The following is a 55,856-nucleotide window of genomic DNA, read 5'->3' as shown; positions in this document are numbered from 1 at the left end:
GCCTGCACCCCGTTTCGCCGCGAACGACGGCGTGATCGAGGCAGCCGCGGCCGCGCTCGGCGGCGCGCTGATCGAGGGCGCCGACACGGCGTTCGAAGTGACGCTGGAGGTCGCGCGCGAGCATGTCGTCGACGCGATGATCGCGCTCAGGGACACGCCGGGGCTCGAGTACCAGCAGCTCATGGAGATCGCCGGGGTCGACTATCCCGAGCGCGAGGAGCGGTTCGACGTCGTCTATTGCCTGCTCAGCCTGACGCGGAACCACCGCATCAAGGTGCGCGTGACCACCGACGAAGCGAAGCCGGTGCCGAGCGTGACGGGCGTGTGGCCGGTCGCGGGCTGGCTCGAGCGCGAAGTCTACGACATGTACGGCGTGCTGTTCGAGGGCAATGCGGACCTGCGCCGCATCCTCACCGACTATGGCTTCGTCGGCCATCCGCAGCGCAAGGACTTCCCGCTGACCGGCTTCGTCGAGCTGCGCTACTCCGAGGAGGCGAAGCGCGTGGTCTACCAGCCGGTGAGCCTGGCGCAGGACTTCCGCAACTTCGACTTCATGAGCCCCTGGGAAGGCGCGAAATACGTCCTCCCGGGCGACGAGAAGGCGACGGTGCCCGAGCCCAAGGCCGAGACGCCCAAGACGAGCCCCAGCCCGGCGGCGACCGGTGCGGGCAAGCCCGGTCCCGAGGCCGGCCCCAAGCCCGCCGATCCCGATGTGGCGCCCGGCAAGGGGCAGAACCAATGACCGACTATCTCGACGAGATCGAAGGCCGCACCGACGCCGGCAAGCCGGAGCCGGGCGACACCGAGATCGCCAACTACACGATCAACTTCGGCCCGCAGCACCCTGCGGCGCACGGCGTGCTCCGCCTGGTGACCGAGCTCGATGGCGAGATCATCGAGCGGATCGATCCGCACATCGGCCTGCTCCACCGCGGCACCGAGAAGCTGATCGAGTACAAGACCTACGCGCAGGCGCTGCCGTATTTCGACCGGCTCGACTATTGCTCGCCGCTCTGCATGGAGCACAGCTTCGTGCTGGCGGTGGAGAAGCTGCTCGACATCGAGGTGCCGATCCGCGCGCAGTATCTGCGGGTGTTCTTCGCCGAGCTGACGCGCATCTGCAATCACATGCTGAACCTCGGCAGCCATGTGATGGACGTCGGTGCGATGACGCCCAACCTGTGGCTGTTCGAGATCCGCGAGGACTGCCTCAACTTCTTCGAGCGCATGTCCGGCGCGCGGATGCACCACAATTACCTGCGTCCCGGCGGCGTCCACCAGGACGTGCCGCTCAAGCTGCTCACCGACATCGGCGACTGGCTCGACGATCGGCTGCCGCGCCTCTTCGAGGATGCGATCAGCCTCGTTGCCGAGAACCGCATCTTCAAGCAGCGCAACGTCGACATCGCGGTGGTGAGCCGTGACGATGCGGTGCGCTGGGGCTTTTCGGGCCCGATGATCCGCGGCGCGGGCATCGCCTGGGACCTGCGCAAGTCGCAGCCCTATGAAGTCTATGACCGGATGCAGTTCGACGTGCCGGTGGGCACGCGCGGCGACTGCTACGACCGGTTCATGGTGCGCGTCGAGGAGGTCCGCCAGTCGGCGCGGATCATGAAGCAGTGCCTCAGCGAAATGCCCGGCGGGCCGATTGCTAGCGACGACCGCAAGGTGGTGCCGCCCAAGCGCGCCGAGATGAAGCATTCGATGGAAGCGCTGATCCATCACTTCAAGCTCTACACCGAAGGCTATCGCGTCCCCGCAGGCGAAGTCTATGTCGCGACCGAGAGCCCGAAGGGCGAGTTCGGCGTCTATCTGGTGAGCGACGGCAGCAACAAGCCGTACCGCTGCAAGATTCGCCCGACCGCGTTCAGCCACTTGCAGGCAATGGACTTCATGTCGAAGGGCCACATGCTCGCGGACATCACCGCGATCCTCGGCGCGATCGACGTCGTGTTCGGGGAGTGCGACCGGTGAGGGCGTTCGCCCTGATCGGGGCCGTCTTTGCACTCGCGTCCTCGGCCGCCAGCGCTCAGCAACGTGATGGCTTCGTGACGTCCCGTACCTATATCAAGCAGTTGCAAGGCCGAAGCAGCGATGCGTCGGTGACGGGTCCGGACCGAGCGACGTTAATGAACGGTGCCGATGCGACGAAGCCCGGTGACAGCTTGGCGATAGCGGACCTCCGCGCCTTTCTGCCCGGCTGTCGATCGGGCGCCGCTGGCTATGGCGCGGTCGAGGGTCATCCCGGTCGCCGCGGCTCGTGGATGAATTTCGAGTGCCTTGATCCGGCTGCGCCGGCGAAGTCTATGAAACTCGTGGTGGTTGTGTCTGCCGACGAACACTGGATTGAAGCCGTCGATGTCCATCGTGAAGCGGCGATGGACTGGTTGCCGCCGTCACCGACTCCGCCCGGCTGGAAGCCCGACGCGGGCGCTGACAAGCTGCCGACCTATCGCGAAACCGGGCGCAGTTTCCTCGATGCGGTCGCCCATAATGATCCCGGGCTGCAGGCGCGACCGGTGCCGATAAAGCTTGCGGATCTCAGAGTGCGCAAGATCTCGGATCTCTCGGTTGCTCGTGCCGGAGAGATATTGCGGTCGTGCACCATCGTTTACGGCGAGCTTTCGTCCTTCTCGGTCGAGGAAGGCGTGCCGCCGCACGAAGCGGTTCGCTTCGCGATGAAATGTGATACCCGCAGTTCGGCCCCGAGCGATCTTTCCGTTTGGACTTCCTTTGCCGACGGACGGGTCGACGGGGTCGGAATTCGGACAGAGAACGACTATCCGATTCCGCCCTCCGCGATCGGAACAGAGAAATAGAGATGGCTGACGCACCCCAGATCCCCGACGAGGCCGAAGTCCGCGCCCGCTGGGGCAGTTTCGCCTGGACGCCCGAGAATGCCGACAAGGCGCGCGAAGTCGTCGGGCGCTATCCGGCGGGCCGGCAGATGTCGGCGTCGCTGCCGCTGCTCGATCTCGCCCAGCGCCAGGTCGGCGCCGAGACCAACACCCAGGGCTGGCTGCCCGTGCCCGTGATCGAATATGTCGCGCGCTATCTCCAGATGCCGTACATCCGGCTCTACGAAGTCGCGACCTTCTACACGATGTTCAACATGGCGCCGGTCGGGCGCTACCATGTCCAGGTCTGCGGCACGACGCCGTGCTGGCTGCGCGGCTCGGACGACGTGTTCGCGGCGTGCAAGGCCAGGGGCATGAAGAAGGGCCACACCACCGCGGACGGTCTGTTCACGCTCACCGAGGTCGAGTGCATGGGCAATTGCGCCAATGCGCCGATGGTCCAGATCAACGACGACAATTACGAGGACCTGGACTTCGAGAGCACCACGCGCATCCTCGACGCGCTGGCGAAGGGCGAGACTCCCAAGGCCGGCAGCCAGAACCCGCTGCGCCACACCAGCGAGCCCGAGGGCGAGCCGACCAACCTGGCGGCGATGGAGACCGAGAACCACGATTACCGGGGGGAATGGGCATGAACGTCCAGCGGTTCGCCTTCTATTTCCTCATCGCGCTGACCGGCGCGGCCGCGGTCTTCGCGGCGGTTCGCGCGGCCGAGGGCGGCAGCGCCGTGCTGCTCGGCGCGTCGGCGCTGCTGCTGTTCACCGCGACGGTCACGTCCGGGCGCTGGCTTCGTGCGAAGGAAGAGGGAGGTTCCCATGCAGAATAACAAGGGCTTCATCTTCACGATCCTCGCGGTCATCGGTGCGATCGTCGTCGCGGGCTGGGTGCTGAAGCTCACGCTCCACCTGATCGGCCCGCTGGTCGTGCTGGGCGGCATCGTGCTGCTCTACCTCCTGCTTTCGAAGAACAAGGGAAGCGGCGTCTGATGCTTGCCGACAAGGACCGGATCTTCACCAACATCTACGGCTTCCAGCCCTGGGGGCTGAAGGCCGCGATGGCGCGCGGCGACTGGGATAATACCAAGGCGCTGCTCGAGATCGGCAACGACGCGATCATCGACCAGGTCAAGGCCTCGGGCCTGCGCGGCCGCGGCGGCGCGGGCTTTCCGACCGGCATGAAGTGGAGCTTCATGCCCAAGGAACCGCGCGCCGACCGGCCGAACTTCCTGGTGATCAACGCCGACGAGTCCGAGCCCGGTTCGTGCAAGGACCGCGACATCATGCGCCACGATCCGCACAAGCTGATCGAAGGCGCGCTGGTCGCGGGCTTCGCGATGCGCGCGCGGGCGGCGTACATCTACATCCGCGGCGAATATATCCGCGAGGCCGAGGTACTCTTCGCGGCGGTTCGCGAGGCCTATGACGCCGGGCTGATCGGCAAGAACGCGTGCAAGTCGGGCTATGACTTCGACGTGTTCGTCCACCGCGGCGCGGGCGCGTACATCTGCGGCGAAGAGACCGCGATGCTCGAGAGCCTCGAGGGCAAGAAGGGCCAGCCGCGGCTCAAGCCGCCATTCCCGGCGGGCGCGGGGCTCTACGGCTGCCCGACGACGGTGAACAACGTCGAATCGATTGCAGTGGTGCCGACGATCCTGCGCCGCACCCCGGCGTGGTTCGCGAGCTTCGGCAATGAGAACAACAAGGGCACCAAGCTCTTCCAGATCTCGGGGCATGTGAACAAGCCCTGCGTGGTCGAGGAAGCGATGAGCATCTCGTTCCGCGAGCTGATCGAGACGCATTGCGGCGGCATCCGCGGCGGCTGGGACAATCTCCTCGCGGTGATCCCGGGCGGCTCGTCGGTGCCGCTGGTGCCGGCGGCGCAGATCATCGACTGCCCGATGGACTTCGACGGCCTGCGCGCGCTGGGCTCGGGCCTGGGCACCGCGGCGGTGATCGTGATGGACAAGTCGACCGACATCGTCGCCGCGATCAGCCGGATCAGCTATTTCTACAAGCACGAGAGCTGCGGCCAGTGCACCCCGTGCCGCGAAGGCACCGGCTGGATGTGGCGCGTGATGGAGCGGCTGCGCACCGGCGACGCCGAAGTGGAGGAGATCGACACGCTCCAGCAGGTCACCAAGCAGATCGAGGGCCATACCATCTGCGCCTTGGGTGACGCGGCGGCGTGGCCGATCCAGGGCCTCATCCGTCACTTCCGCCCCGAGCTCGAGCGCCGCATCGCGGAGCGCAACGGCGGCGGCGCGATGATGGAGGCGGCGGAGTGACGGCGACCAACGCCCGCGCGCGCCGCTGCTCGCCGGTCGGGGAGGCCTGACCGGCGATGCTCAGCGCCATCATCGATCGCTATTTCATCAAGCAGCCGCGGCTTCGCGAAGCCGTGACCAAGCTGCTGTATGGGAATCGCGATCGGGACGTGGACCTGTTCCAGCATGCGGTGCGCATCAACGAGCTGCGCGAGAACGGCTATCTGCGCGCGTCGCGGCGCGTGCGCACGCTGAGCCTGTTCCGCGACGAGGCGCTCACGATGCAGCATCTGATGCTGTTCGTCCGGCCCGGGATGACCTTCGTCGACGTCGGAGCGAACATCGGGATCTTCTCGATCCTCATGTCGGACGTCCGGCGGATCTATCCGGATTTCGGCATCGTCGCGTTCGAAGCCAATCCCGACACCTATTCGCGCCTCACCGAGAATGCCCGCCGCTTCGGGTTCACGGCGCGAAACGTCGCGGCGGGCGCGCAGGATCATCGTGCGACCTTCATCGCGGGCGCGGTTTCGCACGTCGCCACGATCGCCGAGAAGCGGAACAGCTATTCGGTTCCGGGCCGGCAGTTCGAGATGGACGTCCGCCGGCTCGACGGGCTCGACCTTGCCGGCCGGCTCTTTCTCAAGATCGACGTCGAAGGACAGGAGATGGCGGTGCTGCAAGGCGCCGAGCGGCTGTTCGCGGACGATCGCGTCGATGCGGTGTTCATCGATGCCTGCCCCGATCTGGCGGAGCTGCGGGTGGTTCTGGAGGCATATGGCCTGCTCGTGGTCGATGGCGCGAGCCTGGAGGCGGACGGGAAACCCGACACGCTGCTGGCGCTTCGGCCCGCGGCTTATCCCGGGCTCGCCGCGCTCGAGGGCCGCGTCGGCGGCGCGATGCGGGAGGCGGCCGAGTGATGATATCCAGCGTCCGTCCCGCAGCCTCGGATGTGCTCCTGAACGAAGACAAGCGCGGCTGGCGCGGTGACGCCGCCGACCGTGAAGTGAAAGTCTGACCATGCCTAAACTGAAGGTAGACGGAATCGAAGTCGAGGTGCCCGCCGGCGCCACCGTGCTCCAGGCGTGCGAGGCCGCGGGGAAGGAGATTCCGCGCTTCTGCTATCACGAGCGGCTGTCGATCGCCGGCAATTGCCGCATGTGCCTCGTCGAAGTGAAGCCCGGGCCGCCCAAGCCCCAGGCGAGCTGCGCGCTGCCCGCCGCCGACAACCAGGAAGTCCGCACCGACTCGCCGATGGTGAAGGCGGCGCGCGAGGGCGTGCTCGAGTTCCTGCTGATCAACCATCCGCTCGATTGCCCGATCTGCGACCAGGGCGGCGAATGCGACCTGCAGGACGAGACCATGGCGTACGGCAAGGGCCGCTCGCGCTATGACGAGAACAAGCGGGCGGTGACCGAGAAATACATGGGCCCGATCGTCAAGACGATCATGACCCGCTGCATCCACTGCACCCGCTGCGTGCGCTTCGCCGAGGAAGTCGCCGGGGTCGAGGAGATCGGCGCGATCTACCGCGGCGAGAACATGCAGATCACGAGCTACCTCGAAAAGGCGGTGTCGTCCGAGCTCTCGGGCAATGTCGTCGATCTCTGCCCGGTCGGCGCGCTGACCAGCAAGCCCTACGCCTTCGAGGCGCGGCCGTGGGAGCTCAAGAAGACGCTCGCGATCGACGTGAGCGATGCGGTGGGCACCAACATCCGGCTCGACAGCCGCGGCCGCCAGGTGCTGCGCGCGCTTCCCAGGATCAACGAGGACGTCAACGAGGAATGGGCGCACGACAAGACGCGCCACCACGTCGACGGCCTGGTCCGCCGCCGCCTCGACAAGCCCTATGTCCGCAACCGGAAGGGCAAGCTCGAGCCCGTCACCTGGAACGACGCCTTCGCGGCGATCAAGGCGGTGAAGGCCGGGTCGAGCGTCGCGGCGATCGCGGGCGACCAGCTCGATTGCGAGACGATGTTCGCGGCCAAGGCGCTGCTCAGGAACCTCGGCTCCGACCTGCTCGCCAGCCGCCAGACCGGCATGGACTATGACGTGTCGAACCTCGGCGCGGTCGCGTTCAACCCGACGATCGCGGGCGTCGAAGAGGCCGATGCGATCCTGCTGATCGGCTCGAACCTGCGCTGGGAAGCGCCGCTGGTGAACACCCGCGTGCGCAAGGCGATCAAGAAGGGCGCCAAGGTCTTCGCGATCGGCCCCGAGACCGACCTGACCTACAAGGTCGAGTGGCTGGGCAACGACCTGTCGCTGCTCGGCAAGCTGCCCGAGGCGGTGACCCAGGCGTTCGACAATGCCGCCAGGCCGCTGATCGTGCTGGGCCCGGGCGCGCTCGGCAAGGCGCATGGCGCGGCGCTGGCGCTGGCGAAGTCGGCCAAGGTGGTGCGCACCCTCGAAGACGGCAGCGCGTGGAACGGCTTCGGCGTGGTCCATCTCGCGGCGGCGCGGATGGGCTCGCTGATGCTCGGCTTCTTCCAGAAGGGCGGCATCGCCGACATCCATGCCGCGGCGCCGAAGCTGACCTTCTTCCTCGGCGCCGACGAAGTCGATTTCTCGAAGTTCGAGACCAGCTTCAAGGTCTATATCGGCCACCACGGCGACGCCGGCGCGCACCATGCCGACGTGATCCTGCCCGCCGCGGCCTATTCCGAGAAGCCCGGCACCTACGTCAACATGGAAGGCCGCGTGCAGCGCAGCGAGCGCGCGGTGTTCGCGCCGGGCGATGCGCGCGAGGACTGGACGATCCTGCGCGCTCTCTCCGACGTGCTCGGCGCGACGCTGCCGTTCGACAGCTTCGAGCAGCTCCGCGCGCAGATGGCGCTGGACGTGCCCGCGCTGGGACAGGAGGGGCTGGTCCGCTACGACTGGGCGCCGCCCAAGCTCCCGGCCAAGGCGAGCGGCGAAGTGGCCTATCCGGTCAAGGACTTCTACCTCACCAACGCGATCTGCCGCGCCAGCCCGACGATGCAGCGCTGCTCGGCCGAGCTGGTGCACGGCCAGGATTTCGCGGAGGCGGCTGAGTGATGCGCGATGGAAACGCTGTCGATCTTCATCGTCGATGTCCTCAAGACGGCGCTCGAGGGGCCTCGCTGGATTCGCTGGCCATTGACGGCGGCGATGCTGCTGGTCGTGGGCGGACTGCTTGCGGCGGTGGTCTGGGTGAATTTGTGATGGCGGGATTTGACGCATGACCTGGTGGTTCACCTATCTCCACCTCCCGTTCGAGCTGTCGTGGTTCCTCGCCACGATCGTCGACATCCTGCTGATCGCGCTGCCGCTGATGCTCGCGGTGGCGATGATCATCTATGCCGACCGCAAGATCTGGGCGGCGATGGCGCTGCGCCGCGGCCCCAACGTCGTCGGCCCCTTCGGCCTGCTCCAGAGCTTCGCGGACGGCCTCAAGGTCTTCCTGCAGGAGACGATCATCCCGTCGAGCGCGAACAAGGGCCTGTTCCTGATCGCGCCGATCATCACCTTCACCGTGGCGCTGATCGTCTGGGCCGTCGTGCCGTTCGGTGCGCTGTGGATCGACTGGCCGGTGATGGTGCTCTCGAACATCAACGTCGGGCTGCTCTACGTGCTCGCGGCGTCGTCGCTCGGCGTCTACGGCATCATCCTCGCGGGCTGGGCGTCGAACTCGAAATACCCCTTCTACTCGGCGATCCGTGCGGCGGCGCAGATGGTGAGCTACGAAGTCTCGATCGGCTTCGTGCTGATCTCGGTCGTGCTCTGGGCGGGCAGCTTCAACCTCGGCACGATCGTCGAGGCGCAGAAGGGCTATTACGGCCAGTATCTCGGCGGCTTCGGGATCAACGGCAATTTCGCCAACCCGCTGCTGTTCCCGATGGCGATCGTCTTCTTCATCTCGTCGCTCGCCGAGACGCAGCGCGCGCCCTTCGACCTGACCGAGGCCGAAAGCGAGCTCGTCGCGGGCTACCAGACCGAATATTCGTCGATGGCGTTCGCGCTCTACTGGCTGGGCGAATATGCCAACGTCATCCTAATGTGCACGCTCAACGCGACGCTGTTCTGGGGCGGCTACCTCCCGCCGTTCGACTGGGCGCCGCTCTACTATATCCCGGGCTTCGTCTGGCTGCTCGCCAAGATCGGCTTCTTCTTCTTCTGCTTCAGCTGGGTGAAGGCGACCGTGCCGAGGTACCGCTACGACCAGCTGATGCGGCTGGGCTGGAAGATCTTCCTGCCGCTGTCGCTGATCTTCGTGTTCGTCGTGTCCGGCTTCCTGATGTGGACGCGCGTGGGAGTGGCGGGGTGATCGGGTTAATTCTGCTCGCTTCATTGGTAGGTGCGGCAGCACCTCTCGCTGAACCCACCGTTGTGGCAACGTGCTATCTTCAGGATCAGAAGGCAGACCCCCAAGACTCGGACAAGCTGATACAATTTGGCCCCCAACGCCTCGTGGTTATTGCTTTCTCGAAGTCCTTGCCGGACGCGGAAGCGGTTGCGAAGGTCAGGCTGTACGACCCTACCAATATCTTTGAAGGAAAAAAGATAGGTGTAGTGAACCGCAAGGATGACGGTGGATTCGATGTCGCACTCGCTGGACCGGGAGTGCCGTATAATCGAATTCTTTCGGTCAAGGGCGGTCCTGAAGCAAAGCCTCTGATTGCTTACCTACTTCGCGCCGAACATGGTGCGATCGTAAGCACGATGGGGGGTGGCTGCTTTTATGTTGTGACCACCGATCCGGACGCCGAATGGCAAGAGAAGATTAAATTTCGGAGCTCGATAGACCAATGAACGTCGCCCAGCTCATCCGATCCTACACGCTGTGGGAATTCATCAAGGCGCATTGGCTGACCTTGAAGTATTTCTTCAAGCCCAAGGCGACGATCAACTATCCGTTCGAGAAGAACCCGATCTCGCCCCGCTTCCGCGGCGAGCATGCGCTGCGCCGCTATCCCAACGGCGAGGAGCGCTGCATCGCGTGCAAGCTGTGCGAGGCGATCTGCCCGGCGCTGGCGATCACGATCGAGGCCGAGCCGCGCGAGGACGGCAGCCGCCGCACCACGCGCTACGACATCGACATGACCAAGTGCATCTACTGCGGCCTCTGCCAGGAAGCCTGCCCGGTGGACGCGATCGTGGAGGGCCCGAACTTCGAATTCGCCACCGAGACGCGCGAGGAGCTGATCTACCAGAAGGAGAAGCTGCTCGAGAACGGCGACCGCTGGGAACGCGCGATCGCCGCGAACCTTGCCGCCGATGCGCCCTATCGTTAAGCGCGCCGCAACAGTGGGAACGCCGATGATTCTTCCTTTTTCCGTCATCCCGGCGAAAGCCGGGACCCAGCGTGCCGAGCGGCATGGCTGGGGGCTCTGGTTCCCGGCTTTCGCCGGGATGACGAGCATGAAGAACGGCGGGTCCGCATGATCCAGCTGCTCGCCTTCTATCTCTTCGCGATCGTGGTGTGCGTCTCGGGCGCCTTCACGATCCTGTCGCGCAATCCGGTGCATTCGGTGCTCTGGCTGATCCTCGCGTTCTTCAACGCCGCGGGGCTGATGCTGCTGGTCGGCGCCGAGTTCATCGCGATGCTGCTGGTGATCGTCTATGTCGGCGCGGTCGCGGTGCTCTTCCTGTTCGTCGTGATGATGCTCGACATCGACTTCGCCGAGCTGCGCGCCGGCGTCGCGCGCTATGCCGCGGTGGGCCTGCTGCTCGCGCTGGGGCTGGTCGCCGAGATCATCGTCGCGGTCGGCGCCTGGAGCGAGCGCGCGGTCGACATGAGCCGGCTGATCGCGCCGGTGCCGGGCGACAAGTCGAACATCGAAGCGCTCGGCGCGCTGCTCTACACGCGCTACCTGTATGTCTTCGAAGGCGCGGGGCTGGTGCTGCTGGTCGCGATGATCGGCGCGATCGTGCTCACCTATCGCAAGCGCGGCGACGTCAAGCCGCAGAACGTCGGCCGCCAGGTCAGCCGCCGCTCGAAGGACGCGGTCCGCAAGGTCGACGCGCCGGTGGGGCAGGGGGTGCAGCTGTGATCGCCTTCAGTATCGTCCACTGGCTCATCCTGTTGTTTGTGCTGGGCCTCTTCGGCGGAGCAATCTTCGTCGCCATCCGGCTCTTCGGCGGGAGGCGCTGAGATGATCACGTTGACGCATTATCTGGTCGTCTCGGCGATCCTCTTCGCCATGGGGGTGCTCGGCATCTTCATGAACCGCAAGAACCTGATCGTCGTGCTGATGGCGATCGAGCTCATCCTGCTGAGCGTGAACCTCAACCTCGTCGCTTTCTCGGCCTTCCTCCATGACCTCGTGGGCCAGGTGTTCGCGATGTTCGTGCTCACCGTCGCCGCAGGCGAGGCCGCGATCGGCCTGGCCATCCTCGTCATCTATTTCCGCGCCCGGGGCACGATCTCGGTCGACGACGTCAATCGGATGAAGGGATGAGCGCGCTACTCGTCATCGTCTTCGCGCCGCTGGTTGCGGCTGCGCTTGCCGGCCTCTCGAACAAGGCGTTCGGGAGCCTGCTGCCCAAGCTCGTCACCACGGGCGGGCTGTTCCTGTCGTGCGCGCTGAGCTGGCCTATCTTCCTGTCGTACATCGGCGGCACCGCCGAGCCGGCGGTCGTGCCGGTGCTCACCTGGATGAACTCGGGCACGCTCCACGTCGACTGGGCGCTGCGCGTCGACGCGCTCACCGCGGTGATGCTCGTGGTGGTGACCAGCGTCTCGGCGCTCGTCCACCTCTACAGCTGGAGCTACATGGAGGAGGACCCGGACCAGCCGCGGTTCTTCGCCTATCTCTCGCTGTTCACCTTCGCGATGTTGATGCTCGTGACCGCGGACAACCTCGTCCAGATGTTCTTCGGCTGGGAAGGCGTGGGCCTGGCGTCGTACCTGCTCATCGGCTTCTGGTTCCGGAAGCCCAGCGCCAATGCCGCGGCGATCAAGGCCTTCGTGGTGAACCGCGTCGGCGACCTTGGCTTCATGCTCGGCATCTTCGGCACCTATCTGGTGTTCCAGACCGTCTCGATCCCCGCGATCCTCGAGGCCGCGCCGCACATGGCGGGCTCGACGATCGGCTTCATGGGCCATCGCTGGGACACGATGACGATCCTCTGCCTGCTCTTGTTCCTCGGCGCGATGGGCAAGTCGGCGCAGCTGGGCCTCCACACCTGGTTGCCCGACGCGATGGAGGGCCCGACCCCGGTGTCGGCGCTGATCCACGCCGCGACGATGGTGACTGCGGGCGTGTTCATGGTCTGCCGCCTCTCGCCGATGTTCGAGACCAGCCATGTCGCGACTGGCGTGGTGACGTTCATCGGCGCCGCGACCTGCCTGTTCGCCGCGACGGTGGGCACCTGCCAGACCGACATCAAGCGCGTGATCGCCTATTCGACCTGTTCGCAGCTCGGCTACATGTTCTTCGCCGCCGGCGTCGGCGCGTACGGCGCGGCGATGTTCCACCTGTTCACCCACGCCTTCTTCAAGGCGCTGCTGTTCCTCGGCGCGGGCTCGGTGATCCATGCGATGCATCACGAGCAGGACATGCGCTATTACGGGGGCCTCAGGAAAAGCATCCCCGTGACCTTCTGGGCGATGATGGCGGGCACGCTCGCGATCACCGGCGTGGGGCTACCGGCAGTGTTCGGCAACCCGCTCGCGATCGGCTTCGCCGGCTTCCATTCGAAGGACGCGATCATCGAGGCGAGCTGGGCCGCGGGCTCCACCGGCGCCTTCTGGGTCGGCACCGCGGTGGCGCTGATCACCAGCTTCTATTCGTGGCGCCTGATGTTCCTCACTTTCTGGGGCAACCCGCGCTGGGCCGCGTCCGAGCACATCCAGCATGCGCTGCACGATCATGGCCATGACGAGGACGACGAAGCGCACGACCATCCGCACGAGCATCACGCTCCGGCGCATGCGCATGACGTCCATGAAGGCACCGGCGGCTATCATCCGCACGAGAGCCCCTGGCCGATGCTGGTGCCGCTGGTGCTGCTGTCGATCGGCGCGGTCGCCGCGGGCTTCGTCTTCCACGGCTATTTCATCGAGCCGAGCGCGGGCGAGGCCTATTGGAAGGGCGCCGTCGCGTTCAACGAGCATCTGATGCACTCGATGCACGAAGTGCCGCTGCTGGTGAAGCTCGCCGCGTCGTTCGCGATGCTCGGCGGGCTGGCGATCGCCTGGTTCGCCTACATCCGCTTCCCGGCCTTCCCGGCGGCCTTCGCCGAGAATTTCTCGGTGCTGTACCGCTTCCTGCTCAACAAATGGTATTTCGACGAGCTCTACAACTTCCTGTTCGTGAAGCCTGCCTTCGCGATCGGCCGCCTCTTCTGGAAGGGCGGGGATGAGGGCACGATCGACCGCTTCGGGCCCAACGGGTCGGCGCGTCTCGTCCAATGGGGCAGTGCCGCCGCCGTCCGTCTCCAGTCGGGATATGTCTACGCCTATGCCTTCGTCATGCTGATCGGCCTCACTGCCGCGCTCACCTGGGCGATCGCGGGATGAGCGAGATGCTTCACTCCATCCCCATCCTCTCGATCCTGCTCGCGATCCCTGCGGCGGCGGCGGTGCTCTGCCTGTTCGTGGGCAAGGAGACCGCGCGCTGGGTGGCGCTGATCGCCACCTTGGTCGATTTCGCCCTGGGCGTGCTGCTCTGGATCGCGTTCGACCAGGGCGCCGGCGCCGCGCAGTGGCAGTTCGTCGAGAACAGGCAAGTCTTCGGCAACTTCGGCTGGGCGCTCGGCATCGACGGCTTCGCGCTGCTGCTCATCGAGCTCAGCGTCTTCCTGATGCCGATCTGCATCCTCGCGAGCTGGAAGGCGATCGAGGACCGCGTGCCGGAGTATATGGCGGCGTTCCTGATCACCGAAGTGCTGATGATCGGCACCTTCGCGGCGCAGGACCTGCTGCTCTTCTACGTCTTCTTCGAGGCCGGCCTGATCCCGATGTACCTGATCATCGGCATCTGGGGCGGCGCGAACCGGATCTACGCGAGCTACAAATTCTTCCTCTACACGCTGCTCGGCTCGGTGCTGATGCTGATCGCGATCCTGTACATGATCGGGACCGCGCACACGACGAGCATCCCGACGCTGATGGCGTACGACTTCCCGCCGCACGTGCAGAGCTGGCTGTGGCTGGCCTTCTTCGCGAGCTTCGCGGTGAAGATGCCGATGTGGCCGGTCCACACCTGGCTTCCCGACGCGCACGTCCAGGCGCCGACCGCGGGCTCGGTGATCCTGGCGGGCGTGCTGCTGAAGCTCGGCGGCTACGGCTTCCTCAGGTTCTCGCTGCCGATGTTCCCCGAGGCCTCGGCGCAGTTCGTGTGGCTGATGTTCGGCCTCTCGGCGGTCGCGGTGATCTACACCAGCCTCGTCGCGCTGGTGCAGAGCGACATGAAGAAGCTGATCGCCTATTCGTCGGTCGCGCACATGGCGATCGTGACGATCGGCCTGTTCGCATTCAACCGCCAGGGCATCGAAGGCGCGATGATGGTGATGCTGGGCCACGGCCTGGTCTCGGGCGCGCTGTTCCTGTGCGTGGGCGTGATCTACGATCGCCTCCACACCCGCGAGATCGACCGTTACGGCGGCCTCGCGATCAACATGCCGCGCTATGCCGCGCTGTTCATGCTCTTCACCATGGCCTCGGTGGGCCTGCCGGGCACGAGCAACTTCGTCGGCGAGTTCCTGAGCCTTGCGGGCACCTATCAGGTCTCGACCACGATCACCTTCCTCTGCACCACCGGCATCATCCTGGGCGCTGCGTACATGCTCTACCTCTATCGCCGCGTCGTGTTCGGCGACCTCACCAAGGACGATGTCCGCGCGATGCCCGACCTCGACGCGCGCGAGCTGGCGATCCTAGCCTCGATCGCCGCGGCGGTGCTGTGGATGGGCGTGTATCCCGAGAGCTTCCTCAGCCCGATGCGCGCCGATGTCGGCCGGCTCGTCGAGCGGCTCGACCGCGCCAAGCCCGCCGGGGATTCGCTGCCGACGCCGGGCAAGGCTGCCCCGGCGCAGCACGCCGTGCACGGGGAGGCGCACTGATGGACTACGCCACCCAAGTCTACCTCGTCCTCCCCGAGCTGGTGCTCGGCGCGGGCGCGCTGCTCCTCATGCTGATCGCCGCCTGGGGCGGCCAGGCCTCGACCAGGGCCGTCAGCTTCGTCTCGGTGCTCGTGCTGATCGGCGCCGGTATCGCGCTGCTCGGGCCGGCCTCGTCGGGCGCAGTCGCGTTCGACGGGCTGTACAAGGCCGATGCCTTCGCGGCCTTCGCCAAGGTGGTGATCTTCGCCGCCGCAGGCGCCTCGATCCTGATCGCGCCGCGCTTCTTCGAGCGGACCTCGGGCGAGGACCTTCGCCCCGAATATCCGGTGCTGATCCTGCTCGCCTCGGCGGGCATGGGGATGATGGTCTCCGCGACCGACCTGCTGACGCTCTACGTCGGGCTCGAGCTCCAGAGCCTCGCGGCCTATGTGCTCGCGAGCTTCATGCGCCGCGACACGCGCTCGGCCGAAGCGGGGTTGAAGTATTTCGTGCTCGGCGCGCTGGCGAGCGGCATCCTGCTCTACGGCATCAGCCTGGTCTACGGCTTCAGCGGCACCACCCAGTTCGACGGCATCTCGGCGGCCTATGCCGGAGGCAAGTCGACCGGTCTGCTGTTCGGGCTGGTGTTCGTCTTCGCCGGCCTCGCGTTCAAGATCAGCGCGGTGCCCTTCCACATGTGGACGCCCGACGTCTACGAAGGCGCGCCCACCCCGGTGACCACCTATTTCGCCACCGCGCCCAAGATGGCGGCAATGGCGATGGCGGTGCGCGTCGCGATCGAGGCGATGGGCCCGGCGGTCGACCAGTGGCGCCAGATCGTCGTCTTCGCGGCGCTCGCGTCGATCCTGCTCGGCGCGTTCGGCGCGATCGGGCAGAAGAGCTTCAAGCGGCTGCTTGCGTACTCGTCGATCAACAACGTCGGCTTCGCGCTGATCGGGCTCGCCGCGGGCAGCCAGGCGGGCGTGGCGAGCGTGCTGCTCTACATGACGATCTACGTCATCATGACTGGCGGCTGCTTCCTGATCGTGCTCCAGATGCGCGACGCGGCAGGCAACCAGGTCGAGACGCTCGACAGCCTTGCGGGCATGTCGCGGACGCGGCCGGGGCTCGCGCTGGCGCTGGCGATCTTCATGTTCTCGCTCGCTGGCATTCCGCCGCTGCTCGGCTTCTTCGCCAAGCTGGCAGTGTTCAACGCTGCGGTCGACGCGCGGCTGTTCTGGCTCGCGACGATCGGCATCGTCGGCTCGGTGCCCGGCGCCTTCTACTATCTCAGCGTGATCAAGCGCATGTATTTCGACAAGCCGGCGCCTGCCTTCGAGGGCAGGCCGGGGCTGGTCGAAGGCGCGCTCATCCTCGCGACGGCAGTGGCGATCTCGCCGGTCGGCATGTTCGCGCTCGCGGCGCTGAACGGCTGGACCGTCAAAGCGGCGGGCTCGCTGTTCTGAGCGGGCCGGTCCGCACCGTCGCCGAGACGGGCTCGACCAATGCCGACATGCTGGAACTCGCGCGCAGCGGCGCGGCCGAAGGGCTGTGGCTGCGCGCCGAGCGCCAGACAGCGGGGCGGGGTCGGCAGGGTCGCGACTGGGAGTCGCCCGCAGGCAATCTCTATGCCTCGACGCTGGTGCGCGTGCGCGACGGCGAGCCCCCCGCGGCGACGCTCGCGCTGGTCGCCGCGGTGGCGCTCGACGAGACGGTGCGGCTGTTCGCGCCCGAACTGCCGCTCAGCCTCAAATGGCCCAACGACCTGATGGTGAACGGCGCCAAGCTCTCGGGCATATTGCTCGAGCGCGCGGGCGACGGGGTGGTCGTCGGCTTCGGGGTCAACCTCGCGCATCACCCCGAGGGAATGCTCCGCGCCACCACCAGCATCGCCGCACATGCTCCCGCGCCCGATGCGCAGGTCTTCGCCGAGGCGCTGGCGGAAGTGTTCGCGCGCTGGCTCTCGCGCTGGCGCGAGGGTATCGCGCCGGTGCGCGAGCGCTGGCTCGCCCGGGCGCACCCGCGCGGCACTGCGCTCACCGCCCGCCTCTCCGACGGCAACAGCGTCGACGGGCTGTTCGAGGGGCTCGACTCGCAGGGCGCGCTCATCCTGCGCTTGGCCGGCGGCGAAACGCGTGCCATTCACGCGGGCGACGTGTTCCTCCTTTGAGAGTAAGTTCGATGCTGCTCGCGATCGATGCCGGCAACACCAACGTCGTCTTCGCGCTGGTGGAAGAGGGGCAGATCCGCGCGCGCTGGCGGATCGCCACCGACCCGCGCCGCACCGCCGACGAATATGCCGTTTGGCTGAGCCAGCTGCTCCAGCTCGAGGGGCTCGACCGGTCGGTGGTGAGCGCCGTGATCGTCGGCACGGTGGTGCCGCGCGCGCTCCACAACCTCCAGGTGCTCAGCAGCAAGTATTTCGGCACCGAAGCCGTGATCGCCGGGCAGGGCGCGGCGGGCTGGGGCTTCGCGCTCGACGTCGAGGAGCCCGAGAGCCTGGGTGCCGACCGCGCGCTCAACTGCATCGCCGGCCACGCCAAATATCCCGGCGACCTGGTCATCATCGACTTCGGCACCGCGACGACCTTCGAAGTGGTCGACTATCGCGGCGCCTACAAGGGCGGGATCATCGCGCCGGGGATCAACCTGTCGCTCGACGCGCTGGTGACCGCCGCCGCCAAGCTGCCGCGCATCGCGATCGAGGCGCCGGCGAGCAGCAGCGTAATCGGGCGCAACACGGTCGATCAGATGCACATCGGCATCTACTGGGGCTATGTCGCGATGATCGAGGGGCTGACCCGGCGGCTGAAGGCCGAGCTGGGCCGGCCGAGCCAGGTGGTCGCCACCGGCGGTCTCGCGGTGCTGTTCGAGAAGCACACCGACGTGTTCGACGCGATCGAGCCCGACCTCACCATCCAGGGCCTGGCGATGCTGTGGGAGCGGGTGCGGGGCGGGTAGGCGGTTCGCGCTTCCGAGTCGCGCCCTTCGGGCCCGCCAAGAGTCACAAGAGTCACGACCCGTCGCGGCGATTTCGATGTCCGGCCCCCGCCGGGTTCAAAGAGCGGCCGGATTGCTCCAGCCGCGCCAGCCAAGCAGGCCAAATCCTACATTGCAAGCCAGGCCACTCCGGCGTCGCCCATTCCCAATTCCCCCAAGCCTTTCGCCGCGCCCGCCATTGGTGCATAGGCAGGCGGTGACTCCCGGAAACGAACTCCTCTTCCTCGCGCTCGGCGGCTCGGGCGAGATCGGCATGAACGTCAATCTCTACGGCTGCCGCGGCAAATGGCTGATGGTCGACTGCGGCATCAGCTTCGGCGGCCCGGACTATCCCGGCATCGACGTGATCCTGCCCGACCTCCAGTTCATCGAGGAGCATCTCGACGACCTGCTCGGCATCGTCCTCACCCATGGCCATGAGGACCATATCGGTGCGCTGCCCTATCTCGCCGCCGACCTCGACGTGCCGCTCTATGCGACGCCGTTCACCGCCGGGCTGATCCGCGGCAAGCTCGAAGAGGAGGGGATCGAGGACCAGATCGAGCTCAACGTGATCGAGGAGGAGGGCGATTTCGCGCTCGGCCCCTTCACGATCCGCTACGTGCCGCTCGCGCATTCGATCCCCGAGGGCAATGCGGTGCTGATCGGCACGCCCTATGGCAACGTCTTCCACACCGGCGACTGGAAGCTCGACGACGCGCCGCAGCTCGGCGAGCCCTCGACCGCCGAGGAACTGAGCGCGATCGGCGATGCGGGGGTGCTCGCGCTGGTCTGCGATTCGACCAATGTGTTCAACCCCGAGGCGTCGGGGTCCGAGGGCGAGGTCCGCAAGGGGCTCGACGCAGTGATCGCGGGGGCGAAGGGGAGGGTGCTCGTCACCACCTTCGCGTCGAACGCGGCGCGGCTCCAGACCCTCGGCCAGGCGGCGGCGGACACCGGGCGCGAGCTTTGCGTCGCCGGGCGCAGCCTCGACCGGATCCTGCGCGTCGCCAAGCAGAGCGGCTACCTTCGCGACTTCCCCGACACGATCGACTTCGAGACGGCGATGACGCTGCCGCCGGGCCGCGTGATGATCGTCGCGACCGGCGGGCAGGGCGAGCCGCGCGCCGCGCTCGCGCGGATCGCCGAGGGGACGCATCCGCTCAAGCTGCACCAGGGCGACCTCGTCGTCTTCTCCTCGCGGCAGATCCCGGGGAACGAGATCGCGATCGGGCGGATCATGAATGCGCTCGCCGACAAGGGCTGCGACATCGTCACCGATCGCCAGGCCTTCGTCCATGTCTCGGGGCATCCGGGGCGGCCCGAGCTCGCGGCGATGTACCGCTGGATCCGGCCCGAGATCCTGGTGCCGGTGCACGGCGAGATCCGCCACATGCACGAGCAGGCGCGCTTCGGGCTGGCGCAGGGCGTGCCGCATGCGGTGACCCAGGTGAACGGCGAAATCGTTCGGCTCGCGCCGGGCGGGCCCGAGAAGCTGGGCTTTGCGCATGCCGGGCGGCTGGTGCTCGACGGCGACGTGATCCTGCCGGCCGACGGCGCGACGATCAACGAGCGGCGGCGCGTGGCGCTCTATGGCCAGATCTCGGTCGCGGTGGCGATTGATGCCAAGGATCGGCTGCTCGGCGTCCCGCAAGTGCGCGTGCAGGGCGTGCCGGTCGAGGAGGATCGCGACCGGTTCCTCGAGGAAGCGGCCGAGGCGGCGGCGGTGGTGGTGCGCGGCGGCGCCAAGGACGAGGACGCGCTGCGCGAGGCGCTGCGGCTCGGCGTGCGCCGGGTGGCGACGCGATACACGGGCAAGAAGCCGGTGGTCGACGTGCTGATCGTCCGCGTGGAGGGCGCGGCATGAACTGGAAGTCGGCGATCGCGATCTATGTGCTGATCTGGGCGCTGTCGCTGTTCACCGTGCTCCCCTTCGGCGTGCGGACCGCGCAGGAAGCCGGGGCCGAGCTCGTCCCCGGCCAGGCCGAGAGCGCGCCGCACCAGTTCGACGCCAGGCGGATTGCGATCCGCACGACGATCGTCTCCGGGGTGATCTTCGCGCTCTTCCTGCTGAATTATGTCGAGGGCTGGGTGACGGTGGATATGGTCAACCGGTGGTTCCATGGTTGAACCCACCAACCGTCATCCCGGCGAAAGCCTGGACCCGGGGTTGCAGAGGACATCGCCCGTGACTCCTGGGCCCCGGCTTTCGCCGGGATGACGACTGAGGTCCGAAAGCCTAAGTCCGCAGCCGCTCGATCGCCTGGGCGAGCGCGACGTAGAGCTTGCCCATGTCCGACGACAGCAGCGTCACGCCCATCGCCGAGCCATCGCGCAGCGCGAGGACCTGGCGGAGCATGCCCTCGAAGTCGTGGATGTAGCGGTTGACGTTGTCGCGGAAGACTTCGTTCTCATTGTACAGCCGATGGACGTCGCGCGCTTCGCCCGGATCGAGCAGGCGTACCGCGCGGCGGGTGAAGACGCCGCGGTCGCCGCGGAGGTAGGCTGCCCAGGCGCTGTCGGTGACTTCGGTCGAGAAGGCCTTGGCGATGTCGATCGCCGAGGAGTTCATCGCCTCGATCAGCAGCGTCACGCGGCGCGAGAAATGATCTGCGTCGGTGCGCTCATGCTCGGCGCGGGCGTGGCTGACCTGCTCGTCGAGCTGCGCGGTGGCTTCGGCGAGCGCGGCCATCTGGCGGGTCAGCCGTTCCGAGGCACCCGCCGCGGCAGTGACCGCGGCCTCGGAGGCGTCGACCATCTCGGCGAGCTGCCTGGCCAGCGCGGCATCGACTGCGCGGCCGATCGCGGCGCCGCTGGCTTCCTCGATCGCCGCCGAGGCCTGGGGCACCAGCCCCGCGAGCGTGCTTCGAGCATGTTCCGCAGCCGTGGTCGAGGTCTCGCGGATGCGGAGCAGCGCGTCGACCAGCTGGGGCGCCGCGTCATCCGAGAAGCGGCGTGTCGTGCTGATCGCATCGTCGACGATCTTCTCGAGCTCGTCGGCCTTCTCGCGCCCGCTGGCGAGCGTCTCGAGCAGCGATTCCTGCGTCTTGGCGAGCGTGTCGCGCTGCTGGCGGACCACCTCGGCGATCGCTTCGATCGCTTCGTGGGTGCTCGTCGCGGCGGTGACCAGCGCGAGCAGCTCGGGCTTGCTCGCCGCGACGACCTCGCGGCTGGCGTTGATCCGCGCGTCGAGCCGGTCGAGCGCGGCGGGAAGCGTCTCGTCGATCTCGCGGACCGACGCGTCGAGCGCCGTGAGCAGGTCCTCCGAGGTGCGGATCACCTTGGAGGCATTGCCTTCGCCGCTGGTGAGCGCGGTGCTCATCGCCTGGAAGCTGCTCTCGAGCGCGCTCATCGAGCCCGCCAGCTCCTGCGTGCGCGTCATGCCCATCGCATGGACGACGGCAAGCTCGCGATCGAAGCGCGTGACGCCTTCGGAAATCTCCGCGAACAGCCCCTCGCTGCGCCCGCGCTCCTCGCCGAGCCGCGACGAGATGCGCGTGATCGCTTCCTCGATCATCGCGATCCGCTCGCCCAGCGCATCGGCGCTGTCCTTGCCGGCGCGGTCGAGCGCGGCCTGGTTGGCGCTGAGCATCGCGAGGATCGCCTCGCCCTGGGTGGCGATGCCCTTGCGCGCTTCGTCGACCGCGCCCGCGGCGCGATCGAGCACGCCGTCGACTGCCTGCGACATCTGGCCGGTGACTTCCTCGAGCCGCGACGCCGCGGTCTCGCTGGTCGCTTCCATCCGCGCGATGTGCGCGGCGAGCCGTTCGGCGGCACCGCCGGCGATCGCATCGGCCTCGCGCCCGCGCTCGCCGAGCGCGACGAGCTGGGCATCGAGCGAGGCGGCGCGCTGGCTGGCGGCGAGGCCGGACGATTCCAGCTGCGCGGCCATGGCGTGGAGCTCGGCGTTGGCCTTGGGCAGCGAGTTGAGCACGATCGAGAGGTTGGTCTGCGCCTGGTCGATGCGCTGGCCCATCGTCTGGGCGCTGACGTCGATCGCGCGGCTCTGCTCGGCCATGGTCGCGGCGGCGGAGGCGAGGCGGCTGTGCGCGCTCTCTCCCATCGCCATCAGTTCGGCGGCGTGGTGCGAGAGGGCGGTGCGGTTGTGCTCGAGCTGGGCGGCGAGCGCGGCGACGCGGGCCTCCAGCGCCGATGCTTCGGCGCGCATCCGGCGCGCGGTGGCGCCGAAGCGGCTCGCCTCGGCGCGGCTGGTGCGCAGCGCGAGGAGATAGACGATGCCGATCAGCGCGGGCGGCACGCACAGCGCCGCGACCAGCTGGACCGTGGCGATCGGATCGCTGAGGCGGCTCGCCTGGTCGCGCAGCAGCCAGCCCATCGCGCCCAGCCAGCCGGCCACGCCGAGGATCGCCGCGGCGGGCAGCAGCCAACGCAAGCGGCGGCCCTCGGTCTCTTCGGCCTCTTCCTCGGCCACGCGATCGGCGCCCAGCGCTTCCAGGATCCGGGCGGGCGCCAGCGGCTGCTCGGTGGTGGTTTCGAGCAGCAGCTCCTCCGCTTCGCCGTCGTGCGGCGCGAGCAGGCTCTCAGCCTTCTTTCCCCTTGTCATGACGCGTGTTTACCACAATTCACCGTGTCTCCAACCTTCCGTAGAAACCACGTGTTAACCCTCGTTAGTTTAGCTTTAAGCCATGGCCTATGATCCGGGTGCAATCGATGCGACGCTGGCGGCAGCGGTGGGTGACGAGCCCGCGCTGATCGCCGAGCTGCGCGAGGCGTTCCTCGACGGCGTGAAGCGCTGCCTCGAAGCGATGAAATCGGCGGACACGCCCGATGCCTGGAGCGCCGCGGCGCTGCGGCTCAAGGGGCTTTCGGCGAGCTTCGGCGCGGTGCGGCTGATGGCGCTCGCGGGCGAAGCCGCGACGGGCCAGGCGCACGACAACCAGGTGCTGCGCCGGCTGCACCGGGCGATCGAGCGGCTCTGACGCCCAGCTACCCATAATTCCAAACCGTCATCCCGGCGAAAGCCGGGACCCAGGAGTCACGGGCGACGTCGCTCGCTGCCCTGGGTCCCGGCTTTCGCCGGGATGACGGTTGTGGATATGGGGCGACGAAAGGCTACGGCCGAAGGCTAGAGCCACCCCTCCAGCACCTGGTCCGGCGGGCGGTGGCCGTCCGCCCAGACGCGGATGTTGGTGATCACCTTCGCGCCCATCGCCTCGCGGCCCTCGAAGGTCGCCGAGCCGAGGTGGGGCAGCAGCACGACATTGTCGAGGCCGACCAGGCGCGGGTCGATCGCGGGCTCGCCGGCATAGACGTCGAGCCCCGCGCCCGCGATGCGGCGCTCGGCGAGCGCGGCGGCCATGGCGTCGGGATCGACGACTTCGCCGCGCGCGGTGTTGATCAGCCAGCCCTCGGGGCCGAGCAGGTCGAGGCGGCGGGCGTCGATCAGCCCCTGGGTCTCGGCGGTGTGCGGGCTGTGGATCGTCAGGATGTCGACCGCGGCGAGCATCGAATCGAGGTCCTCGTGCCAGGTCGCGCCGAGCTGGTGCTCGAGCACTTCGGCGATGCGGTGGCGGTTGTGGTAATGGATCTGGAGCCCGAAGGCGCGCGCCCTCAGCGCCACTGCCTGGCCGATCCGGCCCATGCCGAGGATTCCGAGCTTCCTGCCGCCGATCCGGTGGCCGCGCATGCCGGTGGGCGACCAGCCGGTCCACTGGCCCGCGCGCACCAGCTTGTCGCCCTCGACCAGTCGCCTCGGCGTGGCGAGGATCAGCGCCATCGCCATGTCGGCGGTGTCCTCGGTGAGCACGCCCGGCGTGTTGGTGACGACGATCCGGCGCGCGCGTGCGGCCTGGAGGTCGATATGGCCGACGCCCGCGCCGTAATTGGCGATGAGGCGGAGGCGTTCGCCAGCGCCTTCGATCAGCGCGGCGTCGATCCGGTCGGTGACGGTGGGGACGAACACGTCGGTATCGGCCATCGCCGCCGCGAGCGCGTCGCGGCTCATCGGCGCGTCGCTGGTATTGGGGAGCGTGTCGAACAGCTCGGCCATGCGCGCCTCGGTTGCCGAGGGGAGCGTGCGAGTCACGACCACCTTGGGACGCGAGGGGCGCGGTTCCTTTGCCATCGTCTTCGGGCTTGGCCGCGCCGCGCGTGACAGTCAACGGGTTGAAGCGGGACGCGGCATCGGGTTAGATCGCCGCCGCGGCTCCAACCAAGAGGACAGGATGGGTTTCGGCAGGGCACTCGCCATGGGCGTGCTGGCATTGGGCGCTACCGCGCTCGTGCTCGGCGAGGCCTGGGCGCAGCGGACGCCGCCCTATTTCGCGTCGATCTCGGTCAGCAAGGCGCGGATGCGCACCGGCCCCGGGCGGCAGTACCCGGCGACCTGGCTCTATCAGCGCGAGGACCTGCCGGTGAAGGTCGTCGCCGTCTACAACGAGTGGCGCAAGATCGAGGACCCTGACGGCACCCAGGGCTGGATGCAGGTCAACATGCTGAGCGACGCGCGCACCGCGATGGTGAAGGGCACGATCGTCGAGATGCGCGCGGCACCGCGGTTCAATTCGCGGGTGAGCTGGCGCGCGGCGCCGGGCGTGGTGGGGCGGATCAGCCAATGCACCAACGGCTGGTGCTATCTCGACGTCCACGGCCGCGGCGGTTTCGTCGAACAGTCGCATATCTGGGGCGTCGACCAGAACGAGACGCTGCACTGAGCGTTGGAGCGCTTCCGATCCAGCGCCCGAGGACTGCATGACTCTCATCACGATGCTCAAATGGTTCGCCTCGATCAGCGGCGTGAGCGCAGCGCTGATGGTGTCGCTCGATCTCGGACGGCGCGTGACCGGCTGGGGGTTCGCGATCTTCGTCGCCTCGAGCCTCGCCTGGATCGCCGGCGCGCTGATGGCGAGCGACGAGCCGCTCTGGTCGCAGAACCTCGTGCTGTTCGGGATCAACTGCTTCGGCGTCTATCGCTACCTGATCCGCAAGAAGCCCGTGCATGGCGGCTAGCTGGCCCTGGGTCGCGTTGCTGGGGGTGCTGGGGCTGGTCTTCGGCAGCTTCATCGCGACGGTGGCGATCCGCTGGCCCGAGGGGCGCTCGCCGTTCTCGGGCCGCTCGGCGTGCGACGGGTGCGGCCGGACGCTGAAGCCGATCGAGCTGGTGCCGGTGCTGAGCTTCCTCGCGTTGCGCGGGCGGTGCGGGACGTGCGGGGCGCGGATCGCGCGGAGCCATCTTGCGATCGAGCTGCTCGGCGGGGCGATCGGGGTGCTGTCGGGGTTGATGGGGCCGGAGGGCGCGGCGCTGGCGATTTGCGGCTGGCTGCTGCTCGCGCTCGGTGCGCTCGACCTTGCCGCCCTCTGGCTGCCCAACGAGCTGACCGGCGCGCTGGCCTTGACCGGGATCGGCGCAGGGCTGCTCGGGCTGGGGCCGACGCTCGAGGTGCGGCTGATCGGCCTCGCCGCGGGGTTCGGCTCGCTGTGGCTTGTCGCGTCGCTCTACCGGCGGCTGCGCGGGCGCGAGGGGCTGGGCGGCGGCGATCCCAAGCTGTTCGGCGCGATCGGCGCCTGGATCGGGTGGGAGGGGCTCGCCTATGTGCTGCTCGCCGCCAGCCTGCTCGGCTTGCTGACAGTGATGTTATTAAGGCTTGGCGGACGGCGCCTGGGGATGCAGGATCGCTTGCCGCTGGGGGTGTTCCTGGCAGCCGCCGCCTGGCCGCTGCTCTGGCTGAGCACCTGGGGGGGCGGAGTATAGGAGAGACGATGCGCGAGATCCTCGACCGCCAGCGGGCGGCGTTCATGGCGGAGCTCCCGGTGAGCCTGGGGGTGCGCAAGGACCGGCTGAAGCGCGCGGCGGCGATGGTCTCGGACCATGCGGCGCGCTTCTGCGATGCGCTGAGCGAGGATTTCGGTCACCGCAGCCGCGAACAGTCGATGATTGCCGACATCGCCGCCTCGGTCGCGCCGCTGAAGCACGCGCTCCGCCATGTCGACCGCTGGGCGAGGGCCGAGCGCAAGCCGCTGACCTTCCCGCTCGGGCTGCTCGGCGCGAGGGGCGAGGTCGAGTACCAGCCCAAGGGCGTGGTCGGCGTGATCGCGCCGTGGAACTTCCCGGTGAACCTGGTGGTGAGCCCGCTCGCCGGCGTGTTCGCCGCTGGCAATCGCGCGATGGTCAAGACCAGCGAATATACGCCGGTGGTCGCTGCGCTGTTCGAGGAACTGGCGCCCAAATATTTCGCCGAGGAGGAACTGGCGTTCGTCAGCGGCGGGCCCGAGGAAGGCAAGGCCTTCGCCGAGCTGCCGTTCGACCATCTCCTTTTCACCGGCGCGACGGGGATTGCGAAGCATATCCTCCACGCCGCGGCGGACAATCTCGTGCCGGTGACGCTCGAGCTCGGCGGCAAGTCGCCGGTGGTGGTCGGCCGTTCGGCGGATCTCGGGCGGGCCACCGAGCGGGTCGCGATCGGCAAGATGATGAACGCCGGGCAGATCTGCCTCGCGCCCGACTATATGCTCGTGCCCTCGGAGAAGGAGCCCGAAGTGGTCGAGGGGCTGATCGGCGCAGCCTCGCGTATGTACCCGAGCCTGCTCGCCAACCCCGATTACACCGCGGTGATCAACGACCGGCATTTTGCCCGGCTCACCGAATGGATCGACGATGCCCGCGCCAAGGGCGCCGAGGTCATCCAGGTCAATCCGGCGAACGAGGATTTCTCGGCTTCCAACGCGCGCAAGATGCCGCTCCACATCATCCGCAACGCCACCGACGAGATGACGGTGATGCAGGAGGAGATCTTCGGCCCCGTGCTGCCCGTGCGACGCTATGATGCGATCGACGAGGCGATCGGCGAAGTGAACCGCCGCGACCGGCCGCTCGCGCTCTATTATTTCGGCAGCGACGAGGCCGAGCGCCGCCGCGTGCTCGACCGGACGATCTCGGGAGGCGCGACGGTCAACGACGTGATCTTCCACGTCAGCCAGGAGGAGTTGCCCTTCGGCGGGATCGGCCCGTCGGGGATGGGCGCCTATCACGGCGAGGTCGGCTTCCGCACCTTCAGCCACGCGCGCTCGGTCTATCGCCAGCCATTGCTCGACGTGCACGCGCTCGCCGGGCTCAAGCCGCCCTATGGCAAGGCGACATGGCGGGCGATCGCGCGGCAGATGAAGTGAGTCAGCCGCGCTCAATCCGATAGTGGATCGGCTTGAAGCTGCCGCCGTTCGAATCGGGCGCCGAGCAGGCGGTGAGGCCGATCACGAGGTCCATCGCGGCGCGCAGCGCGATATGGTCGCCGGCCTTGCTGATCGGCGGGAGGACACGGAGCTTCCCCGTCTCGCCATCGACCGGCACGTTCATGAAGCAGTTGAACGCCACCGGAATCGCGTCCGGCTTGACCCCATAGGGCGCGAGCGCCTCCGCCAGATTGCCGAAGCAGCCGCGGTGCGGCGGCAGGTCGGGGTAGAAATGGTGGAAGGTGTCGACCGAGCAGGGCGTCAGCAGGAAATCGTGCCGGCCCACGCTGTCCGAGACGATCTCGAGCATCGCGTTCGATCGGTTCGAATAGAGGCTATGGCCGGTGGTGAGGCGGATCGTCTCTGCATAGTCGAGCGTGCGGCCCGAGGAGATGACTTCGCCCAGGTCGGCCGCGTTGAACGCCAGCAGGTCGGCGACCTGCTCGCCCCGCGGGTCGATCACCACCAGCGTGTCGCCCTTCGCGAGCTCGAAGGCGGTGCCGCTGCGCTCGGGGATGACGTGCGTGTCTATCGGTCGTCTCCGGCATAGTGGAAAGGGCAGCGCCAGTCGGCATCGACGACGCGCCCGCTGTACTGGCGCGCCTCGCTCGCTTCGCCGTGGCGCGCGAGCATCGGGTTGCGCGACCCGGCCAGTGCTTCGTCGCGGGTGAGGATCTTCTCGCGCATCCCCTCATATTTGCCTTCCTCGCGCAACCGCTCGAACTGGTCGTGGAGGTTGAACACCAGCGCGGGCCGCTCGAACCGTCGTGCCGGCCGGCTGGCATGGGGGTGGAGCCCGACGATGAAGAAGGCTTCACCGCCGAAGCTCAGCGAGAAATGCGGGCTGTCAGGGTCGGGGCTGACACGCGAGTCATAGGCCTGGCCGCGCCAGCGGTCCTTGTCCGAGAGCGACTGGACGCGCGCCCAGAGCGCGGCTTCGAACGCGCGCTCGTCCAGGTCCAGCGGGCCTTCGAAGATCACCGCGAAGCTGCGGAACAGCCCGGGATCGTCGCGATACCCCTGGGCGAATCGCAGCAGCGCGTCGTGGATGCGCACGTCATCCCACGCGCTGTCGATCCGGTCGCAGGCGAGTACGTCCAGCGTGCCGCGGGCGAGCGCGGCCTTGGCCCCGACGCACGGGAAGTCGCGCGCGGCGACGTGGTCGAACAGGAGCGCCTGCAGCGTCGCCTGCGCCTGATGTGTCCAAGGAAACATGGGATACCAAAGGCTTGTGAACGGTCTCGCACGTTCTACGCACGGATGTTCGAGCCGGTTCCGAAGCAAGGCGAAAGCGGAAGCCCGGCCGGGGCCATGGGGGGATATGCCCCGGCCAGAGCTTCCGCGACGCGCTCCCCGCTGTGGGGGGAGGGAGGGGAGCGCGATCCAATCCCGAAATAAAAAAGGGCCGCCCGAAGGCGGCCTTGAAAAGTTTTAGGAGAGGATGCCTGAAAGGCACGATCTTTGTGCGCCGCAGCAGCATTTGTTGCAAGTGCGAATGTTACCGGTATCATTGCAAAAACTGCAATCGTTAATTTCCCCTACGGAAAGCTGGCGTCGACCGCGTCACGACGGGCTTTCAACCAACGCCATTCGGCATTGTCGGGATCGAGCGAAAGCGCCGCGTCATAGGCCTGGATCGCCGACTCGGCGAGACCGAGTCGCGCGAGCAGGTCGGCGCGGACGGCGTGATAGGGGAGGTAGCCGGCAAGGCCGGGCAGGTCGAGCGCGTCGACTTCCTCGAGCGCAGCCGCTGGACCGCAGATTTCCGCCATTGCGACTGCGCGGTTGAGCCGGACGAGGGCATCATCGCGCCGAGCGAGCAGGGCGTCGTAGAGCGCCAGCACCGCGGGCCAGGGCGCGGGTCGGGCGAGGCTGGGGCGGGCGCACCATTCGGCGTGGATCATCGCCTGGAGCAGCCGCGGCGTGATGCGGCGAAGTTCCAACGCCTGCGCGAGATAGCGCTGGCCCGCAGCAATCCGTGCAGCATCCCATCGCGCCGGGTCCTGTTCGGCGAGCGGGACCATTGCGCCGCTTGCATCCGTGCGCGCGGGCCGGCGCGCCTCGGCGAAGCGGACGGTGGCGGCCAGCGCGAGCACGTCGCGCTCGCGCGGCAGCATCGCGGCGAGCGCCTCGGTGATGCCGAGCATCTCCTCCGCATAGCCGGCGTGGCGCCCGGTGCCGCCGCCGTCGGCATGCGCGCGGGCATAGGCGATCTCGAGCGTCGCGAGCACCGACTCGAGCCGCTCGGCCCAGGCCTCGGGTCCCGGCACTTCGAACGGGATCCCCGCCGCGGCGATCTTGCGCTTGGCGCGGACGAGCCGCTGGGCGATCGTCGGCTCGGGGGAGAGGAAGGCCGCGGCGATCTCGCGCGTCTCCAGTCCGCAGACCAGCCGCAGCGTCAGCGCCGCGCGCGAATCGGGCGCGATCGCGGGGTGGCAGCAGGTGAACACCAGCCGCAGCCGCTCGTCGGGGATGATTTGGTCGTCGGCCATCAGCCGCCGCTCCTCGGCATCGGGCTCGAGCTCGGGCGGCGGCAGCTCGGCAGCCTCGCGCACCCGGCGTCGGCGCAGCGCATCGAGTGCGATCCGCTCGGCGGTGCGGTAGAGCCACGCCGCCGGGTCGCGCGGCGGCGCATGCTCCCAGGCGGCGGCGGCGCGTGCGCAGGCTTCGGCGAAGCTCTCCTCGGCGAGATCGAGGTCGCGGAAGCGCGCGGCGAGCGCGGCGATCACGCGCCCGCTCGCCTCGCGCGCCGCCCGGGCGAGCGGCGTCACTTGACCAGCAGGGGCCGTACCTCGACCGAGCCCTCACCACGGATCGGCACGCGCTTCGCGATCGCCAGCGCCGCGTCGAGATCGGGAACGTCGACCAGATAATAGCCGCCGAGTTGCTCGCGCGTCTCGGCGAAGGGACCGTCGTGGATCGACTTGGCGCCGTCGCGCGCGGTGCGCACCGTGGTCGCGGCGCTGGTCATCACCAGCCCGCTGCCGCCCTTGAATACCTCGCCGAGCTCGCCGACCAGCGCCATGTGCTGGCGCGTGATCTCGGTGATCACCGACTGATCCTCGAACTCGCGTTCGTCCTCGTAGATCAGGAGCATGTACTTCATCGAATATTCCTTCGCGCTGCGGCCGCTGGATTGCGATCGTACCGCGGAGACGCGCCGCCCGCGCCCGAATCGACAGCAACCAAGAATTTTTTTGCGCGATCGGCGCGAAGCGGCCACATCGGGCGCGATGACCACGCTCAAGCTCGACCAGTTCCTGCCCTATCGTCTCTCGATCGCGTCCAACGCCGTGTCCGACGCGATCGCCACCGCCTATCGCACGCTCTTCGGCCTGCGCATCCCCGAGTGGCGGCTGATCGCGGTGCTCGCCGAGGATGGCGCGATGAGCCAGCAGGCGCTGTGCGGGCGGACGCGGATGGACAAGGTGACCGTGAGCCGCGCCGCGATCGCGCTGGTCGAGCGCGGGCTGATCGCGCGCGGCGCCAATCCGGGCGACCAGCGCTCGCACCTGCTCGAGCTGAGCAAGGCGGGCTGGGCGCTGTACGAGCAGGTCGCGCCCAAGGCGATCGAGCTCGAGCAGCGCATCTTCGCCGGGATGGACGCCGAGGAAGTCGCGCGCTTCCGTGCCATGCTCGAACGGCTCGAGCAGGCGGCGGGCGCGCTGGAGGCTTGATCGGCGGGGCGGTCCTCGTCTAGGCCGGGCAGGCCCTCCCCAGGCGTTCGAGTTGAAGCCCGAGGAGTCAGTACATGTCCCTTTCCGTCCAGACCGCCGAAGTCTCGTCCCTCAACCGGGCCGGGCTGACCGTGGCCGAGCCGCTCGCGCGCTTCCTCGAGGAACGCGTGCTGCCGGGCCTTGCGATCGATGCGGACGGCTTCTGGCGGGGCGTGGCGGCGATCTTCGGCCGGTTCGCGCCGGAGAACCGCGCGCTGCTCGCCCGGCGCGACGCGCTGCAGGAAGCGATCGACGCGTGGTGCGAAGCCGATCCGGCGCGTGCCGCCGATCCTTCCGCGCAGGAAGCGTTCCTGCGTGAGATCGGCTATCTCGTGCCCGAGCCCGCGCCCTTCGCGATCGGCACTGGGAACGTCGACGCCGAGATCGCGACGATGGCGGGGCCGCAACTGGTCGTGCCCGTGCTCAACGCGCGCTTCGTGCTCAATGCCGCCAATGCGCGCTGGGGGAGCCTCTACGACGCGCTCTACGGCACCGATGCGCTGCCCGGCGCAGCGAAGCCGGGCGGCTATGATCCCGAGCGCGGCGCGCAGGTGATCGCGTTCGCCAAGACCTTCCTCGACCAGGCCGTGCCGCTCGCCGGGATTGGCTGGGCCGACTGGACGGGCGGCGACCTGCCGCTCGCCGATCCGGCGCAGTTCGTGGCGAGCCGCGGGGAGTCGCTGCTGTTCCGCCACCATGGCCTGCACGTCGAGGTCGTGATCGATCGCTCGCACCCGATCGGCCGCGACGATCCTGCGGGCATCGCCGACGTGCTGCTCGAATCGGCGCTGACCGCGATCGTCGACCTCGAGGATTCGGTCGCCGCGGTCGATGCGGAGGACAAGGTCGCGGCCTATGCCAATTGGCTCGGGCTGATGCGGGGCGACCTCGAGGAGACCTTCGACAAGGGCGGCCGCGCGATGACGCGGCGGATGAACGCGGATCGGCTCTACGACCTGCCGGACGGCGGCGAGCTGAAGCTCCCCGGCCGCTCGCTGCTGTTCGTGCGCAACGTCGGCCACCTCATGACCACGCCCGCGCTGCTGCTCGACGACGGCGGCGAGGCGCCCGAGGGCATCCTCGATGCGATCGTCACCAGCCTGATCGCGATGTACGACCTGCGCGCGCTGGGCGATGTTCGCGACATTCGCAACAGCCGCTCGGGCAGCGTCTACATCGTCAAGCCCAAGATGCACGGCCCCGGGGAGGCCGGCTTCACCAACCGGCTGTTCGACGCGGTCGAGGACCTGCTCGGCCTCGCGCGCCACACGATCAAGGTCGGCGTGATGGACGAGGAGCGGCGCACCTCGGCCAATCTCGCGGCGTGCATCGAAGCGGTGAAGGACCGGATCGTGTTCATCAACACCGGCTTCCTCGATCGCACCGGCGACGAGATCCGCACCAGCATGCGCGCCGGCCCGATGATCCCCAAGGGCGAGATGAAGGCGGCGAGCTGGATCTCGGCCTATGAGGACCGCAACGTCCGCATCGGGCTCGCCTGTGGCCTCTCGGGCAAGGCGCAGATCGGCAAGGGCATGTGGGCCGCGCCCGACCGGATGGCGGACATGCTTGCCCAGAAGGTGGCGCATCCGAGGAGCGGCGCGAACACCGCCTGGGTGCCGTCGCCCACCGCGGCGACTCTCCACGCGATGCACTATCACCAGGTCGACGTCTTCGCGCGGCAGAAGGAGATCGCCGGCGAGGCGGTGCCGGGGCTGGCCCCGCTGCTCACCATCCCCGTCACGCGCGGGCGCAACTGGAGCACGGAAGACGTCGCGCGCGAGCTCGACAACAATGCCCAGGGCATCCTCGGCTATGTCGTGCGCTGGGTCGATCAGGGCGTCGGCTGCTCGAAGGTGCCCGACATCCACGACGTCGGGCTGATGGAGGACCGCGCGACCCTGCGCATCTCGTCGCAGCACATGGCGAACTGGATGCTCCACGGCGTGGCGAGCGCGGCGGACGTCGAGGCGGCGCTGAAGCGCATGGCCGCGAAGGTCGATGCGCAGAATGCCGGCGATCCGCTCTACCGGCCGATGGCGGGCAACGAAGCGACCAGCCTCGCATACCAGGCGGCGCGCGCGCTGGTGTTCGAAGGCGTCGAACAGCCCAACGGCTATACCGAGCCGCTGCTCCACCGGTTCCGTGCACGGGTGAAGGCGCGGGATTGACGCTTTCCCTTCCGTTCCGGGGCACCGCCGCCTAGGCGTCCACCCTTGCGAAACGTTTCGGAGCCATTTCCGTCTCCGAAGGTTACGCAAGGGGGAGGCCGGAACACCGGCCCCCGGAAGGAGACGCGTTGCGCAAGGGGGTAAGACTGGTGTGGGTAGCGGCGCTGGCCGGGACGGCCCTGGTGCCGGCCGTCGCGCATGCCCAGATCTCGCCGGGCGGCCAGCCGGGGCAGGGCGCACCCGCCTCCAGTCCGACGCCGCCGCAGGATGCCTCGCCCGACCCGGCCGTCGCGGACGAGAAGCCGATCATCCCCGACGCCGAGTTCGAAGCGCAGATGCCGCAAGTGACCGGCGACCTCGACGCGCCGCTCGCGCCCCTGCCCGAGAATACGGCCCCGGTCGCGGCCGACGCGAGCAGCAAGGCCGTCGCCGAGCATATCGAAGCGCTCGCGCCGGTGCCCGAGCAGGAGCCCGAGCTTGCCGCGCCGCTGCCTCCGCTCTCCGCCTTCGACGTCACCGCGCAGCCGACCGACGCAGCCGAGACCGACGACAAGACGGTGGTGATCCGCTACACCACGCTGCTCCAGGGCCTCGACGAGCTCGGGCTCGACGACGAGTTCCGCGGCCTCTCGGCGCTCGAGAAGGGCAAGGGCAAGGCCGCCAATGCCGCGATGGTCGCTGCCCGGGCGCGCGAGGACGAGCGGCTGGCGCTGCGTCTCCTCCAGTCGCTCGGCTATTATGACGCGACCGCGCTCTCCTCGGTCGAGCAATATCCCAAGGGCTCGCTCGACCTGCGCGCCGTGATCTCGACGACTCCGGGGCCGCTCTACAAGCTCGGCTCGGTGACGGTGGTGACGCCGTCGGGGACGCCCCAGGGCGTCGTCGAGCGCGAGCTGCCGCTGTTCATCGGCGATCCGATCGAAGCGACGCGCGTCCAGGGCGCCGAGGCCAATGTCAGCCTCAAGCTCCCCCAGCAGGGCTATCCCTTCGTCGAGGTCGGCCAGCGCGACATCCTGCTCGATCCCGACACGCGCAAGGGCGACTACACGCTGCCGGTCGAGACCGGGCCTTTCTCGCGCTTCGGCTGGTTCACCGTGAGCGGCCGGCGGCGCGCGTTCGGGTCGGACCATGTCGGCTCGCTGGTGCGGTTCAAGCGCGGCGAAGTGTACGACAGCCGCAAGGTCGATGACCTGCGCGAGGCGCTGATCGCGACGAGCCTCTTCTCGAACGTGTCGGTCGAGCCGGTGCGCACCGGGATCATCGCCCCCGACGGCGCCGAATATGTCGACCTTCGCGTGCGCCAGGACGCCGGCCGCCAGCGCACGATCGCGGCCACGGCGGGCTACTCGACCGGCCAGGGGCTGCGGCTGGAGGGCAGCTGGACGCACCGCAACCTCTTCCCGCCCGAAGGCGCGCTGATCCTCACCGGCGTCGCGGGCACGCGCGAGCAGGGCGCCACCGCGACCTTCCGCCGCTCGAACGCCGGGCGGCGCGACCGCACGGTGCAGATCGGCGTCGCCGCCGACCACAACAACTACGAAGCGTTCGACGCCTATACCGGCTCGCTTTCGGCGCGCGTCTCGTTCGATTCCACGCCGATCTGGCAGAAGCGCTGGACGTGGTTCTACGGGGCCGAGCTCGTCGGCACCAACGAGGACCGGTACAATTACAACAAAGGCGCGCGCGATCGCGGGACCTGGCTGATCCTCGCGGCGCCCGGCTTCCTCGGCTATGATCGCTCGGACAACCTCCTCAACCCGACGCGCGGCTATCGCGCGAAGCTCAACATCAGCCCCGAGACCTCGGTGCGCGGCGCGGCGCGGCCCTATGTGCGCACGATGATCGAGGGCACGGCCTATTATCCGGTGTCCGACAGCATCGTGATCGCCGGCCGCGCGCGCTTCGGATCGATCCAGGGGATCGCACGCGACGACCTGCCGCCCTCGCGGCGCTATTATGCCGGCGGCGGCGGATCGGTGCGCGGCTTCGGCTATCAGGAGCTCGGCCCCCGCTCGCCCGACGGCAAGCCGGTGGGCGGGCGCGGGCTCAGCGAGTTCGCGATCGAGGCGCGTTACCGCTTCGGCGACTATGGCATCGTGCCGTTCATCGACGCGGGCCAGGTGACCGACAGGATGTGGCCGTCGCTGGAGGGGATCCGCGTCGGCGCGGGCATCGGCGGGCGCTTCTACACCAATTTCGGCCCGATTCGCGTCGACTTCGCCACGCCGATCAACCGCAAGCCGGGCGAATCGAAGCTCGCGCTCTACATTTCGATCGGGCAGGCCTTCTGATGGCCGAGGAAACGCTCCCCGACACGTCCGAAACACCCCGCGAGCCCGATGTCGTCGTGGTGCGGCGCGAGCGAGGGCCGTGGCGGACGGTGGCGAAGGGCGCGGCGATCGTCGTCGCCGTGCTGGTCGCGCTGGCGGGCGCGGCGCTGATCGCGATCGACACCGGACCCGGACACGCCTTCATCGCGCGGCAGATCGCGCGCATCTCGCTCGAATCGGGGCTGAACTTCCGCGTCGGGCGGATCGACGGCTCGATCTATGGCGCGATGACGCTCCACGATTTCGAAGTGCGCGACAGCAAGGGCGCCTTCGTCAGCGCGAGCGAGGTCAAGCTCGACTGGCGGCCGCTGCGCTATTTCGGCAACCGGCTCGACGTGCGCGAGCTGGCGAGCCCGCTGGTGCATGTCTCGCGCATGCCGGCGCTCAAGGCGGTGCCGAGCGATCCCAATGCGCCGATCCTCCCGGACATCGCGATCGATATCGCCAGGCTGAACCTGACGAAGATCGACTTCGATCCCGCGGTCACCGGCCAGCGCCATGTCGCGAGCCTGACGGGAAGCGCGCATCTTTCCGACGGGCGCGCTCAGATTGTCGCGGACGGCGGTGCGGTCGCGGCGCCCGGGATCGCGGGCGGCGACCGGCTGGCGCTCAAGCTCGACGCGGTGCCCGACGCCAACAAGCTCGACATCGACCTGCGACTCAACGCCCCCAGGGGCGGGCTGGTGGCGGGGCTGGCCGGGCTCGACAAGGCTTTCACCCTCTCGATCCAGGGCGACGGCGACTGGAAGCGCTGGAACGGCCAGGCGGTGAGCACGCTCGGCGGGCAGGAGCTCGCCGAGCTCGCGATCCAGCAGCAATCGGGCACCTTCCACGTCCGCGGCACTGCGCAGCCGGGCCTCTACATGAAGGGCCCGGTGGAACGGCTCGCCGCGCCGCAGGTCGAAGTGTCGCTCGACTGCGGCTGGAGCGACCGCAAGGCCGACACGCAATTCAGCCTGCGCTCGGCGGCGATGCAGGTCGACGGCAAGGGACTGCTCGATCTGGGCGAGAGCCGGTTCGGCGGCTTCCGGGTCGAAGCGATGCTGCTCGAGCCCGGCGAGATGGCGCCCAACCTCGCGGGCCGCGACGTGCGGCTGGCGGCGCAGTTCGACGGGCCGTTCGCGCGGCCGCTGGTCGACTACAAGCTGAGCGCCGCGGCGCTGGGCTTCGGCAACACGCTGGTCGAGCGGCTCTATGCCGAGGGCAAGGCGCGCGTCGATGCCGACCATATCCTGGTGCCGGTCAAGGCCAAGGCAGCGCGGGTGGTGGGGGTCGACGCCGCGGCGGGCGGCCTGCTCACCAACCTCACCGTGAACGGCGACCTCGCCATCTCGGGCGACCAGCTGCTCTCGGACAATCTCAAGCTCCATTCGGACCGGCTCGACGCGACGGCGCTGGTCGTCGCTGACCTGAGCGCCGGGACCTACAACGCCGCGCTCAAGGGGCGGCTCAACGACTATGTGATCGACGGCATCGCCGTGGTGAGCCTCACTGCCGACGCCAAGCTGAAGCCCGCGCCGGGCGGCGGCTGGGGGCTCGACGGGCAGGTCGTCGGCAAGAGCTCGAAGATCCTGAACGGCGGGCTCGCGGACTTCCTCGGCGGCAACGCCAGCGGCTCGGTGCGGCTGGCGCTGGGCAATGATGGCGGGATCGGCTTCCGCGACGTACGGCTCGAGGCGCCGCTGTTCCGGGTGACCAAGGGATCGGGGCGCTATGGCGCGAACGGCGCGCTGCTGATCGATGCGGAGGCGGTGTCGACGCGCTACGGGCCGCTCACCGCCAAGGTGACGGGCACGGTGAATGCCCCCGAAGTGCTGTTGCGCGCGCCCAAGCCGGGGCTGGGGATCGGGCTGGTCGACCTCGAGGCGAAGGTGAAGGGGCAGGGCGGCGCCTATGCCGTCCAGGCGAGCGGCGGGACCAACTATGGGCCGTTCAACGCCGATGCGCTGGTCGAGACCGGAAAACTGACCATAGTCACCATCCGCTCGGGGCGGTTCGCGGGAATGGATGTCACCGGCAAGGTCGCGCAGACCGAGGCGGGGCCGTTCGCGGGGCAGCTCGCCTTCACCGGATCGGGCGTGACCGGCCGCGCGACGCTCGATGCGCGGGGCGCAACCCAGCATGCGGCGATCAATGCGAGCGCGACCAACGCCCAGATCCCCGGCGTCGCCGAACTGACGATCGGCCGCGCGCTGATCGCTGGGGATATCCTGTTGACGGAGACGCCGCAGATCAACGGCGACGTCCAGATCGCCAACCTGCGCAGTGGCCAGCTGGTGCTCCAGACCGCGCGCGCGAAGATCGACTATCACGGCGGCGCCGGCACTGCGCAACTGCTCGCCAACGGCTCGTCAGGGGTGCCCTTCACCGTCGCGGCGAATGCCAAGCTCGATCCCAGGCTGTGGCTGGTCGCGCTCCAGGGCGAGAGCAGCGGCGTGCTGTTCCGCACCCCCACGCCGCTCCGGATCGTGCCCGAGGACGGCAAATACCGGCTCGAGCCCGGGCGGATCAGCTTCGACCAGGGCTCGGCGCTGGTCGCGGGCAGCTATGGCGGCGGCCTCACGCTCCAGACGCGGCTCGAGAAGGTCGACCTGGCGGTGGTCAATGCCTTCGTGCCCGGGCTCGGCATCGGCGGCACCGCGACCGGCGCGATCGACTTCACCCAGGCGACGCCCGATGCCTTCCCGCGCGCCGATGCACGGCTCGACGTCACCGGCTTTACCCGTTCCACCTTGTCGAGCGTCTCCTCGGCGGTCGACGTGACGCTCGCGGGCCGGCTGTTGCCCGACGGCGGTGACGTCCATGCGCTCGTCAAGCGCGGCGGCTCGACGATCGGCCGGCTGGTCGCGACGATGCGACCGCTCGGGCCCGAGGCGGGGCCGTGGCGCGAGCGGCTGGTGAGGGCGCCCTTGAGCGGCGGCATCCGCTACAACGGCCCCGCCGCGCCGCTCTTCTCGCTCGCCGGGCTCAGCGGACAACAACTGAGCGGGCCCGTGGGCATCGCCGCGGACTTCTCGGGCCAGGTCGAGGCGCCGCAGCTGAGCGGCGTCGTGAAGGCGAGCAACCTCGTCTATGAGAATGAGACGCTCGGCACGCGGCTCTCGAGCCTCAAGATCGACGGGCGCTTCACTGCGGACCGGCTCGAGATCGTCTCGGCGAGCGCAGTCGCCGGATCGGGGACGGTGAAGGCTCAGGGCAGCGTCGGGCTCTCCTCGGCCGCGGGCTTCCCGATCGATATCACCGCCGACCTCGCCAACGCCCGGCTGGCGCGCAGCGAGTCGCTGGGCGCGACCGCGACGGGGCAGGTCCATGTCACCCACGGCCCCGACGGCGGGCGGATCGAGGGGACGCTCACCCTGCCCGAGGCGAATTACGAAGTGATCCGCCAGGGCGCTGCCGAAGTCGCCGAGCTCAGCGGCGTGCGGCGCAAGGGCGAGGCGCCGCCGACTGAGGCGCAGCGCCGCGCCGCGCGCTTCGGCAGGTTCGACCTGGCGCTGCGCATCCGCGCGGACAACCAGATGTTCGTGCGCGGCATGGGGCTCGAGTCCGAATGGTCGGCGAACATCACCGTCGGCGGCACCTCGGCCGCGCCCGAGATCGGCGGTAGTGCGACGATCGTGCGCGGCACCTACGACTTCGCCGGGCGGCGCTTCGACATCGAGCGCGGCACGATCCGCTTCCAGGGCAGTCGCCTCTCCAACCCGACGATCGACATCCAGGCCGAGACGACGGCCGAGGGCGTCACCGCGATCCTCAACGTCACCGGCACTGCCGAGCGGCCGCAGATCAGCTTCACCTCCTCGCCCGCGCTGCCGCAGGAGGAAGTGCTGTCGCGCATCCTGTTCGGCAGCTCGGTGACCAGCCTCTCGGCGACCGAGGCGATCCAGCTCGCGGCGGCGCTCAACTCGCTGCGGGGCGGCGGCGGGGGCCTGAATCCGCTCGGCAAGCTGCGGACGGTGGTGGGGATCGACCGTCTCCGCATCCTCAGCGCCGATGACACCACCGGCCGCGGCACGGCGCTGGCGGCGGGCAAGTACATCACCAACGACATCTATGTGGAGATCATCACCGACACCCGCGGCTTCACCGCCACCCAGCTCGAGATCGCGCTGAGCCGCTCGCTGTCGATCCTCTCACAGGCGGGTGCATTTGGCGGATCGAGCGTCAGCCTGCGCTATTCGAAGGACTATTGAGGATTCGCGCCACGCTCACGTCCTTCGTCGCGCGGGGTTGGTTGCCGGGCTACTGACAGTCCTGTAAGCAGTTCGGCAACGGAGAGGATCGGATGGCCGAGCATTTCGACGTGGTGGTGGTTGGCGCCGGGATTTCGGGCATCGGCGCGGGCTATCACCTGCAGCGCGACTGCCCGGACCGGAGCTATGTGATCCTCGAGGGCCGCGACCGGATCGGCGGGACCTGGGACCTGTTCCGCTACCCCGGCATCCGCTCGGACTCGGACATGTTCACGCTGGGCTTCAGCTTCCGGCCCTGGACCGAGAGCAAGGCGATCGCCGACGGCCCCTCGATCCTGAAATACCTCGACGAGACCGCGGCCGAGTACGGCGTCGACAAGCACATCCGCTATCGCCACCGCGTGAAGCACGCCGCCTGGTCGACCGCCGATGCGGCCTGGACGGTGACGGCCGAGGCCGATGGAGAGACGCGGGAATTCACCTGCAATTTCCTCTACATGTGCACCGGCTATTACAATTACACCAAAGGCTATCTCCCCGAGTTCGAAGGGACGGCGGACTTCCGGGGCCGGATCGTCCACCCGCAGTTCTGGACGCCCGACATCGACTATGCCGGCAAGCGCGTGGTGGTGATCGGCAGCGGCGCGACGGCGGTGACGCTGGTGCCCGAGCTCGCCAAGCAGGCGGCGCATGTCGTGATGCTCCAGCGCTCGCCGACGTACATCGTCTCGCGCCCCTCGGAGGACGGCATCGCCAACTGGCTGCGACGCAAGCTGCCCGCCAGGACTGCCTATGGGATCACGCGCTGGAAGAACGTCCTGCTCCAGCAGTTCTTCTACCGCGCCGCGCGCAAGAACCCGGAGAAGGCCAAGGAGCGCATCCTCCAGATGGTCCGCGACGAGCTCGGGCCGGACTACGACATCGGCACGCACTTCACGCCGAGCTACAATCCCTGGGACCAGCGGCTCTGCCTCGTGCCCGACGCCGACCTGTTCGACGCGATCCGCGCCGGCAAGGCCGAAGTGGTGACCGACACGATCGCGCGCTTCACCGAGACCGGGCTGCTGCTCGGATCGGGCAAGCAGCTCGACGCCGACCTGGTGGTGACCGCCACCGGCCTCGAGCTCCAGCTGATGAGCGACATCGCGCTCGAGGTCGACGGCAAGGCGATCGATCCCGCCCGATCGATGGCGTACAAGGGGATGATGCTCTCCGACGTGCCCAATCTGGCGTTGTCGTTCGGCTACACCAACGCTTCCTGGACGCTGAAGGCCGACCTGACCTCGGCCTATGTCTGCCGGCTGCTCAACACGATGACGAAGCGCCGTATGCGCCAGGCGACGCCGCGGATGAAGGAGACAGTGGGGGAGACCCCGTTCCTCGACTTCACCTCGGGCTATGTCCAGCGCGCGATGCAGCGCTTTCCCAAGCAGGGGACGCGCAAGCCGTGGCGCGTGCACCAGAACTACACGCGCGACGTGATGGCGCTGCGCTTCGGCTCGGTGGACGACGAGATGGAATTCTCGAATCCGGTGCCGAAGCGGCGCAAGGCAGCCTGAAGAGTCACAAGAGTCACGACCCGTCGCCGAAAATCGGGCGTGTCCGTGGGGCTTTTCGACCTGTCAAAGAGCGTGCGCCACCGCTGGTGCGGTAGCCAGCCCAGCAGGCGAAATCCTACATTGCAAGCGCTCAGTCGCGCAGGTGGAGCTTCATGCCGACATGCGTGGGCTTCATGCCGAGCCGCGCGTAGAAGCGCTGGGCAGCGACGCGCTCGTTGGTGGTGGTGAGCTGGACGAGCTTGCAGTCGCGCGCGCGGCACTGGTCGAAGGCCCACTCCAGCATCGCTTCGCCGAGGCCGCGGTTGCGCAGGTGCGGGGCGATACGCACCGCCTCGACCTGCCCGCGCCAGCTGCCGCGGAAGGAAAGGCCGGGGAGGAAGGTGAGCTGGAGCGTGCCCGCGACTTCGCCGTCGAGCTCGGCGACCGCGAGGATCTGGTCGGGGTTGGCATCGATCGCTTCGAAGGCAGCGAGGTAGCGCGGGTCGAGCGGCTCGCTGGGGTCCTCGCGATGGCGCGCGGTGTCGTCGTCCCAGAGGAGGCGGACGATCGCGGGCAGGTCGGCGCGGGTGGCGGGGCGGATGCGGAAGGTCATCGAATCAAGCCATCAAATCCTCCCCTGGAAGGGGAGGGGGACCATGCGAAGCATGGTGGAGGGGTAGCTCTCCACGAGCTTCGAAGCCCGCGGAGAGCTACCCCTCCGTCAGCCCTGCGGGCTGCCACCTCCCCTTCCAGGGGAGGATTGACGAAGCACTTCACTCCACCTTCTCCACCCGCACCAGCAGCGTGCCTTCGCTGACTTGCGCGCCCGGCTCGGCGTTGAGCTCGGCGATGGTGCCGTCGAAGGGGGCGGTGAGGCCATGCTCCATCTTCATCGCCTCGAGCGTGACGAGGCGCTGGCCCTTGGCGACCGCCTCGCCCGCGGAGACTTCCACCGCTGTGACGCGCCCAGGCATAGGGGCGAGGATCGCGCCGTCGCCGGCCTGCGCCTGCCCGCCGGAAAAGGCCGGCAAGGTGAACAGGAAGGGCTGGGCATCCCGATAGGCGAGTACGCCGCTGTCGACCGGGGCGACGAAGCCGCTGGCATCCACGCAGGCTTCGAGCACCATCTCGCGCCGTTCGTTCAGATGCTGGATGGTGATGCGCGGGCCCGGCGACGCATTGACCCGGAACCCGAAGGCGGCGGCCCAGGGGCTAGCGCCGGAGGCTTCGCCGGCGGCGAAATAGGGGGCGAACAGCGCGAGCGCGGCCGTCTTCCATTCGCTTTCGCCGGGCGAACCCGACTCCGTCAACGCGTCACCCCGTGCGGCGATCAGGCCCGTCGTGGCGTTGCCCGACCGGAATTCCGCATCGTTGAGGCAGGCAAGCAGGAAGGACGCATTGGTGCGGACCGGCCAGACGCGGAGGCCGAACAAACCGGTCGCCAATGTCATCATGGCGTCGGTCCGGTCCTCCCCGGCGGCCACCAATTTGGCGATCATCGGATCGTAGAAAGGCGTGACGGAATCGCGCTGTTCCACGCCGGTCTCCACACGGAGCACCGCATCGGGCAGGTCCAGCAGATCGAGCCGCCCGACGCTCGGCAGGAACCCCTTGGCCGGATCCTCGGCATACAGCCGCGCTTCCATCGCCCAGCCGTTGATCGACAGCTCCTCCTGCGTCTTCGGCAGCGGTTCGCCGCTCGCGACGCGCAGCTGCCATTCGACGAGATCCTGGCCGGTGATCTCCTCGGTCACCGGATGCTCGACCTGGAGGCGGGTGTTCATCTCCATGAACCAGATGCGGTCGGCGCGCAGGCCTTCGGAGGCGTCGGCGATGAACTCGATCGTGCCCGCGCCGACATAGTCGACCGCCTGCGCCGCGCGGACCGCAGCGGCGCAGATCGCCTGGCGGGTTTCCTCGTCCATGCCGGGAGCGGGGGCTTCCTCGATCACCTTCTGGTGGCGGCGCTGGAGCGAGCAGTCGCGCTCGAAGAGGTGGACGACATTGCCCTGGGTATCGCCGAACACCTGAACTTCGATGTGGCGCGGGCTGAGGATGTATTTCTCGAGCAACACGCGATCGTCGCCGAACGACGAGGCGGCCTCGCGCTGGCAGCTGGCGAGCGCATCGGCGAAATCCGCGTGCGCGTCGACGCGGCGCATGCCCTTGCCGCCGCCACCCGCGACGGCCTTGATCAGCACCGGATAGCCGATCGCATCCGCCTCGGCCTGGAGCCGCCCGGGGCTCTGGTCCTCGCCGAGATAGCCCGGCGTCACCGGCACGCCCGCGGCGATCATCCGCGCCTTGGCGGCGTCCTTGAGCCCCATCGCGCGGATGCTGTCGGGCCTCGGGCCGACCCAGACCAGCCCGGCGTCGAGCACCGCCTGGGCGAAATCGGCATTCTCTGAAAGGAAGCCGTAGCCGGGGTGGATCGCTTGCGAGCCCGTCGCCTTTGCGGCGGCGATGATCTTCTCGCCGACGAGATAGCTTTCGCGCGCCGGCGAGGGGCCGATGTGCACCGCTTCGTCGGCCTGGCGGACGTGGAGCGCCTTGGCATCGGCGTCCGAATAGACCGCGATCGTGCGGATACCCAGCGCCCGTGCGGTGCGGATGACGCGGCAGGCGATCTCGCCGCGGTTGGCGATGAGGAGCGAGTTGATCATGGATGGCGTTCCGGAAAGCCGTGGCGAGTGTGGAGCGATTGGAGCAGCGGTTCGATCTCGTTGACGAAGCCGCCCTCGCGCAGGACCAGCGCGGGGAGGTTCTGGTTCCCCTCGCCGATCGCCTCGACGACCTCGGCGCGCGGGCGCGGCCAGGCGACGCGGATCACCTCGAGGGCGGCGGCGCGCTCGGGGAAGACCGCGAGCAGGCCTTCGATCGTGAGGCAGTCCTTGCAGTAGAAGACGCGCTCGCCGCCCAGCGCGGGGTCGGCGAATTCATGCTCGAGCAGGAAGAGGCGGTCCTTCGGCATCAGGCGGGGCAGCCCTGGGTGCGCTGCGACCAGGTGATGTTGAGGATCTTCCACTTGCCCTCGACGCGGACGAGATCGAAATGGTCGTAGCCGCAGTGCATCAGCTTGCCGTCCTGGGTGACGCGATAGGCGGCCCAGACCATCGCGATGTCGCCGTCGATCTCGACAGCGGGGTTGCTGATCGCCTCGGAATAGCGGTGGCCGTCGGGAGCGAGCTTGGCGATATACTCATCCCAGCTCAGATGCTTGAAGCGGCGGCTGCCGTCGGGCAGCTCGACCGCGACGGCGACCCCGCCCTCGGGCTGGAGCAGGCTGCGCAGAGTGGCGGTGTCGCTGCTCTCGAGCGTGGCGAGCGCGGCGTTGACGGTGTTGAGGACGGCGGCAGCGTCCTGGTCCTCATAGGCGATCGGGTTGGCTGGCGGCAGCTTGTCCGACGTCTTCTGCGCGAAGGCTGGGGTGGCGAAGAGGAGGGAAGCAAGAGCGAAGGGAAGCAGCTTCATTGCGGACCTTTCAGATGGAAGCTCTAAGGTTGGCTCTGCGTGACCAGCCCAATGGCGTGACCGATATCGCGCCATTGGGTGAATTCCGGGAAATCGTCATTTCGTGCAAATGCGAGAAGGACTTCGATGGCCTGCTTCTGAAGAAGCCATTCGTCTTCGCGCATGATGATAGGGCCGGGCGTGCAAAACAGCTTCGCGCCGTCCTTGTACGGTCGACGCCCTGATAGCGTGTACGCTCTTTGGTGACAGAGCGGATGGGTCTGCCGCCGCTCGAGAACAACCCAGGGTCTCCCGCCGGCGATCTGCACATAGTCGCCACTTGGCATGGTCAGGCTCGCGAACGTAGGGCCGGATCCCAGACTCAAGATCGCAGACCGGATCTGCTCCTCACTTGGATCGAGTATTGGTTCTCTTGCTTCGAGTTCCAGTCTCATGCTGCCTCACATCCGGAACACGCCGAACGCCGGGCGTTCGGGGATCGGAGCGCCCAGCGTCGCACGAAACGCCAGGCCCAGCACGTCGCGGGTCTGGACGGGGTCGATGATGCCGTCGTCCCAGAGGCGCGCGGTGGCGTGCCAGGGATTGCCTTCGTCCTCGTAGCGCTGGCGGATCGGGGCCTTGAACGCCTCGGCCTCTTCCGGCGTCCATTTGTCCGCGTCGCGGTGGACGGTGGCGAGCACCGAGGCGGCCTGCTCGCCACCCATCACCGAGATGCGGCTGTTGGGCCAGGTGAAGAGGAACCGCGGCGAATAGGCGCGGCCGCACATGCCGTAATTGCCCGCGCCGAAGCTGCCGCCGATCAGCACGGTGATCTTGGGCACCGTCGCGGTGGCGACCGCGGTCACCAGCTTGGCGCCATGCTTAGCAATGCCTTCGGCCTCATACTTGCCGCCGACCATGAAGCCCGAGATGTTCTGGAGGAACAGCAAGGGCACGCGGCGCTGGCAGGCGAGCTCGATGAAGTGCGCGCCCTTCACCGCGCTTTCGCTGAACAGCACGCCATTGTTGGCGATGATGCCGATCGGCATGCCCCAGAGGTGCGCGAAGCCGCAGACGAGCGAGGTCCCGTACAGCGGCTTGAACTCGTGGAACTCGCTGCCGTCGACCAGCCGCGCGATGACTTCGTGGACGTCATAGGGCGCGCGAACGTCCTGCGGAAGGAGGCCGTAGAGCTCCTCGGCATCGTATTTCGGTGCGCGCGGCTCGACCAGAGCGATGTCGGGGACGCGGTCGGCGGGGAGATGGCTGACGATGTCGCGGACGATGGTCAGCGCATGCTCGTCATTCTCGGCGAGATGGTCGACCACGCCCGACTTGCGCGCATGGAGGTCGCCGCCGCCCAGGTCCTCGGCCGAGATGACTTCGCCGGTCGCCGCCTTCACCAGCGGCGGGCCGGCGAGGAAGATCGTGCCCTGGTTGCGCACGATCACCGTCTCGTCGGACATCGCCGGCACATAGGCGCCGCCCGCGGTGCAGCTGCCCATCACGCAGGCGATCTGCGGGATGCCCTTCGCCGACATATTGGCCTGGTTGAAGAATATCCGGCCGAAATGCTCGCGGTCGGGGAAGACCTCGGCCTGGTGGGGCAGGTTCGCGCCGCCCGAATCGACGAGGTAGATGCACGGCAGCCGATTGGCTTCGGCGATCTCCTGTACGCGGAGATGCTTCTTGACCGTCATCGGATAATAAGTGCCGCCCTTCACCGTCGCGTCGTTGCACGCGATCATCACGGTGCGGCCCGAGACGCGGCCGATGCCCGCGATGATCCCCGCGCCGGGCACTTCGCCGTCATAGAGGTCGCAAGCGGCGAGCTGGCCGATCTCGAGGAAGGGCGAGCCCGGATCGAGCAGCCGCTCCACCCGGTCGCGGGGCAGGAGCTTGCCGCGTGCGGCGTGGCGCTCGCGGCTCGCCTCGGAGCCGCCGCGCGCGGCCCGGGCGACGTCGGCGCGGAGCTTGGCGGCAAGTGCGCGGTTGTGCACAGCATTGGCGCGGAAGGAATCGCTCTCGGGCGCGATCTTGCTGTCCAGCACCGGCGCGCTCATGAATAGGTCATCCTTCCTGTCCTAATTTCCCCCTCCTTACACGCGTGGAAGGTGCTTGGGAAGCGCGATGCGGGGGGCTGGCGGCGCGGCGCGGGGGACTGTAGCACCGCGGCATAACAGTTCATTCCCGGAGCAAATCGATGAAGACTTCCAGGTCCATTCTGCTGGCGCTGCTGCTGGCGAGCGGCGCGGCACTCCCGGGCGCCGCGATCGGCACGATGGTGGTGCAGGCGGCGCAGGGAACGGCGATCGGCGTCGACACCCAGGGGCTCGACACTAGCGTCAAGCCCGGCGACGACTTCGAGCAATATGCCAATGGCGGCTGGCGCGACAAGGCGGTGATCCCGGCCGACCGCTCGAGCCTCAGCGGCTTCGCCGAAGTCGCCAAGGTGGCCGATGCGCGCAACAAGCACATCATCGACATGGCGCTGAGCGACAAGGCCGCGCCGGCGAGCGACGAGCGCCGCATCGGCGACTGGTACCGCGCCTATGGCGACACCGCGACGATCGAGGCCAGGGGCCTTGCGCCGGTGAAGCCCGAGCTCGACGCGATCGCCGCGATCAAGGACCGTCGCGCGCTCTCCACCGCGCTCGGCGCCGAGATCCGCGCCGACACCGACCCGCTCAACACCGGGCAGATGGCGACCGAGAACCTCTTCGGCCTGTGGATTACCCAAGGTCTCGCGACGCCGACCGTGACCGTCCCCTACATCCTCCAGGGCGGGCTGGGGATGCCCGAGCGCGACTATTATCTCTCGGGCGATGCCGAGATGGTGAAGCTGCGCACCGCCTATCGCGCCTATGTCGAGCAGGTCTTCAAGCTCGCGGGGATGAAGGATGCTTCGGCGCGCGCCGACCGGGTGATGGCGCTCGAGACGCATATCGCCTCGATCCATGCCGACAATGTCGCGGCTCAGGACGCGCACCAGGCGCGGCGCTGGAAGCGCGCCGACTTCGCGAAGAAGGCGCCGGGGATCGACTGGACCGCCTTCTGGGCCGCCGCCAGGCTGCCCAGGCAGCAGGCGTTCATCGCCTGGGAGCCCAGGGCGATCACCGGCCTCTCGGCGCTGGTGAAGAGCCAGCCGATCGCGGCATGGCAGGACTGGCTGGCCTTCCACCGGCTCAACCATTTCGCCGAAGTGCTGCCCAAGGCGTTCGACGAAGCCAAGTTCGGCTTCTTCGATCACACCATGCGCGGTCAGCCCCAGCCCAAGGTGCGCAACGAGCGGGCGCTCGACAGCGTCAACAAATGGCTCGGCGATGCGATGGGGAAGATCTACGTCCGCGACTATTTCCCCGCCTCGTCCAAGACCGAGATCCAGGCGATGGTGAAGAACATCCAGGCCGCCTTCGTGAAGCGCGTCGCCGCGCTCGACTGGATGGCGCCTGCGACCAAGGCCGAGGCCGAGCGCAAGATCGCGACGATGCGCGTCGGCGTGGGCTATCCCGAGACGTGGCGCGACTATTCGAAGCTGGTGGTGCGCCCCGACGACGCCTTCGGCAACCAGCGCCGCGGCGAGCTCGCCGAATATCGCCACCAGCTCGCCAAGCTCGGCAGGCCGGTCGACCGCGGCGAATGGTGGATGACGCCGCAACTGGTCAACGCGATCAACCTGCCGCTGCAGAATGCGCTCAATTTCCCGGCGGGCATCCTCCAGCCGCCCTTCTACGATCCCGCCGCCGACCCGGCCGCCAATTACGGCGCGATCGGCGTGGTGATCGGGCACGAGATCAGCCACAGCTTCGACAACAACGGCGCTGACTTCGACGCGGAGGGGCGGCTGCGCAACTGGTGGACGACCGCCGACCTCAAGCATTTCCAGGACGCCGGCGCGGCGCTGGCGGCGCAGTATGACGGCTATGAGGTGCTGCCGGGGCTGCACATCAACGGCAAGCTGACGCTCAGCGAGAACATCGCCGACCTCGCGGGGCTGGGCGCGGCCTATGAGGCGTACCACGCGTCGCTCGGCGGCAAGCCCGCGCCGGTGATCGGCGGGATGACCGGGGACCAGCGCTTCTTCCTCGCCTTCGCGCAGGTGTGGCGCGGCAAGATGCGCGATGCGGCGCTGCGGGCGCGGGTGGCGACCGACGGGCACTCGCCGGCGCGGTGGCGGGCGTTCACGGTGCGCAACATGGACGGATGGTACGACGCCTATGGCGTGCGGCCGGGCGACAAGTTGTTCCTGACGCCGGAGAAACGCGTGCGGGTCTGGTAAGGGCGGGTCAGCCCCCCGCCACCTCGTCGGCAATCCAGGTGGCGAAGGCCTGCATCGCCGGCGTCTGCTGGCGCGACATCAGGCGGGTGAGCCAATAGCCGCCGCTGTCGACGGTGATCGGAAACGGCTGGACGAGCCGCTCGGCCATCAGCGCGTCGCCGAACATCGCGGGCGGGGCGAGCGCGACGCCGAGCCCGGCCTCGGCCGCCGCGACCATCAGGATCGAGCTGTCGAACACCGGGCCGCGCGGCGGCGGCGGCGGGCCGAGCCCGGCGGCCTTGCACCAGCGCGGCCATTCGTCGGCGCGATAGGAGCGCAGCAGCATCTCGCCTAGCAGCGCGTGGGGGGCATGCAGCCGCGCCGCGATCGCGGGCGTGCAGAGCGGCGCGAGCGGGGCGGTGAGGATCGGCATCGCCTGGACGCCGTGCCACGCGCCGTCGCCGAAGCGGATCGCGAGGTCGAGCCCTTCGCCCGCCAGGTCGACGCGATTGTTGTTGGTCATCAGCCGCAAGTCGACCTGCGGATGCGCGCGCTCGAAGTCGGCGAGGCGGCGGAGCAGCCAGCCCGCGGCGAAGGTGCCGACCACGCCGATGGTGAGTACTTCGCGCAGCCGCCCGCCGGCATAGCGATCGAGCGTCGCGCCGATGCGGTCGAACGAATCGGCGACCGCGGGGACGAGCGCATGCCCCTCGTCGGTGAGCGCGAGCCCGCGCGGCAGCCGGCGGAACAGCACGACGCCCAGCCGCGCCTCGAGCTGCGCGACCTGGTGGCTAACCGCGCCCTGGCTGACGCAGAGCTCGATCGCGGCGCGGGTGAAGTTGAGATGGCGCGCCGCGGCCTCGAAGGCGCGCAGGGCGTTGAGCGGGAGCTGGGCTCTGTCCATTGTCCAGGCATGAATCAATCTAATGGCTCTGTCGAGATTTGATGCCTTGTGAGGTGAGGCGATCGGCGGTTGAATCCGCGCGTCACCAGCGAGGAAAATCCCATGAAACTGCCGCTCCTGATCGTGGGCGCGATGCTGCTCGCCTTCTTCTCGTCGCCGGTCGCCTGCACGGGGCGCGGGGCAGCGACTTCCGAGGATAATCGAGGGCAGGCGGCGGCTGCCACGCCCGTCGAGATCGCGCTCTGGCCCGAAGGCATGGCGCTCGCGCGGCCCGAGACGAACGAGCCCGAGAAAGTGACGCACAGCGAGCGCAAGATCGGCGGCCGTACCTTCCTCGCGATCCAGAACGTCTCGAAGCCGACGATGACCTTCTACCCGGCCACGGGGGCGAACAGCGGCGTGACGATCCTCGTCTTCCCCGGCGGCGGCTATCAGGCGCTCGCGATCGACCTGGAAGGTACCGAAGTCTGCGACTGGGCGGTAGCGAAGGGGATCAATTGCGCGGTGCTCAAATATCGTGTGCCCCAGGCGTGGTGGCACAAGGACTGCCACTGCCAATATCCGCCCAAGCCGCAGATGGCGCTCGAGGACGCCCAGCGCGCGATGGGGCTGCTCCGCCGGCGCGCGACGAGCCTGGGGATCGATCCGAAGAAGGTCGGCGTGCTCGGCTTCTCGGCGGGCGGGCATCTGATCGCGGCGATCAGCAATGCGCCCGAGCGGATCTATCCGGCCGTCGACGAGGCGGACAAGTTGTCGCCGCGCCCCGACTTCGCGGTGGGGCTCTATCCGGGGCATCTCTGGTCGGGGAAGGGCGTCGACCTCTTCTCCTGGGACCCCGTCCGCGCCGATACGCCGCCGACGCTGCTGATCCAGGCCGAGGACGATCCGGTCGACGACGTGCGCAATTCGGTGAGCTATTTCCTCGCGCTGCGCGAAGCGAAGGTGCCGACCGAGCTCCACCTATACGCCGAGGGCGGCCATGCCTTCGGGCTGCGCGAGACCGACAAGCCGATCACTCGCTGGCCGGCGCTGCTGGAGACCTGGCTGCACACGATCGGGATGCTGAAGGGGTAGCCGGCGTCCCTGCGCCGTTCCCCTCCCTGGAAGGGAGCAAGTAGATGGCTAGCCGTCGGTGTCGTGCTTCGCGCGGGCGAGGAGGTAGGCGATGATCGCGGCACGCTCGCGGGGCCTCAGCTCCTTGAGGCGGCTGCGCGCGGTGGCGGCCATCATGCCGAGGTCGCGGCCGGTCTTGCCCTGGCCGGTGGTGAGCAGCCGCTCGAGCTCGGCGGCGGAATAGGCGCCGGCGATGTCGAGGTTGGGGGAAAAGCCGGCATAGCCCTGGAGCGCGGCATTGTGGCATTCGGCGCAGACCGTGCGCGCCAGCCAGCGGCCCCAGGCGTGCTCGGGGTCGAGGTCGACCGGCGGTTCCTTGGCGAAGCGCGCGACCAGCTTCTGCGCGGTGTCGACCTCGCCGCTCGCCTGCGCCTTGCGGAAGCCGGGGCCGAAGCGGATCGGCGGCATCGGCGTGCCCGCGGGCGGGATCGTGCGGAGGTAGAGGACCAGGTCGGCGAGGTCGCCGTCGCCGAGGAACTGGAAGCCTTCGGAGGCCATGAACCAGAATGGGCGGCCGTCCCGGGGCTCGCCATGGCGGATCAGCCGGTCGAGCTGGGCGTCGCTGTAGCCCGGGAGCAGCAGCGTGACGTTGGGGGCGTTCATGTCGCCGAAGTCCGGGTCGTCGGCAGTGGCGTTCTCGCCCTGGAGCGTCTCGCCGTGGCAGCCCTGGCAGGCGAGGACGCGGACGAGGCGCTTGCCGTGCGCGAGCCGCGCCGCGCGGTCGGTCGCGCCGCCGCCTTCGAAGCGGAGCAACGGCGCGGTGGGCGAGGGGGCAGGCGCGGGGCTCCTCGCCGAGCCACAGCCGGCGACGAGCAGCGCGAACCCCAAGACGTACAGGATGCGCATGAGACCCTCCCTGCGCCGACCCTAGCATATTTACGCGACCGTAATCGCGTCGCGTCTACAAGGGCGCGGGAGGCGCGGATGGACTTCAGCGTCAAATGGGCAGGGGCCGGCGCGGCCTATGCGGGGATGATCTTCGGCGTCGTCATGGGGCTGCGGCTGATGCCGGGGCCGGGCGGGGTGATGATCGGGCTGTTCTTCGGCGGCGCGATGGCGCTGCCGCTGGTGCTGACCCACTGGATCGCCGCGCTCACAGTCGGCGCGGCGCTGCGCGGGGCGAGCTTCGGTGCGCAGTTCAGCGCCTTCGCGGTCGCGGCGCTGCTGCTCGACATCGGCATGGTGCAATGGCTGAACGAGCTGTTCCGCTCCGCCGGCGGGCTGTTTGGCACGCCGGCGAACTGGACCGCGCCCATGCTCTTCTACCTCGCGAGCCTGGCGGTCAGCCTCGCGTGCATGATCGTCTGGCCGGAGCCGGCGCGGGGCTGAGTTCAGTCGAGTTCGTCGACCTGCTTGTGGCGATCGAGCCAGCGTCCGCCGAGCACGCCCGCGGCATAGATCGCCGCGAGGATCGCGAACTGGAGCAGCGTGCCGAGGAACACCTGGCCGTTCGATTCAACGTTCAGCATCATCGCGCTGAGCACCGTCGTGGCGATCGCGATCACGGCGACGACGAGCCAGTGCAGCGGCCCGAACGACTTCGCCACGCGGCCATAGGCCAGCATGCCGGCATAGACGGCCAATCCGATCATGATCCTCTCCCCCCAGGGTTGTTTTGGGGGAGGATAGGCAGATCAGGCGGCGCCGATCAACTCGCGTCCGATCAGCATGCGGCGGATTTCGTTGGTGCCTGCCCCGATATCGAGCAGTTTGGCGTCGCGGGCGAAGCGCTCGACCGGCCAGTCCTTGGTGTAGCCGGCGCCGCCCAGCGCCTGGATCGCTTCGAGCGAGACCTTCACCGCATTCTCGCTCGCGAGCAGGATCGCGCCCGCAGCGTCGAAGCGCGTGGTGCGCCCCTCGTCGCAGCTGCGCGCGACCGCATAGACATAGGCGCGGGCGGAGTTGAGCGCGACGTACATGTCGGCGATCTTGGCCTGCATCAGCTGGAAAGTGCCGATCGCCTGGCCGAACTGCTTGCGCTCGCGGACATAGGGGAGGACGACGTCGAGGCAGGCCTGCATGATGCCGAGCTGGATGCCGGCAAGCACGGTGCGCTCATAGTCGAGGCCCGACATCAGCACCCCGACGCCGCCGTTCAGCGGGCCCATCACCTGCTCCTCGGGAACGAAGCAATCGTCGAACACCAGCTCGGCGGTGGGCGAGCCGCGCATCCCCATCTTGTCGATCTTCTGGCCGATCGAGAAGCCGGGCATGTCCTTCTCGATCAGGAAGGTGGTGATGCCGCGCGAGCCTTCGCCAGTCTTGGCGTAGACTACCAGCGTGTCGGCATAGGCCGCGTTGGTGATCCAGAACTTGGTGCCGTTGAGGCGGAAGCCGCCCGACACGGCTTCGGCGCGCAGCTTCATCGAGACGACGTCGGAGCCCGCGCCCGCCTCGGACATCGCCAGCGACCCGACATGCTCGCCCGAGATCAGCTTGGGGAGATACTTGGCCTTCTGCTCCTCGTTCGCCCAGCGGCGGATCTGGTTGATGCAGAGGTTCGAATGCGCGCCATAGCTGAGGCCGATCGAAGCCGAGGCGCGGCTGACTTCCTCGCAGGCGATGACGTGCTCGAGATAGCCGAGGCCGAGGCCACCCCATTGCTCCTCGACCGTGATGCCGTGGAGGCCGAGCTCGCCCATCGCCGGCCAGAGCTCGTCGCGCGGGAACCAGTCGTCGGCGTCGATCCTGGCGGCGAGCGGCTCGATCCGGTCCTTCGAAAAGCGCTGCGTGGTCTCGCGGATCATGTCGGCGGTCTCGCCGAGGCCGAAATCGAGCGTGGGGTCCATGACGTCCTCTCAAGAAATAGTCAGCAATACTGACCTATTTCGGCTTTATTCGCGCATTTCGCTGCGAACCGCAAGCGCGGGTTCAGGCCGTGACGATCATTCCGTCGCGTACTGCCACCGGCCAGGCGGCGAGCCGCGCGCCGGCGCAGGGGCCGCCGACGCAGAGGCCGTCCTCGATCCGGTAGAGCGCGCCGTGCCAGCTGCACTGGATCAGGCTGCCGTCGGGGGTGAGATAGGCGTCGAGCGTCTGGGCGAGCGGCAGCGCCATGTGCGCGCATCGGTCGACATAGCCGTGGACCTCGCCGCCGCGGCGCACGACGAAGCCGTGGAAGCGGCCGGCCTTCATCTCGAGGACGAAGTTGCGCGCAGCGCCGTCGGGGATGAGGTCGAGCGGGCCGAGGGTGACGTCGGGGGGCGTGGCGGTGAGGCGGTCCATGAGAGCGCTTCGACCCTCTCAATCAACCGTCATCCCGGCGAAAGCCGGGACCCAGGGCCAAGCAGGACGTCGCTCGTGACCCTGGGTCCCGGCTTTCGCCGGGATGACGATAAATTTCGGTCCAGCTCGACATCCTCACGGCAGCGTCGCCTTCGGGAAGCCGTTCCATGCCGCGTCGTAATCGTGCTGGGCGTGCGCCAGCGCATATTCCGTCGGGCGATAGGGCCAGCAGGTCTCGACCATGAAGGCCATGGTGCCTTCGATCTTGTGCGGCTTCAATTCGGCGTTGGTCGCGCCCTGCCAGCTGGCGACGTCGGGGCCGTGGCCGGCCATGAGGTTGTGCAGCGAGAGCCCGCCCGGCGCGAAGCCCTCGGCCTTGGCGTCATAGGCGCCGTGGATCAGCCCCATCGCTTCGGACATCACGTTGCGATGGAACCAGGGCGGGCGGAACGTGTCCTCCGCCACCATCCAGCGCGGCGGGAAGATCACGAAATCGGCATTGGCGCGGCCGGGGACGTCGCTCGGCGAAGTCAGCACGGTGAAGATCGACGGATCGGGATGGTCGAAGCTCACCGTGTTCATCGTGTTGAACCGCGCGAGGTCATAGCGCCAGGGCGCGAGGTTGCCGTGCCAGGCGACGACGTCGAGCGGGCTGTGGTCGAGCGTGACCATCCACAGGCTGCCGAGCGACTTCTGGACCAGCTCGAAGGGCTCGTCGCGATCCTCGAACCAGGCGGCGGGCGTCTCGAAGTCGCGCGGGTTGGCGAGGCCGTTGGCGCCGATCGGGCCGAGGTCGGGCAGGCGGAACAGCGCGCCATGGTTCTCGGCGACATAGCCGCGCGCCTCGCCATCGGGGAGCAGCGCGCGGAAGCGGACGCCGCGCGGCACGAGCGCGATCTGGCCGGGGGCGATGTCGACCCGGCCGAGCTCGGTGAGGAGGCTGAGGCGGCCCAGCTGGGGGATGAAGAGCAATTCGCCGTCGGCGTTGACGAAGGCGCGTGCGTCCATGTCGCGGTTGGCGGCATAGAGGTGGACCGCGACGCCCTCGAGGTCCGCGGGGTCGCGGTTGGCGAGCATCGTGGTCATGCCGTCGATCAGGTCGGTGCCGGGGCCGGGCGCTTCGATCGGGTCCCAGCGCAGGCGGTTGGGGGGCAGGGGCTCGTTCGAGGTGCCGGCGGCGAAGCGCGGCGCGCCCTGGTAGCGCGTGTAGGGCGGATGCTCGGCGCTGGGGCGCAGGCGATAGAGCCAGCTGCGGCGGTTCTCGTGGCGCGGCGCGGTGAAGGCGGTGCCCGAGAGCTGCTCGGCATAGAGGCCATAGGCGGGCTTCTGCGGGCTGTTGCGCCCGACCGGCAGCGCGCCGGGGACGGCCTCGGTCGAGACGTGGTTATCGAAGCCGGGGAAATAGTCGGTCATTGCCCTGCCTTGCTCCCCTCCCTGGAAGGGAGGGGAAGAGGATTGGCCGGGGCGAAGCACGCTTCAAGCTACTCGCGTGCTTCGCCCGGCTCTCCCTCTCCAACTCGTGTGGGGCCGTTCGCCCCAAAACCGTCATCCCGGCGAAAGCCGGGACCCAGGGCCAAGCAGGACGTCGCTCGCGGCCCTGGGTCCCGGCTTTCGCCGGGATGACGGTTTTGGGGCGAACGGCCCCACACGAGTTGGAGAGGGAG

At 68.3% G+C, this 55,856-nt stretch carries 53 protein-coding genes (1 of these 53 running past the window's edge); 35 read left to right on the top strand and 18 right to left on the bottom strand.

Features of this window, described 5'->3' with window-relative positions; all coding sequences use genetic code 11:
- From J7495_RS04190 to J7495_RS04085, 22 genes are all read left to right on the top strand, one after another.
- On the top strand, positions 1–742 hold the 3' portion of the coding sequence (locus J7495_RS04190) for an NADH-quinone oxidoreductase subunit C (protein WP_294054828.1). 8 nt of this gene lie to the left of the window's left edge; only the last 742 of its 750 coding nucleotides appear in the window; its start codon lies off the left edge, out of view; its stop codon occupies positions 740–742.
- Positions 739–1,974 carry an NADH-quinone oxidoreductase subunit D gene (locus J7495_RS04185; protein ID WP_294054827.1) on the top strand — a complete coding sequence of 412 codons (1,236 nt, stop codon included), beginning with the start codon at positions 739–741 and terminating at the stop codon, positions 1,972–1,974. Before J7495_RS04190 ends, J7495_RS04185 begins: the two co-directional genes overlap by 4 nt.
- A complete protein-coding gene (locus J7495_RS04180; RefSeq protein WP_294054826.1) occupies positions 1,971–2,819 on the top strand; it encodes a hypothetical protein in 849 nt (282 codons plus the stop codon). Before J7495_RS04185 ends, J7495_RS04180 begins: the two co-directional genes overlap by 4 nt.
- Before the next feature lie 2 nt (positions 2,820–2,821).
- Positions 2,822–3,493, top strand: a complete 672-nt coding sequence (locus J7495_RS04175) for an NAD(P)H-dependent oxidoreductase subunit E (protein ID WP_294054825.1) — start codon at positions 2,822–2,824, stop codon at positions 3,491–3,493.
- Positions 3,490–3,684: a hypothetical protein gene (locus J7495_RS04170; protein ID WP_294054824.1), complete on the top strand. Its 195-nt coding sequence runs from the start codon at positions 3,490–3,492 to the stop codon at positions 3,682–3,684. The genes J7495_RS04175 and J7495_RS04170 overlap by 4 nt, the downstream gene beginning before the upstream one ends.
- Entirely contained in the window at positions 3,674–3,844 is a 171-nt protein-coding gene (locus J7495_RS04165) for a hypothetical protein (RefSeq protein ID WP_294054823.1), read from the top strand. Before J7495_RS04170 ends, J7495_RS04165 begins: the two co-directional genes overlap by 11 nt.
- Complete coding sequence (gene nuoF, locus J7495_RS04160) at positions 3,844–5,142, top strand: NADH-quinone oxidoreductase subunit NuoF (protein ID WP_294054822.1); 1,299 nt, start codon at positions 3,844–3,846, stop codon at positions 5,140–5,142. The genes J7495_RS04165 and nuoF overlap by 1 nt, the downstream gene beginning before the upstream one ends.
- Positions 5,143–5,198: 56 nt before the next feature.
- Positions 5,199–6,041, top strand: a complete 843-nt coding sequence (locus tag J7495_RS04155) for an FkbM family methyltransferase (protein ID WP_294054821.1) — start codon at positions 5,199–5,201, stop codon at positions 6,039–6,041.
- 100 nt (positions 6,042–6,141) lie between these two features.
- Positions 6,142–8,160: an NADH-quinone oxidoreductase subunit NuoG gene (gene nuoG, locus J7495_RS04150; protein ID WP_294054820.1), complete on the top strand. Its 2,019-nt coding sequence runs from the start codon at positions 6,142–6,144 to the stop codon at positions 8,158–8,160.
- A gap of 6 nt (positions 8,161–8,166) precedes the next feature.
- Positions 8,167–8,307 (top strand): hypothetical protein, encoded by a 141-nt coding sequence (locus tag J7495_RS04145; protein ID WP_294054819.1) that lies wholly within the window; start codon positions 8,167–8,169, stop codon positions 8,305–8,307.
- A gap of 16 nt (positions 8,308–8,323) precedes the next feature.
- Positions 8,324–9,409, top strand: coding sequence for an NADH-quinone oxidoreductase subunit NuoH (gene nuoH / locus J7495_RS04140; RefSeq protein WP_294054818.1), 1,086 nt, complete (start codon positions 8,324–8,326; stop codon positions 9,407–9,409).
- The gene (locus tag J7495_RS04135) at positions 9,406–9,894 is read left to right on the top strand and encodes a hypothetical protein (RefSeq protein ID WP_294054817.1); all 489 of its coding nucleotides are present in this window, start codon (positions 9,406–9,408) and stop codon (positions 9,892–9,894) included. Before nuoH ends, J7495_RS04135 begins: the two co-directional genes overlap by 4 nt.
- A complete protein-coding gene (nuoI, locus tag J7495_RS04130; protein ID WP_294054816.1) occupies positions 9,891–10,376 on the top strand; it encodes an NADH-quinone oxidoreductase subunit NuoI in 486 nt (161 codons plus the stop codon). The genes J7495_RS04135 and nuoI overlap by 4 nt, the downstream gene beginning before the upstream one ends.
- A 147-nt stretch (positions 10,377–10,523) precedes the next feature.
- Positions 10,524–11,135 carry an NADH-quinone oxidoreductase subunit J gene (locus tag J7495_RS04125; RefSeq protein ID WP_294054815.1) on the top strand — a complete coding sequence of 204 codons (612 nt, stop codon included), beginning with the start codon at positions 10,524–10,526 and terminating at the stop codon, positions 11,133–11,135.
- Between the two features lie 102 nt (positions 11,136–11,237).
- Positions 11,238–11,543, top strand: a complete 306-nt coding sequence (nuoK, locus tag J7495_RS04120; RefSeq protein ID WP_294054814.1) for an NADH-quinone oxidoreductase subunit NuoK — start codon at positions 11,238–11,240, stop codon at positions 11,541–11,543.
- On the top strand, positions 11,540–13,606 hold the full coding sequence (gene nuoL, locus J7495_RS04115; RefSeq protein WP_294054813.1) for an NADH-quinone oxidoreductase subunit L: 2,067 nt from the start codon (positions 11,540–11,542) through the stop codon (positions 13,604–13,606). The genes nuoK and nuoL overlap by 4 nt, the downstream gene beginning before the upstream one ends.
- A complete protein-coding gene (locus J7495_RS04110) occupies positions 13,603–15,150 on the top strand; it encodes an NADH-quinone oxidoreductase subunit M (RefSeq protein WP_294054812.1) in 1,548 nt (515 codons plus the stop codon). The genes nuoL and J7495_RS04110 overlap by 4 nt, the downstream gene beginning before the upstream one ends.
- Positions 15,150–16,595, top strand: coding sequence for an NADH-quinone oxidoreductase subunit NuoN (gene nuoN / locus J7495_RS04105; protein ID WP_294054811.1), 1,446 nt, complete (start codon positions 15,150–15,152; stop codon positions 16,593–16,595). The genes J7495_RS04110 and nuoN overlap by 1 nt, the downstream gene beginning before the upstream one ends.
- Positions 16,592–17,299: a biotin--[acetyl-CoA-carboxylase] ligase gene (locus tag J7495_RS04100; RefSeq protein ID WP_294055059.1), complete on the top strand. Its 708-nt coding sequence runs from the start codon at positions 16,592–16,594 to the stop codon at positions 17,297–17,299. The genes nuoN and J7495_RS04100 overlap by 4 nt, the downstream gene beginning before the upstream one ends.
- Before the next feature lie 11 nt (positions 17,300–17,310).
- On the top strand, positions 17,311–18,090 hold the full coding sequence (locus J7495_RS04095; protein ID WP_294054810.1) for a type III pantothenate kinase: 780 nt from the start codon (positions 17,311–17,313) through the stop codon (positions 18,088–18,090).
- Positions 18,091–18,325: 235 nt separating this feature from the next.
- On the top strand, positions 18,326–19,975 hold the full coding sequence (locus tag J7495_RS04090) for a ribonuclease J (RefSeq protein WP_294054809.1): 1,650 nt from the start codon (positions 18,326–18,328) through the stop codon (positions 19,973–19,975).
- Positions 19,972–20,238: a DUF1467 family protein gene (locus tag J7495_RS04085; protein ID WP_294054808.1), complete on the top strand. Its 267-nt coding sequence runs from the start codon at positions 19,972–19,974 to the stop codon at positions 20,236–20,238. The genes J7495_RS04090 and J7495_RS04085 overlap by 4 nt, the downstream gene beginning before the upstream one ends.
- 109 nt (positions 20,239–20,347) lie before the next feature.
- Here the strand turns inward: J7495_RS04085 and J7495_RS04080 are convergent, their stop codons facing one another.
- A complete protein-coding gene (locus J7495_RS04080) occupies positions 20,348–22,672 on the bottom strand; it encodes a hypothetical protein (protein ID WP_294054807.1) in 2,325 nt (774 codons plus the stop codon).
- A gap of 82 nt (positions 22,673–22,754) precedes the next feature.
- Between J7495_RS04080 and J7495_RS04075 the strand changes: the two genes are divergently transcribed.
- Positions 22,755–23,048 carry an Hpt domain-containing protein gene (locus J7495_RS04075; protein WP_294054806.1) on the top strand — a complete coding sequence of 98 codons (294 nt, stop codon included), beginning with the start codon at positions 22,755–22,757 and terminating at the stop codon, positions 23,046–23,048.
- Between the two features lie 146 nt (positions 23,049–23,194).
- Here J7495_RS04075 and J7495_RS04070 read toward each other — a convergent pair whose 3' ends face one another.
- Complete coding sequence (locus J7495_RS04070) at positions 23,195–24,193, bottom strand: D-glycerate dehydrogenase (RefSeq protein WP_294054805.1); 999 nt, start codon at positions 24,191–24,193, stop codon at positions 23,195–23,197.
- 100 nt (positions 24,194–24,293) lie between these two features.
- On the opposite strand from J7495_RS04070, the gene J7495_RS04065 reads away from it, so the two are divergent.
- The 4 genes from J7495_RS04065 to J7495_RS04050 are packed head-to-tail and all read left to right on the top strand — an operon-like array spanning position 24,294 to position 27,234.
- Positions 24,294–24,782: an SH3 domain-containing protein gene (locus tag J7495_RS04065; protein ID WP_294054804.1), complete on the top strand. Its 489-nt coding sequence runs from the start codon at positions 24,294–24,296 to the stop codon at positions 24,780–24,782.
- Positions 24,783–24,819: 37 nt separating this feature from the next.
- The gene (locus J7495_RS04060) at positions 24,820–25,077 is read left to right on the top strand and encodes a hypothetical protein (protein ID WP_294054803.1); all 258 of its coding nucleotides are present in this window, start codon (positions 24,820–24,822) and stop codon (positions 25,075–25,077) included.
- Complete coding sequence (locus J7495_RS04055) at positions 25,067–25,819, top strand: A24 family peptidase (RefSeq protein ID WP_294054802.1); 753 nt, start codon at positions 25,067–25,069, stop codon at positions 25,817–25,819. Before J7495_RS04060 ends, J7495_RS04055 begins: the two co-directional genes overlap by 11 nt.
- Before the next feature lie 8 nt (positions 25,820–25,827).
- A complete protein-coding gene (locus J7495_RS04050) occupies positions 25,828–27,234 on the top strand; it encodes a coniferyl aldehyde dehydrogenase (protein WP_294054801.1) in 1,407 nt (468 codons plus the stop codon).
- A 1-nt stretch (position 27,235) separates the two neighbouring features.
- Here the strand turns inward: J7495_RS04050 and J7495_RS04045 are convergent, their stop codons facing one another.
- The 4 genes from J7495_RS04045 to J7495_RS04030 all read right to left on the bottom strand — a co-directional run bounded on the left by J7495_RS04045 (position 27,236) and on the right by J7495_RS04030 (position 30,400).
- Positions 27,236–27,826, bottom strand: coding sequence for an urea carboxylase-associated family protein (locus tag J7495_RS04045; RefSeq protein ID WP_294055057.1), 591 nt, complete (start codon positions 27,824–27,826; stop codon positions 27,236–27,238).
- Positions 27,823–28,509, bottom strand: coding sequence for a guanitoxin biosynthesis heme-dependent pre-guanitoxin N-hydroxylase GntA (gene gntA / locus J7495_RS04040; protein ID WP_294054800.1), 687 nt, complete (start codon positions 28,507–28,509; stop codon positions 27,823–27,825). Before gntA ends, J7495_RS04045 begins: the two co-directional genes overlap by 4 nt.
- Before the next feature lie 323 nt (positions 28,510–28,832).
- Entirely contained in the window at positions 28,833–30,065 is a 1,233-nt protein-coding gene (locus J7495_RS04035; RefSeq protein ID WP_294054799.1) for a sigma-70 family RNA polymerase sigma factor, read from the bottom strand.
- Positions 30,062–30,400, bottom strand: coding sequence for a YciI family protein (locus J7495_RS04030; RefSeq protein WP_294054798.1), 339 nt, complete (start codon positions 30,398–30,400; stop codon positions 30,062–30,064). The genes J7495_RS04035 and J7495_RS04030 overlap by 4 nt, the downstream gene beginning before the upstream one ends.
- 127 nt (positions 30,401–30,527) lie before the next feature.
- Here J7495_RS04030 and J7495_RS04025 point away from each other — a divergent pair, with 127 nt between their 5' ends.
- From J7495_RS04025 to J7495_RS04005, 5 genes are all read left to right on the top strand, one after another.
- Entirely contained in the window at positions 30,528–30,971 is a 444-nt protein-coding gene (locus J7495_RS04025) for a MarR family transcriptional regulator (RefSeq protein WP_294054797.1), read from the top strand.
- 74 nt (positions 30,972–31,045) lie between these two features.
- The gene (locus J7495_RS04020; RefSeq protein ID WP_294054796.1) at positions 31,046–33,181 is read left to right on the top strand and encodes a malate synthase G; all 2,136 of its coding nucleotides are present in this window, start codon (positions 31,046–31,048) and stop codon (positions 33,179–33,181) included.
- A gap of 128 nt (positions 33,182–33,309) precedes the next feature.
- Complete coding sequence (locus J7495_RS04015) at positions 33,310–35,472, top strand: BamA/TamA family outer membrane protein (RefSeq protein WP_294054795.1); 2,163 nt, start codon at positions 33,310–33,312, stop codon at positions 35,470–35,472.
- Positions 35,472–39,704, top strand: coding sequence for a translocation/assembly module TamB domain-containing protein (locus J7495_RS04010; RefSeq protein ID WP_294054794.1), 4,233 nt, complete (start codon positions 35,472–35,474; stop codon positions 39,702–39,704). The genes J7495_RS04015 and J7495_RS04010 overlap by 1 nt, the downstream gene beginning before the upstream one ends.
- Positions 39,705–39,796: 92 nt before the next feature.
- Positions 39,797–41,263 carry an NAD(P)/FAD-dependent oxidoreductase gene (locus J7495_RS04005; protein WP_294054793.1) on the top strand — a complete coding sequence of 489 codons (1,467 nt, stop codon included), beginning with the start codon at positions 39,797–39,799 and terminating at the stop codon, positions 41,261–41,263.
- Positions 41,264–41,393: 130 nt separating this feature from the next.
- Here the strand turns inward: J7495_RS04005 and J7495_RS04000 are convergent, their stop codons facing one another.
- The 6 genes from J7495_RS04000 to J7495_RS03975 form a co-directional block, all read right to left on the bottom strand.
- Positions 41,394–41,855, bottom strand: coding sequence for a GNAT family N-acetyltransferase (locus J7495_RS04000; protein ID WP_294054792.1), 462 nt, complete (start codon positions 41,853–41,855; stop codon positions 41,394–41,396).
- Positions 41,856–42,015: 160 nt separating this feature from the next.
- Positions 42,016–43,905, bottom strand: a complete 1,890-nt coding sequence (locus J7495_RS03995) for an acetyl/propionyl/methylcrotonyl-CoA carboxylase subunit alpha (protein WP_294054791.1) — start codon at positions 43,903–43,905, stop codon at positions 42,016–42,018.
- On the bottom strand, positions 43,902–44,213 hold the full coding sequence (locus J7495_RS03990) for a DUF3088 family protein (RefSeq protein WP_294054790.1): 312 nt from the start codon (positions 44,211–44,213) through the stop codon (positions 43,902–43,904). Before J7495_RS03990 ends, J7495_RS03995 begins: the two co-directional genes overlap by 4 nt.
- Positions 44,213–44,713 carry a nuclear transport factor 2 family protein gene (locus tag J7495_RS03985; protein WP_294054789.1) on the bottom strand — a complete coding sequence of 167 codons (501 nt, stop codon included), beginning with the start codon at positions 44,711–44,713 and terminating at the stop codon, positions 44,213–44,215. Before J7495_RS03985 ends, J7495_RS03990 begins: the two co-directional genes overlap by 1 nt.
- Positions 44,714–44,736: 23 nt before the next feature.
- The gene (locus tag J7495_RS03980) at positions 44,737–45,147 is read right to left on the bottom strand and encodes a hypothetical protein (protein WP_294054788.1); all 411 of its coding nucleotides are present in this window, start codon (positions 45,145–45,147) and stop codon (positions 44,737–44,739) included.
- Positions 45,148–45,153: 6 nt separating this feature from the next.
- Positions 45,154–46,755: a carboxyl transferase domain-containing protein gene (locus J7495_RS03975; protein WP_294054787.1), complete on the bottom strand. Its 1,602-nt coding sequence runs from the start codon at positions 46,753–46,755 to the stop codon at positions 45,154–45,156.
- 140 nt (positions 46,756–46,895) lie between these two features.
- Here J7495_RS03975 and J7495_RS03970 point away from each other — a divergent pair, with 140 nt between their 5' ends.
- Entirely contained in the window at positions 46,896–48,971 is a 2,076-nt protein-coding gene (locus J7495_RS03970; protein ID WP_294054786.1) for a M13 family metallopeptidase, read from the top strand.
- A gap of 7 nt (positions 48,972–48,978) precedes the next feature.
- On the opposite strand, the gene J7495_RS03965 is transcribed toward J7495_RS03970, so the two are convergent.
- The gene (locus tag J7495_RS03965; RefSeq protein WP_294054785.1) at positions 48,979–49,854 is read right to left on the bottom strand and encodes a LysR family transcriptional regulator; all 876 of its coding nucleotides are present in this window, start codon (positions 49,852–49,854) and stop codon (positions 48,979–48,981) included.
- A 102-nt stretch (positions 49,855–49,956) separates the two neighbouring features.
- Between J7495_RS03965 and J7495_RS03960 the strand changes: the two genes are divergently transcribed.
- Positions 49,957–50,928 (top strand): alpha/beta hydrolase, encoded by a 972-nt coding sequence (locus J7495_RS03960; RefSeq protein WP_294054784.1) that lies wholly within the window; start codon positions 49,957–49,959, stop codon positions 50,926–50,928.
- A gap of 48 nt (positions 50,929–50,976) precedes the next feature.
- Here J7495_RS03960 and J7495_RS03955 read toward each other — a convergent pair whose 3' ends face one another.
- The gene (locus tag J7495_RS03955; protein WP_294054783.1) at positions 50,977–51,813 is read right to left on the bottom strand and encodes a c-type cytochrome; all 837 of its coding nucleotides are present in this window, start codon (positions 51,811–51,813) and stop codon (positions 50,977–50,979) included.
- A gap of 78 nt (positions 51,814–51,891) precedes the next feature.
- Between J7495_RS03955 and J7495_RS03950 the strand changes: the two genes are divergently transcribed.
- Positions 51,892–52,296 (top strand): hypothetical protein, encoded by a 405-nt coding sequence (locus J7495_RS03950; RefSeq protein WP_294054782.1) that lies wholly within the window; start codon positions 51,892–51,894, stop codon positions 52,294–52,296.
- Between the two features lie 2 nt (positions 52,297–52,298).
- On the opposite strand, the gene J7495_RS03945 is transcribed toward J7495_RS03950, so the two are convergent.
- From J7495_RS03945 to hmgA, 4 genes are all read right to left on the bottom strand, one after another.
- Positions 52,299–52,559, bottom strand: a complete 261-nt coding sequence (locus J7495_RS03945; protein ID WP_294054781.1) for a hypothetical protein — start codon at positions 52,557–52,559, stop codon at positions 52,299–52,301.
- A 42-nt stretch (positions 52,560–52,601) separates the two neighbouring features.
- The gene (locus J7495_RS03940; RefSeq protein WP_294054780.1) at positions 52,602–53,756 is read right to left on the bottom strand and encodes an isovaleryl-CoA dehydrogenase; all 1,155 of its coding nucleotides are present in this window, start codon (positions 53,754–53,756) and stop codon (positions 52,602–52,604) included.
- A gap of 82 nt (positions 53,757–53,838) precedes the next feature.
- Positions 53,839–54,192, bottom strand: coding sequence for a Rieske (2Fe-2S) protein (locus tag J7495_RS03935; protein ID WP_294054779.1), 354 nt, complete (start codon positions 54,190–54,192; stop codon positions 53,839–53,841).
- 135 nt (positions 54,193–54,327) lie between these two features.
- Positions 54,328–55,605 (bottom strand): homogentisate 1,2-dioxygenase, encoded by a 1,278-nt coding sequence (hmgA, locus tag J7495_RS03930; protein ID WP_294054778.1) that lies wholly within the window; start codon positions 55,603–55,605, stop codon positions 54,328–54,330.
- Between the last annotated feature and the right edge of the window lie 251 nt (positions 55,606–55,856).

The sequence above is a fragment of the Sphingomonas sp. genome, assembly GCF_017745215.1.
Taxonomy (GTDB): Bacteria; Pseudomonadota; Alphaproteobacteria; order Sphingomonadales; family Sphingomonadaceae; genus Sphingomonas.
The sequence above is the reverse complement of the archived record's forward strand: the minus strand, read 5'-3'. Positions and strand labels throughout refer to the sequence as shown.

What these genes read in the sequence shown, in the direction of transcription:
- J7495_RS04185 (WP_294054827.1), top strand. Translation starts at nt 739, where the DNA reads ATGACCGACTATCTCGACGAGATCGAAGGCCGCACCGACGCCGGCAAG.
- J7495_RS03980 (WP_294054788.1), bottom strand. Translation starts at nt 45,147, where the DNA reads ATGAGACTGGAACTCGAAGCAAGAGAACCAATACTCGATCCAAGTGAG.
- J7495_RS04000 (WP_294054792.1), bottom strand. Translation starts at nt 41,855, where the DNA reads ATGACCTTCCGCATCCGCCCCGCCACCCGCGCCGACCTGCCCGCGATC.
- nuoF (WP_294054822.1), top strand. Translation starts at nt 3,844, where the DNA reads ATGCTTGCCGACAAGGACCGGATCTTCACCAACATCTACGGCTTCCAG.
- J7495_RS04025 (WP_294054797.1), top strand. Translation starts at nt 30,528, where the DNA reads ATGACCACGCTCAAGCTCGACCAGTTCCTGCCCTATCGTCTCTCGATC.
- J7495_RS03950 (WP_294054782.1), top strand. Translation starts at nt 51,892, where the DNA reads ATGGACTTCAGCGTCAAATGGGCAGGGGCCGGCGCGGCCTATGCGGGG.
- J7495_RS04125 (WP_294054815.1), top strand. Translation starts at nt 10,524, where the DNA reads ATGATCCAGCTGCTCGCCTTCTATCTCTTCGCGATCGTGGTGTGCGTC.
- nuoG (WP_294054820.1), top strand. Translation starts at nt 6,142, where the DNA reads ATGCCTAAACTGAAGGTAGACGGAATCGAAGTCGAGGTGCCCGCCGGC.
- hmgA (WP_294054778.1), bottom strand. Translation starts at nt 55,605, where the DNA reads ATGACCGACTATTTCCCCGGCTTCGATAACCACGTCTCGACCGAGGCC.
- J7495_RS03965 (WP_294054785.1), bottom strand. Translation starts at nt 49,854, where the DNA reads ATGGACAGAGCCCAGCTCCCGCTCAACGCCCTGCGCGCCTTCGAGGCC.
- J7495_RS04110 (WP_294054812.1), top strand. Translation starts at nt 13,603, where the DNA reads ATGAGCGAGATGCTTCACTCCATCCCCATCCTCTCGATCCTGCTCGCG.
- nuoL (WP_294054813.1), top strand. Translation starts at nt 11,540, where the DNA reads ATGAGCGCGCTACTCGTCATCGTCTTCGCGCCGCTGGTTGCGGCTGCG.
- J7495_RS04055 (WP_294054802.1), top strand. Translation starts at nt 25,067, where the DNA reads ATGGCGGCTAGCTGGCCCTGGGTCGCGTTGCTGGGGGTGCTGGGGCTG.
- J7495_RS03995 (WP_294054791.1), bottom strand. Translation starts at nt 43,905, where the DNA reads ATGATCAACTCGCTCCTCATCGCCAACCGCGGCGAGATCGCCTGCCGC.
- J7495_RS03960 (WP_294054784.1), top strand. Translation starts at nt 49,957, where the DNA reads ATGAAACTGCCGCTCCTGATCGTGGGCGCGATGCTGCTCGCCTTCTTC.
- J7495_RS04020 (WP_294054796.1), top strand. Translation starts at nt 31,046, where the DNA reads ATGTCCCTTTCCGTCCAGACCGCCGAAGTCTCGTCCCTCAACCGGGCC.
- nuoI (WP_294054816.1), top strand. Translation starts at nt 9,891, where the DNA reads ATGAACGTCGCCCAGCTCATCCGATCCTACACGCTGTGGGAATTCATC.
- J7495_RS04060 (WP_294054803.1), top strand. Translation starts at nt 24,820, where the DNA reads ATGACTCTCATCACGATGCTCAAATGGTTCGCCTCGATCAGCGGCGTG.
- J7495_RS03970 (WP_294054786.1), top strand. Translation starts at nt 46,896, where the DNA reads ATGAAGACTTCCAGGTCCATTCTGCTGGCGCTGCTGCTGGCGAGCGGC.
- nuoK (WP_294054814.1), top strand. Translation starts at nt 11,238, where the DNA reads ATGATCACGTTGACGCATTATCTGGTCGTCTCGGCGATCCTCTTCGCC.
- J7495_RS04005 (WP_294054793.1), top strand. Translation starts at nt 39,797, where the DNA reads ATGGCCGAGCATTTCGACGTGGTGGTGGTTGGCGCCGGGATTTCGGGC.
- J7495_RS04145 (WP_294054819.1), top strand. Translation starts at nt 8,167, where the DNA reads ATGGAAACGCTGTCGATCTTCATCGTCGATGTCCTCAAGACGGCGCTC.
- J7495_RS03990 (WP_294054790.1), bottom strand. Translation starts at nt 44,213, where the DNA reads ATGCCGAAGGACCGCCTCTTCCTGCTCGAGCATGAATTCGCCGACCCC.
- J7495_RS03935 (WP_294054779.1), bottom strand. Translation starts at nt 54,192, where the DNA reads ATGGACCGCCTCACCGCCACGCCCCCCGACGTCACCCTCGGCCCGCTC.
- J7495_RS04085 (WP_294054808.1), top strand. Translation starts at nt 19,972, where the DNA reads ATGAACTGGAAGTCGGCGATCGCGATCTATGTGCTGATCTGGGCGCTG.
- J7495_RS04095 (WP_294054810.1), top strand. Translation starts at nt 17,311, where the DNA reads ATGCTGCTCGCGATCGATGCCGGCAACACCAACGTCGTCTTCGCGCTG.
- J7495_RS04010 (WP_294054794.1), top strand. Translation starts at nt 35,472, where the DNA reads ATGGCCGAGGAAACGCTCCCCGACACGTCCGAAACACCCCGCGAGCCC.
- J7495_RS04065 (WP_294054804.1), top strand. Translation starts at nt 24,294, where the DNA reads ATGGGTTTCGGCAGGGCACTCGCCATGGGCGTGCTGGCATTGGGCGCT.
- J7495_RS04030 (WP_294054798.1), bottom strand. Translation starts at nt 30,400, where the DNA reads ATGAAGTACATGCTCCTGATCTACGAGGACGAACGCGAGTTCGAGGAT.
- J7495_RS04165 (WP_294054823.1), top strand. Translation starts at nt 3,674, where the DNA reads ATGCAGAATAACAAGGGCTTCATCTTCACGATCCTCGCGGTCATCGGT.
- gntA (WP_294054800.1), bottom strand. Translation starts at nt 28,509, where the DNA reads ATGTTTCCTTGGACACATCAGGCGCAGGCGACGCTGCAGGCGCTCCTG.
- J7495_RS03975 (WP_294054787.1), bottom strand. Translation starts at nt 46,755, where the DNA reads ATGAGCGCGCCGGTGCTGGACAGCAAGATCGCGCCCGAGAGCGATTCC.
- nuoH (WP_294054818.1), top strand. Translation starts at nt 8,324, where the DNA reads ATGACCTGGTGGTTCACCTATCTCCACCTCCCGTTCGAGCTGTCGTGG.
- J7495_RS04170 (WP_294054824.1), top strand. Translation starts at nt 3,490, where the DNA reads ATGAACGTCCAGCGGTTCGCCTTCTATTTCCTCATCGCGCTGACCGGC.
- J7495_RS04175 (WP_294054825.1), top strand. Translation starts at nt 2,822, where the DNA reads ATGGCTGACGCACCCCAGATCCCCGACGAGGCCGAAGTCCGCGCCCGC.
- J7495_RS03955 (WP_294054783.1), bottom strand. Translation starts at nt 51,813, where the DNA reads ATGCGCATCCTGTACGTCTTGGGGTTCGCGCTGCTCGTCGCCGGCTGT.
- J7495_RS04070 (WP_294054805.1), bottom strand. Translation starts at nt 24,193, where the DNA reads ATGGCAAAGGAACCGCGCCCCTCGCGTCCCAAGGTGGTCGTGACTCGC.
- J7495_RS04080 (WP_294054807.1), bottom strand. Translation starts at nt 22,672, where the DNA reads ATGACAAGGGGAAAGAAGGCTGAGAGCCTGCTCGCGCCGCACGACGGC.
- J7495_RS03940 (WP_294054780.1), bottom strand. Translation starts at nt 53,756, where the DNA reads ATGGACCCCACGCTCGATTTCGGCCTCGGCGAGACCGCCGACATGATC.
- J7495_RS03985 (WP_294054789.1), bottom strand. Translation starts at nt 44,713, where the DNA reads ATGAAGCTGCTTCCCTTCGCTCTTGCTTCCCTCCTCTTCGCCACCCCA.
- J7495_RS04050 (WP_294054801.1), top strand. Translation starts at nt 25,828, where the DNA reads ATGCGCGAGATCCTCGACCGCCAGCGGGCGGCGTTCATGGCGGAGCTC.
- J7495_RS04075 (WP_294054806.1), top strand. Translation starts at nt 22,755, where the DNA reads ATGGCCTATGATCCGGGTGCAATCGATGCGACGCTGGCGGCAGCGGTG.
- J7495_RS04155 (WP_294054821.1), top strand. Translation starts at nt 5,199, where the DNA reads ATGCTCAGCGCCATCATCGATCGCTATTTCATCAAGCAGCCGCGGCTT.
- nuoN (WP_294054811.1), top strand. Translation starts at nt 15,150, where the DNA reads ATGGACTACGCCACCCAAGTCTACCTCGTCCTCCCCGAGCTGGTGCTC.
- J7495_RS03945 (WP_294054781.1), bottom strand. Translation starts at nt 52,559, where the DNA reads ATGATCGGATTGGCCGTCTATGCCGGCATGCTGGCCTATGGCCGCGTG.